Origin of the sequence: Flavobacterium sp. (genome assembly GCF_049318325.1) — a bacterium.
Lineage (GTDB): Bacteria > Bacteroidota > Bacteroidia > Flavobacteriales > Flavobacteriaceae > Flavobacterium.
Map to the genome: position 1 here is coordinate 1 of NZ_JBMOGQ010000002.1, position 53434 is coordinate 53434.

Here is a 53434-nt window from a genome sequence, read left to right on the forward strand (position 1 = left end):
TTTATGATATCGAGCTATGGCTATGAATTCTTTGAAATTTCCTCCCCATTGGTGCCCCAAACTTTGGTTGTTATGACCATAATTGGTAATGGCTTCACTATGCGAGTACACGTATGGTCTAACATGATTGTATTCTAACTGCAACAACAAATTTTTGATGTTAAACGCATTGTAGTATTTGGCTCCGAGTTGGTAACCAAATTTATTTTTCCAGCTTTTATTACCTTCTTTTACTGCATCCAACGAAAATTCATCTAACAAAAACTGTCCGTAAAAATTGATTTGATTGTTCCATTTTACTTTGGTTGTCAAACCCAACAACGCATTCCCGCTTCGTGCAGAAGAAGTAAATTCCACCGTTCGATAGAATATAATTGGATTCACAAAACTCATATCAAAACCACGGTTGTTATTATTTGTCCATATTACCGATTCAAAAAGTCCTATATTCCAACGATTGGTAATATTCAAACTCAAATAATGACTCGCAGCAAATTTAGTTGCGTAAGTTCTGTCTACTGTAGCTTCGGGACGAACATCTTTGAGCCATGTATATATATTGGTGTATTTTATTTTCCAGAAAGTAGTGTTCATTTTAAAATAGGGATAGGGACTCGCTCCATCTCCTAACAATAAAGATCGATAGCCATCGCCGATAAAATTCTTGCCATAACCCAAATTCAGATTAATGAATTTGCTGGGTGTATAGGACAAATTGGCTTCAGCCATAGGAAAATCATAAGCATCCGATTTAAATTCTTTTGCAATTCCAATACCCGGAATAATTGCCGGATTTCCTCCGTCGGGTTTTATAGATTCAGCATAGCTATTGAAATAATCTGCAAATCTTCCTTGGCTTTCGTAAATGGTTGTTGTAAAATTTAATTCTTTTCCCAAACCACCATTAAATTGAATTCCTCTGGTATTTATAAAAGTATAAGAAGAAACGCTTGGGTCGCTTTTACCCATTTGAATATCAAAAATCGGATTAAGGGTAAACCAATAATCCTCCCCTTGAATTTCAACTAAGTTTTCATCCCAAAGTTTTCTGCCAAACCAATCTTTCTTGTTCTTCAACAGCTTTTGATTTTCTTGCTTTAAATTATAATATTTAGAAACATCTGCATAAGAAAAAGGTTTAGAACCTGTATGGTTATTAGCACCAACCTGATTCATCTCATCATCAAACTGCGAATAATAGCTGTGTGAAAACGGGATGTTGATGTGACTTCCAAACTGTGGTTTTTCAAATTTTTTGTATTTGATACTGTCTAATTCGGTAAGTTGTTTGTTATTAGTGTTATAAAAATTTGAGTTTTTTTCGGCTAACGCTTCCGCTTCTTTTTGCGCTTGTAAGTCGGCTGCACTTTGCAAAGGAATTGCAATTTTGATTGTGTATTTGGCATACGTTGGATTTCCGTTATAAGTTGCTGGAGAAATTTTTGGCATTTTTGCAAAAACGCTTTTGCTTTCAGCAACTAATGATTCATCGATAGCATCAACATATATTACTTTGAAATTCCCGTTATCATTTACTTCAAAAATCACTATCACAGTTCCTTTGAAATTATTTTGTTTAAGATTTTCAGGAACTTTAAAATTGGAGTATACAAAATCCTGTACTTGATTATTAAAACAAGTTTCTAAAGCTTGAAACTGTAAATTTTCACATGATGGAAAAACAGGAAATCTTTCGGCCGTTTTTTGAGTAACTTGAGCATTAATTATGTTCGTTAAAAAAAATAGTATTAAAAACGCTAAAATTTTATTACTCACAAGGTTTGATTCTATTTGGTGTTCGTAACCCAAACTACCTTGGCAGTGAACTGATTCAATAATCTTTGATTTCATTTTTTATATATCGAGTTGGATATGTTACTTATTAATGGTAAAAAGTAAAAAAATCCCGCTTCGTAATGATAACGGGTCAGGACAAACTTTATTATCTATTTATTTGCGGTTTATGTCTTTTTATTAAAACGAAAAAAACTAAAGCAGCAATTGCTCCTGTACCATTTGCTAGCACATCAAAAATATCTGCATGTCTTGTCTTTGTTAATGTTTCTTGCAAAATCTCAATCAGTATTCCGTAGCAAAATGATAAAATGACAACGCGGCCAATTTTTGAAATTGTTTTTTCATTTAGCTTTGACCATAAATAAAGTCCCCAAAGCATAGTAAAAACAAAATGAAATGTAAAGTGAACATATTTATCGGCTCCAGAAACCCTATATGAAGGCAAATCGGTAAACTTTACTAAACACAAAACGGCAATTAGAATAGTCCAACTTACAGCTAAACTAAATATTGCATTTTTAAGCACCGATAAGTTGTTTGTAAGCATCACTCGAAAGTAATTCTTCAACTTCCGCAGCGTTTGAAATTTTGACTTTCACCATCCAGCCTTTCCCATAAGGATCTGTATTAACAGCTTCCGGATTTGATTCTAATTCATCATTAAATTCAATAATTTCTCCGGATAACGGCAAGAATAAATCGGATACCGTTTTTACTGCTTCAACAGTTCCAAAAACTTCGTCTTTGTTTAATGTTTGATCCAAAGTTTCTACTTCAACATAAACAATGTCGCCCAATTCTTTTTGTGCAAAATCGGTGATGCCAACTATTGCGATATCGCCATCAATTAAAACCCATTCGTGGTCTTTGGTATACTTTAAATTGCTAGGTATATTCATTTAATATTAAATTTTAGGATGTAAAGATAAGATTTGATATTGTAATTAATTGTTAGTTTCCAAAATTATATCGCATGGTAAAACCAGCTCTTATATTTGTCAATGGAAATGATGTAGAAATCACCGGTTTTGAAAAGGAATGGTCATAGAAGAAGATAGCCGTTAGGTTTTTACTTAACGAATAATCAGCTGTTAATTTTGCTGACCAAATATTTTGTCCGCCACCTAATTGGTTGTTATTATAATCTAAGTAACGCACAATAGTTTTATTATTCCTGTATGAGAAATCTACTTTTAGATTGATGTCGCTTTTAATAATTCCAGTTGGATTATCAGCCAATTTTGATGAGAAAATTACGTCTTTTAAACGATATCCTACACCAACAATATATTCTCTCCCTTGAACTTCTGTCAATAAATTGTTGTCAAAACTCATTGATAAACTTCTGTCTTTTTTAATTTCGGCCAAAATTTTGAAGGCATTTTTCATCTCAAAATCGATACGGATAAGCGGATTAAATTGCTCTACTAAATTAATATTGGCGATAATTGTATTATTTAAGAAATTACCAATACCACTATTATCTTGAATCGCAACATTAGGATTATAATCAAGATTTGAACGGAATGAATTTATGGTATAGGAAGCTCTATAGGCGTGTTGAATAGAGAATCTTTTGAATCTATCTTTAAAGAATTTATAACGCATTAATCCACTGTACTTTATGGTCCAGTTAGGAATAGGAAAGTTTCTAAAAGCATCCAAAGAAACTCCTTTAGCGGCATCGCCTGAGCCAGTTGAGTATAATCCAGTATACGCCGCTAAGAAAGATGGTATTAAAACAGCTTGATTGTTTTTGCCAAAACCAATTGGGTAACCCAAGTTATTGGCATAAAAATTATAGTTTGGATCCGTAGGAATGGGAACAGGGTTTGCTGCATCTCCATATCTTGGGTAATTTGGTCCACCATAATATTGTTGCGCTAATCTATCGGCAATAATAATTCGATTCTCTCTAAAATCCTGAAATGAAGACGAACTGTTTTCGTCACTTGCCTTAAAGGAACTTTTCAGCATTACTGCAGAAATGGAGAAGTTTCCATAACTGTATGGGGATTGCGGTTGGTAATAATTACCATTTGCATCTGGGATATCGGTTACATTGAACTGCTCCGAATAATTATTGGCATAAGTTCTATCGGCGCTTAAATCAATTTTAAAATCTGGGAATAAATCAACATTAGCTGTAAGGTTCAATGTTTTAGTTACCACTTGAGTAAAATTTTGGTTAAACTCCGGATAGGTGGTCAACCAACCTCTTTTAGCAGCTTCATACCGAACATCATCCTGTCCGCCAAAAACGAAACCTAGTGAAGGTTTTGCTGAACCAAAGAAACCTAGTCCTGGTAAAAATCCGGGAAGAACAGTTCCTTCGTTTTGAGTATAGTTAACCTGTATATTTTTAACACTTGTTAGAACCCCTTTCAATCCGTCCAAAAACACATTAGTTGTTTTAGCAGGTTGTGCTTTGACGCCGGTAATCTTTTCACCAGGTTTTGGTAATGCCGCAGGTTTCTGAGCCGGAGTCGCAGGTTTTTTACCTAATCCAATATATTTATAAAAAGTTTCCATACTGAACGACGTGTTCAAACGATGTAAACCTGCATTTTGAATGGTGTTCCCTAAATTAAAGCCATCAACTGAAGACATGGCTAATGACGCTCTCTGCCAGCTATAATCACCCGTATAGGTATATGTTGATTTGATAAATGCCAAGAATGGTATCTTGTTTACAGGCAATTCATAGTTAACAGTAATTTGTTGATTGTGTTGGTTTGGTGTTCCAATATTCCAAAAATCTGTCCAAATCGTATTGCTATTATCCGGCACATTATTTTCATCCATATAGTTGCGGACAATATTTTGGGATGCAGCAGTAAAGTTTATTTTTAATGCTTTTGTGAGGTTATAATTAAATCCATATTGATAATTGAACATATAATTTCTTCTGTATAAGGGATCTAAAGCAATTCCGGCAACATCAACTTGCCTAAACTGTTGTTTGTTATATTGTCTAATAATATTACTGCTAAAAGAAATACTTGCAGGCAGGTAGTTAAAGTTAAAATCACTAAGCATTTTCCAATACGAACTTTTCTTGAAGAATTTGTTTTTCTTAAAAGGTTCTATTGGTTTATTTTTGAAAGCATAGGTGTAATCAACAGTTGTTTTAACTTGTTGATCTATATAATTTTCAATTTCATAATTGTGTTTTTCAACTTGATTATACGAATATGAAAGTGTTAAATTCTCCGGGTCATATATATGTTGCTTTTGCTCAGGTGCTCTATCTTTTTTAACTCCTATAAAGTTGATACTTTTTCTTTTTGTATAATCGATTGCTCTGTTCCTCATGTTTTCTCTTTCAGCTGCATCAATGGTATTGTCAATCAATTGTTGCAAACGAATATCCTGATTGAAAGGATCGTATTCAGGAGTAATTAATTCTTCACCAACAGCGTAATTAAATGGTAAATTAATACCCCATTTTTTTGGCAACAATTTACCCAAACTAAAATTAGTGACAATATTATATTGCTGCATATCTTCTCTACTTCTCTCTTGAGGTGCTTCTTCTAATGCCCCAAAACCGATGGTACTCATTCTACCCGTAGCAGAAATTGTAGCAAAATCGGCCAAGTTTGTGTCTATGTTTAAAACAGCAGCCATTCCTCCTTCGTTATTCATATCGGCAAGACGCAATTCGTTAAACCAAACTTCACCCCGAACAGGATCGGTATGATTATTTTTAATACCAACCATTAACGTTCTTACCAAACCAAAATTTGGAGTTCCTTTAATTCCTAGACGCAAGTTTGGGTCACCGTCACCATCAGGAAGTGTAATGTCATCATCCGGATAATAAACACCATCGGGGAATGTTGTAAAGTCAATGCCTAAAGATTTAACTTTCATTTTGGTTAGCAAAGACAAGTTAAGATTAATTTCATTAACATCGGGCCAAATATCATCTGCAGCTCTAGCTCCTGCCGGAGTTACTTTAAGAGGAATTTCTACTTGATAAAAATTATTGGTAAAGTCATTTCCAAAACGAATAAATGCTTTCATCTGATTATCCAATAACGGTGTTGGGTCAGCTGGTAATGCTTCTGCATGTAAAAACATTTTGAGCTTATTATATTGACGCATATCAACTTCAATGTTTTTAAACACCGCTCTTGAGTCACCAACCTCTAAACCTCCTGTTCCTGAGGGCGTCCCGTTTGCTCTTAAAGAAAGTGATTGCTCATTTTGATTTAAAACCTGTTGCCCATTTTGAAGTTGCTCTCTAACCACTCCAGGTGGCGTTACATAAGGTATTGGAACTCGTTGTGCGTTTTCCTGAATGTTAACTGACAATACATCAAAGTTTGTGTTGTCATCAGTAGGATCTGTATCGGCTATTTGTAATGAATTATCATAACGTCTCCATTCACCACGAACTAAATCTAAAGCCCCAAAACGAAGTGTAATTGGTGTTGAAAATCCAGTCATAAAAATTCTCATAAAACGTATGGAACGAAAATCAGAAATACTACCAACAGTTTTCTTTAATGGGGTAGTAACCGGAATCTTGAATTGATACCATCTTGCTTGTGTTGGAATTCCGTTAGGCGTATCTGTAACAGTAGTAACTACCTTATCTGTAATAAAGTTTTCCCCTACCGGCATTCCAGTTCCATCAATATTACCATAGTTCATATCAATTTTGTACTCATAATAGGCATTAGCAGTATTCATCGTGTTATCACGATTGATATCTTCTACATCCGGAAGTGTTGTTGAACCTCTGTTGTTATCTGAAACGCCAACCGGTGAATTACCTTCAACTCCATTATAATTTTTATAACGGTCAAAAATAGTCGAACCTGGAGCACTTAAAAAATATTGGTAATCATCCCCTGCTGGATCAGCTAAAGCAGCATAACCACCAATTCCGGGAAGGCTTTGTTCAACAGTATTATTGATACCATCAAAACCAACGTCTTGTGCTGCTCTATTGGCTCCATCAACATCAAAAGCATAGATAAGTGACTGCGAAGATGGAACTTTACCCCAAACTGTAGGATTGGTTAACGATTGAGAAGCGCTGTTAGAAGGCAATCCGTTTTCATATTGCTTACGTTCATCTTTTAAAACATCTTCTGATATTTCTCCAAGATTAAAATAGATTTTCCCTGAGTTTGCAGGATTGGCGACAGCTGATGGATTTGCCGGATCAAAATAAGGATCTAAAACCCAAAATTGAATGTATTCTACATTGCTTTGTTCAAAGTTGGTAGAATTTATGGCACGCATAATTCCACCATAATTTTTCTTAGCATCTTCTTGAGTAAATACTGTTGTTAGCGCTAGCGGATTAAAGTTATATGGCCCTCTTTCTTCAGGATAATAAGTTAAATCTAACGTATTAATTACTTGACTTTGTCCAATCTGAATGTCTGTATTAGGAAACAATTCACGGCTAAAGATTCTTCTGGTGCTATTGGCAGAAATTCCGTCCTGACCAATATCTCCCGGTGTTTGTACATAAAGAGTCGGATCAATACTATACCAGTTTAACTTGGCTCTACGGTAACCGTATCCTAGATTTACTGGGTTAAAGGGAGAAGGAGGCGGATCTTGGGGTCTAACGAAATCTTCATAGTCAGCTCCAGCTGTATGTTTTGGGGTAGAAGACAGACTCCATGACAGAGCCGAACGCATATCAATAGTAGTTTGTGAACCTTCAAAATCATCTACATATACAGTTGGCTCTCCTTCAAACTGATCTGCTTTTGAAGCATCCGGTTTTAAGAAAGCCATTTCTCCTCGCAAAGAGAAATTAGAGGGAACATCAGTATCTATATTTGGTAATTTATTAACCATTCGTGTTAAAAAAGGCACTTCAGTAGAGTAGTTTGCATTGAAACCAAAAATAGTGTTGTTAACTGATTCTTGACCATAGTTTGATTTAGTAGTAAGTGGTCTTTCTGTCATTTTAATGTAAGTAGCGCCAACTAATAATTTATCCGAGAATTTATGTTCTACATTTATTCCCATAAATCTTCTGGTTTGTTGTCCAAAATTGGAGTTGTTTTCTACTGAAACCTGAATAGGTGTACTAGATGCTTGTAACGAAGGATCTAGAATTTGTACTCTCCCTGCCTGATAATTTACGCTGTAATCTATTCCTTCTTGCAATACTCTTCCTCCGGCAGTCACTACTACAGATCCTCTTGGAACATTGTAGGCTCCAATCGGAATTCCATCGCCCCCCGAAGATTTAAACCTTCCTTTTAATTGAAATTTATTTTTTTCTGCATCTTGTAAAGCCGAGGCTTGTGTTCCGGTATACATACTTCTAAAAACATATTTTGCCTGATTTCCGTTATAGGTATTCTCATCATAGTAATCTTCTGCTCCTAATTTTAATTTATCAAAAATCAATTTACCAAAAGGCTCTACAGTAGTAAATATGATTCGTCCATTTTGTTGGTCAACAGTTAATCCGGGTAAAAAATCGAAAAAACCATCACCCCCAACTTGTGGGTCATTATTATAATTCAATTTATCAACATTTAAAACTTTTAAAAGAGGTGTTTCTGAAACTTCATTTCCTGGCGGTGTTGTTGGACTGGATGGAAAAGGTGTCCCAGCCACTGGGGTGATATAATTAATGGGCGAAGGATCAGTATATAAGATATTGAATCTAAAATCTTCTTTTTGCAATTGATACGCACCTTGAATTTGATAAATGTTTTTCATCATCAAGTTCCAAATAGGTTTTTGAACATTAGTCAAATTACTCTTTAACATTTTCAGAATCAAACTCTGGGTTGAAACAGATGCATCCGCAGGAGTTGTGCCCGTAAGAACTGTAGAATCAACTCCATCTGTACCAAACTCTCCAACCTGATAAACATCATCACCAATAGTATATTGATAAGCAACAGCTAATACCTCATCATTAGCTAAACGTTGTTGCAATGAAATATAACCCAACTGTGGATTAAGCGTATATTCATTAGGTGCTAACTTTCTGGCGTTTTCTAATTTAGAATAATCAGTTCCTTCATCAACTGGATTTAGGTTATTAAAGCCAGCACTAGAAGTAACAATGTCTCTTATATCTGTATTTAATAATCCGCCCCCTAAAGTTATTAGTGCTGGGTCATACTTGTTATTTCTGTTATCAGAAGGCAAGTCTGTTGCTGTTGGTGATAAGAAAAAGTTATTCGTATTATATTCTACTGGATTTATAGCAACCACTCTGCTATTATCTGTAAAATTAGAGAGTCTTGATTCACCTAAATCCTGAAGGGCTAAAATATTTCTTAGATTGTTACTCGTGGTGCTAACTCGATTTTGTCTGTTGGTTACCCATACTTCAATCCTTGTAATTTGAACTCTACTTCTTATCACCGGATAATCTTTTAAGGCTTCATCGTATTTGTTTCTAAAATACTGGGATAAGAAAAAGTGTCTGTCGGCATCATAATCTAAACCAAATATTTCAAAATCCTGAATGGTTCCACCACCTTGAGCGGTAACTGATCTTGTTTGCGATTTTTGTTCAGAGAAAACACCAGTTATTGAAGTTCTTCCAAATTGTAATTTGGCTTTAACTCCAAATAAACTTTGGGCACCACGAATCAAAGAATTGGAAAGCGGCATACTTATATTTCCGACTTCGATTTTTTGAATGATATCGTCTTCGTCAGGTGTGTACTCTAACTTGATATTATTCTGAAAAGAAAAAGTTGACTCTGTGTCATAATTGGCAGTTACGCTCAATCTAGTTCCTACTTTTCCATTCAAACTCATACTGATTCTTTGGTCAAAATCAAAAGAAGTTTGTGACCTATGTCTAGGTGAAAAAACCGGATTGTCTTGTTTGGTATAACGAACTCCCAAATCCATTTCAACCGTACCAGTTGGTTTAACATCAATAGTATTTGAACCAAAAATAGTTTCAAAAAAACTTGAGTTAACATAATATCGTGGGAGCAAGTCCTTCTTCTTTTGAGCGCTACCATCTTTTTTACCATCAATGGCATCTGATTTTTCTTTGTAATACTGACGCATTGACTCACGAAGCACCAATTCTTCGTATTCTTTTGGTGTTAAAATAATTGGATAATTGATATTAAAACCATCAACTGATTTGGTGTAGATATATCGGTCAGTTGCAACATCATAGGTATACGCATTAACTATACTCCCAGGGTCTTTAATATCTAATTTTCCTGTTGAATAACCTGTTGGTTCAGGCTCGGTTGGTTTTGGCTCAGTTGGAGTTACTTGAGAAAAAACTGAAGAACTCAACAGCAAAACTAATCCTAAGAAAAATTTTTTAAAGTTAAATATTGAATTTGTGAAGTATATTGTTTTCAAGAATTATAAATTTTTTAACGCTTGTTTGATAATTGTTTCAACTCCGGCATCCGAATTTTCTTTTATGATTTTATCCACCACTTTTTCAGCGTTTTTTCTAACGTAACCCAAAACCTCTAGAGCAGATAACGATTCTTCTCGACTAATATTGTGTTGAGAGGAAGAAATTTCGCTTAAATCATAAATCTTTAAGACCTTTTCTTTCAAATCGAGTATTACTCGTTGTGCTGTTTTACTGCCAATTCCCTTTATTGATTGAATCGTAACAACATCTGCGCTAGCAATGGCATGAATTATTTGTTTAGGATCTAATGATGATAACATAGTTCTTGCTATGCTTGCTCCTATTCCGGATACCGATAATAATAATTTAAATAATTCACGCTCTGATTTTTCTGCAAAACCAAACAAAGAATGAGCATCTTCCTTAATTTGAAGAAACGTAAACAATTTAACAAAATCGGTATTGGGAAGTAAAGAAAAAGTATGCAACGAAATATTAATATGATAACCAACACCATTACAGTCAATTACTACTTCGGTTGGCGATTTTTCAATTAACTTTCCTTGAATGTGTGCAATCATTTTATACTAAAATCTAATTTCAAATATAGCAAAATTCTTGAATTGGCAGCATGTATTTGCAATATCTCTACAATAATACAAAAACTATTTAGCAGACATTTTTTTTCTTTTCTCTTTTTCTTGTGCATCAACCACGGCTACCGCAACCATATTAACCATTTCCTCTACACTTGCACCAAGTTGGAAAATATGAACCGCTTTTTCCATTCCTAACATTATTGGCCCAACAGAATCTACTTTATAGAGTTCTTTTAAAAGTTTATAGGTAATATTTGCTGATTCTAAATTTGGGAAAATCAGGGTATTTACTTTTTTTCCTGCCAATTTTGAAAAAGGAAACTTAGCCTTCAACATTTCGGGATTTAAAGCAAAATCAGATTGAATTTCTCCATCGACAATTAAATCCGGATAATAGTTGTGCAAATAGGCTACAGCTTCTCGCACTTTATTGGCACTTTCATTTGATGATGATCCAAAATTTGAGAAAGAAACCATTGCAATTACGGGTTCCATACCAAACATTCGAGTCATTTTTGCTGTCATCAAAGCAATTTTAGCCAATTCATCCGCAGTAGGATTCGGATTAATTGCTGTGTCTGATAAAAACATTGGTCCGCGATTCGTCATCATCATATTGGCAGTAGCAATTAATGTAATCCCCGGAGCTTTGCCAATCAATTGCATTAAAGGTTTTACTGTTGTTGGATAACTTCTGGAATACCCTGAAACCATTGCGTCAGCATCGCCCTCATTTACCATCATTGCAGCAAAATAGTTTCGTTCTCGCATCCATTTTTGAGCATCAAGTAACGAAATACCTCTTCGTTGTCTTGACTTCCAATAATGGTTTGCATAATTCAATCTTCGATTGTCTTCTTCCTTGGTTTTTGGATCAAAAATTGGCACGTCAGCATCAAAACCTATTTCTTCTTTTAGTTCTAAAATCAATTCTTTATTTCCTAAAAGAATAGGGTGAGCAATGCCTTCTTCATAAACAATTTGTGCCGCTTTTAATACATCCAAATGATCAGCTTCAGCAAAAACTACCCGCTTTGGTTCTGTTTTCGCTCTATTGGTAAGGAGTCTAACCATTTTATTATCAGAACCCAAACGCTCTAATAATTCTTCTTCGTATTTGTCCCAATCGGTAATAGGTTGTAATGCCACGCCCGAATTCATAGCTGCTCTTGCGACAGCTGGCGCCACTTGTGTAATCAATCTCGGGTCGAATGGTTTGGGAATGATATACTCTTTCCCAAAGTTCAAACGGGTTTCGCCGTAAGCGATATTTACTTGCTCGGGTACGGGTTCTTTTGCCAATTCGGCCAAAGCATGTACCGCTGCCATTTTCATTTCTTCATTAATTTTAGTAGCGCGAACATCTAAAGCACCGCGAAAAATATAAGGAAACCCTAACACGTTATTAACCTGATTTGGATGGTCTGAACGGCCAGTGGCCATAATAATATCTTTACGAGTTGCCACGGCTAAATCATAATCAATCTCAGGCACCGGATTAGCCATAGCAAACACAATTGGGTTTTTGGCCATGCCTAAAAGCATTTCGGCAGACATGATATTTCCGGCAGATAATCCTAGGAAAACATCGGCGCCTACTAATGCTTGGGCCAAAGTAGTTCCTGATTTACCATGAGCATATCGTTTTTGCAAATCGGACAAATCAGTGCGTTCTGAAGACAGCACACCATCTTTATCGAACATGATTATATTTTCAGGTTTAACACCTAATAAAATATACAAATTCGCACAAGCCAATGCAGCAGAACCAGCGCCGGAAACTACTATCTTTACTTCAGTAGTTTTCTTTTTGGCCAATTCTAAAGCGTTCAACAATGCTGCCGAAGAGATGATAGCTGTTCCGTGTTGGTCATCGTGCATTACCGGAATATTCAATTCTTCTACCAAACGTCTTTCAATTTCAAAAGACTCTGGCGCTTTAATATCTTCAAGATTGATTCCTCCAAAAGTAGGGGCTATATTCTTTACGGTTTCTATAAAAGCATCTACATCTTTGGTTCCGACTTCAATATCAAAAACATCTATTCCGGCAAAAATTTTAAAGAGCAAGGCTTTTCCTTCCATCACTGGTTTAGATGCTTCGGGACCAATGTCTCCCAAGCCTAAAACGGCTGTTCCGTTACTGATGACGGCTACTAAATTTCCTTTAGCTGTATATTTATAAACATTGTTGACATCTTTAGCAATTTCCAAACAAGGTTCTGCTACACCGGGAGAATAAGCCAATGACAAATCTCTTTGGGTCGCGTATTTTTTGGTGGGCACCACTTGAATTTTACCAGGCGTAGGTTTGGCGTGGTATAATAATGCTTCTCTTCGCTTGCTGTATTTGTTCATTTTCTTTATGGTTGAGAATTACAAAGGTAGGATACTCAACTTAAAAAGGAAATTTTTAAGGATTTCTTTTTACACAAACTCATAAACAAAAAAGCCGCAATGTTAAATTACAGCTTTTACTTGATCTAAATAAATTAATTTTTGGTTAGTAGTTATTGTTGAATTAATGCTTTGATGTTAATGCCATCGGGCAATCTGCCTACGTTTTGGAGTTTTATAGCTGCCAATTTCTGGGCCAAAGTAATGGTTGCTTCTAAGTTTTTTTGGTGCAATTGAGCGTATAAAAATCCGGTCCAAAAAGCATCTCCGGCTCCTGTAGTGTCTTTGACCTCTTCAATTGGAATAGCTTTTTGAAAAAACAATCCCTGATGAATATCTGAAACGACCACACCATTTTTTCCTTTGGTTAAGCAAATTGTGGAAGCGCCTAAACCATGGAAATAGTCAAAAATATATTCTTCCGATTTTACGGCTGCGAAAAGTCGGTAACAATCATCTTCACTTAGCTTGACCAATGGATCGTTGACCAAGTATTCATTGAGTACACTTTTGGCTTCTTCTCTATCTGGCCAAATGCGTTCAGAAAAATTGATATCGATGCTGAGTTGCAATCCCAATTCTTTGGCTTTTTGCGCTCGATTTAAAATGGTCTGTCTGGCAGGATTTTTACTTAAAGCAAAACAAGTCGTGTGAAAAATTTTGGCTTCCGCAATCACTTCATCGGGCAATTGGCTTTCAAAAATTTCGCAATCAGCTTGACGATAGGGAATGAAATCGGGGGTTTCTGTGGATTTTGATACAAAAATAACCGACGTTGGCGCGGCTTCCGATTTTCCAACACAAGATATATTGATATGATTGGCTTTTAGTTTACGGATGACATAATCGCCCAAACCATCTTGTCCACAGGAAGCTACTAGCACAGCATTCAATCCCAAACGGGAAGCATTAACTGCTACATTGGTTGGAGAACCACCTAAAAAACGATGATAATCTTTCGTCCTATTGATTGAAGTATTGACTTCATGACCAATAAAATCTATTAGCACTTCGCCTATACATATTATGTCTATTGATTTCAATTAAACTAAAATTTTAAAATTATGATATAATGATTGATGTACTAAAACCGTAGCGGCGGCACTCCAAGCACAGTGTGAAACGCCATTAGTTTCAGTGGTTTGGGTGTTGAAATTTTCATAAAAAGAAAAGTCCTTTTTAGCATTAGCCTCGTTTATTTTTTCTAAAATAGTAGTTGCTTTTCTAATTTCACCCTTAGTAACAAGTGCTACACCGAAAAAGCCATTAACCATTGGCCAACTTCCACCGTTGTGAAACTCATAGGGATAATTTCTGAAATCGTATTTACAATTATTTTTGAGCAGGTTCCAATATTCATCGGTGTCAAAGACGGGCGGCCAAAAAGCCGGCAGTAAACCCAACTTTGTTTCAGAAGCTAAGGCATCCGCATAATTTAAAATAGCATTTTGGAATTCATTTGAACCTACATTTAACAAAAGTGCTAATGAATTGGCAAAAGCATCAAACTGTGTTTTATAGCCAGAGGGAGAGAACGAACAAGGCATGAAATCTTGAAAATTGACTTCGTCATAAGCTCTTTCATGGTATTTCTCCCCTTGACTGTTAGGCATGAAATTAATCTGAATTTGCTCGGTTATTTTTTGAATCTTATCAGTGATGGCTTCACTATTTACAAAAAAATTATAGCTTTTTAAAGCCCAAATGCGCAACAATTGGTCGTATAAAACATAACCATCTGTAATATATTCATCGGCCCAATTACCGGAAAGCGGTACATATAAAAGATGTTTATTATTGAATTCCCAAGCCTCGAGTAAACCAAAACCTTTTTCAATATGGGAATTGTATTCGTAAACAACAGTCGCATCATCTTTATAGTAGGCATATTGGCAAACGCCTATGATAAACCAAGTAACTGCGTCTACTCTTCCGGCCAAGCCACCATAACTCAATTCACAATTCCCTTCAACGAATAAAACATTGGAAGGAATGGTTCCGATAGAATGTTGGTTTTTGGCCAAGGTATCTAATGTGTTTTTAAAAGTTGCAATCAATTGCTCATCGCCTGAAGCTAAAGCTGCCAAACCACAAATCACTCCGTCACGTGCCCAAACTCTTTTATAGTTAGTAGTATTTTCAGCACTAGCTAAAAAACCATTAGGAGAAACCACATCGTGCAACAAATCAATAGCTTTATAGTATCCTATTTTATGCACTTACAACTTGTTTTTTGGTTGAAATAAATAGGGTTAAAACAGCACTGATAAGGAGCAAAACTCCGGCAAAAGTGATGGCTAATCTCGCGTCATTGTGTAAAAAATGCTTCATTATAAATCCAAAAGTTATGGTTTGAATGAACATTGGAATAACAATCATCATATTTATAATTCCCATATAAACGCCATAACGTTCTTTGGGAATATTAGCAACAATCATCAAATAAGGAATACCCATCATGCTAGCCCAACCAATTCCAAATCCTGTAATCGCGGGAAATAACAGGTACTTGTTTTGAATATAGGGAAATACTAAAAAACCGATAGCGGCCATTAGCAAACAGCTAAAATGCACTAATTTTGGCGAATATTTTTTAGCAAAATAAACCAAAGAAAAGGCGCTTAAAAATGTTACTACATTGTACCACCCATTAACTAAACCTGTCCAGCTTACTGCTTCTCCATATAATTTCATGTCTTTTTCGGGCGATGTGTTCCATACTGAAAGCGCTATACTTTTGGACGAATTTTGCCAATAACAAAAAAGTGCATACCATTGGAACAAATAAACTAAAGCTAATTGCCACATTACTTTAGGCATCTCTTTTACGGCTTTTGCTATGTCAATAAAAGGCGTAAAAAGACTGATGCGTTTAGATTGTATTTTTTGCAGTTCTTCTGGTGTTGGAGGGATTTCTTTGGTAGTGTGAGAACTCCACCAAACCGAAACAATTGAGCAAATAGCGCCCAAAAAGAAAGAAGCAAAAACCCAAGTGGGCAATTTACCGGTTGTTCCTATAAAAATTAAAGGGAAAATAAAAAGAGAAACATTGGCTAAGGTTTGTCCAAATCCTGTGAAAAAACTTTGGGCTTGAAATCCCATTGGCTGTTGCGATTCGTCTAATTTATCGGCAATGAAAGCTCGATACGGTTCCATGGAAGTATTATTTCCAGCATCTAAAATCCAAAGTAATCCGGCAGCCATCCATAAAGAACTACTAAATGGGAAAGCAAAAAGTGCTAAACTGCAAATCAAAGCGCCAATTAAGAAAAATGGTTTTCTTCTGCCACCCAATCTTGGTGACCAAGTTTTATCACTTAAAGCGCCAATAATGGGTTGAACTAACAAACCCGTTAAAGGTCCGGCTAAATTGAGTAAAGGAATTTGATCCGGATGGGCGCCTAAAAAATCATAAATGGGATTAACAGCACTTTGTTGCAACCCAAAACTATATTGAATGCCAAAAAAACCAACATTCATATTTATGATTTGCCAAAAACTCAGGTTTATTTTTTTACTCATTGTTTAATTCAATTTCTGGAGGAATTCTTCAAAAGGAATGTTGTTGGTAAAAATCACACCTTGTTTATCAATTACCGGAATCGACAAATTATTGGCACTGATGTTAGCGTTTTTGAGTTTGAATAGCATTTCTTTCAACGCTTCCTGATTTTTATCAATATCATAAAATACGAATTCGATATTATTTTCTTTTAGGTATTTTTTGGTATCAGTACAATGATGGCATTCGTCACTTCCATAAACAATCGTTAACGCTTTTAGAGGTTTTGTTGTGGTCTTGGTCTGATCTTGTGACCATAAATCATTACTAACAAAAAGCATTAAAAAGAGTAATAGCGTGACAGATTTTTTCATAAGTACTATTTTAGAAGTATTTAAAGATATAAAATATTTAGTAAAAATAATTCCCATACCATAAAAACTATGGTATAGGAATTACTCATATTAAACATGAAATAGGTTGCTTAGAACTTGTAAGACAATGCCATAGAAAGTGATCTTCCTGGTAAAGGTCTTGCTCTAACAATATTAGTGGTATTGGCTGTGATACTTCCTTCTTCAGCTTCAGTGATGGCCAAAGTATTCAGTAAGTTATTTCCAGCTATGTTTAAAGATAATCCTTTAGTGATGCCCACTTCTACGAAACCGTTTACGATTACAAATCCATTCATCACCAATTCGTTGTTATCTTGTGCATAGGCTTTGGTTTGACCAATGAAGCTTAATCCAAGTGTATTATTGGCTTTTCCGAATTTGTAAGTTGGGATAAAGTTGTACATCATTTTTGGTTGTCTTCTTGGCTCGTTACCATCATTAGCACCCGAAGTAACTTCGGCTTTAGTATAGGTAAATCCACCGCGTAAGTTCAAATGATTGTTTACATTATAAGATGACTCTAATTCAAGACCCATTGAACGGTAATCGTTTTCGATAATACTATTAGAAGTGGCTTCAAATCCGCCTTCTTCAGTTGTTGTTGACGTAAAGAAAGTAGCGTAAACATATCCTTTGTCGAATTTTCTTTTGTATCCTAATTCCGCTTGCGCTAAATAATCTAAAGAGTTGATTTTATCTCCGTCAAGGTAATCTAACCCTGAGAATAAAATTCTATCTGCTTTGGCTGAAGCACCTTTGCTGTAACGTGCGAATACTGATTGTCGTTCGTCTAACAAATAGTTAGCCCCTATTGAATAAGACACATAATCGTAATCATAATCAACCGCTGTAGTATTAGCAGTATTGATAGCAGACACGCTGGTTTCAGGTGCTGAAATTATGTTATCATTATTGATGTCATAAGTTGTTTGAGACGAACCTGCAAAAGAACCATTCACTTGTCCCATATCAAAACGGATTCCTCCTTCTAAAGACAATTTATCTGTAGCATCAAAAGACACGTTAGCATATGGTGCTGAAACATTGTATTGTGTGTCATAGTTTCTAGTACAACAGTTACCCCAATACGGAACACCGTAAGCGTATAATCCATTAGTAGAAAGTAAATTTCCACCAGCGTCAGTTACATTGATTAATCTTGGATTGTTATCCGATACTTCTTGTAAATACGAATTCCATAACCATGACATTGAGATATTTTGAATCGATTTGAAATAACCTGCAGTTACACCAACTTTATCAAATTTCTTAGTAATTCTTAAATCGTTCATGAAGTTGTTGAAGTTATTCAATTCAACATCAAACATATGAATTCTTGAAACTAAACCGTTCGGGGTGTTAAAAGCAGTTCCATCATTGGCATAAGTCAATGTAGAACCTGTTCCAAATGAATTAGCAATTGTAGCAGCAGAAGCAACTTCGGCAGGGAATGGTGTGATAAATTGTCCGCTGTTAGAAGAGAAACGACCATTATTGGTTACTTTCCAACCTTCTGCTAATTCGAAGTTAACTGAAGCTCCAATGGTTTTAGAAACCGGGTGCATACCATCGGCCACATTCCCTCTTCTTACGTTTCCGTTACCGTCTAAACCTACATTGTGCATTAGATATGGGGATTGTTGCGTGCCTGAAGTAGCATCATAACCGCTGATACTTTCCCAAGTTGGGTTAGAATTACTTCCGGTGACTTTGATAGGCATTGGCATATAAGCCGCAGCTCTGTCGTTTAAGAATTTAGCATAAACTGTTACTGAACCCTTTTCGAATTCTTTGGTAAGGTTCATTTTGAATTGTCCACCATTATTGGCTGTAAAACCTGGGCTTCTAACTCCTTCACCAGTTCTGTAGAAACCACCGGCGTGGAAATATAAACCGTCTCCAATGCGCGCGCCATATTCTAAATCTGTTCTGAAATCACTATAATCTAAACCAAAACTGGTTACCATACTTCCGCCTTCCGTTTTACCTGTTTTGCTGATAAAGTTGATGATACCTCCTGGTGAATTTGATGACAAGGTAGAAGCAGAACCTCCACGAATGGCTTCAATTTTGGCTATATTTCTATCAAATCTTGTGAAGATATCAGAAGTTGCGAAAGCGATATCACCGAATAACAATACCGGTAAACCATCTTCTTGAATTTGTAAATACTTAGAACCTCCTGAAGAGATTGGCACCCCACGAACAGAGATGTTGGCATTTCCTTCTCCACCTGAAGATTCAGAGCGAATACCTGGAATAGTTCTGAAGATTTCGGCTGTAGATCTTGGTGCCGATTGTTCTACTTGTTTAACATCTAAAGTAGTGATGGAAACGCTTGATTTAATTTTGGCTCTTGGATTAACCACACCAGTTACCACTACTTCTTCTAATACTTTAGAATCATCTTGTAGTTGAAAATCCAAAGTGCTGTTTCCACTTACGTTAGCTGTTTTCTTTTCAGTCGCTAAACCGATATAAGAAACGGTAACGGTAACAGAACCGTCAGCTAATCCTGAGAAGGTATAAACTCCATCAGCATTGGTAGAGGTAGATTTAGAAGTGCCACTCAATACTACGTTGGCGCCTACTACAGCTTCTCCTTTAGTATCGGTAACTTTTCCTGATAAGCTACTGCTTTGTGAAAAAGAGAGATTGCACAGCATTAAAGCTATAAAAAGCAACATCCTTTTCAAAAATAAAGTACTTTTTTTCATCTTTTGTAATTTGTTTGATTAGTAATTATTGTTAGTTTATTTTTCGAAATTATATTTTTAATTCACAAAAAATTAGAAAATCATAATCGAAAACGTTTTCGAAAATATCGAAAACGTTTTCGGTACAAGATTAAATTTTTTTTATGATATTTGTTAAATGAGAGATATTACTTTAAAACAAATCGCTGAAACTCTAGGAATCTCTATCACTACGGTATCTAAAGCATTAAAAAACTATCCTGATGTAAGTCCGAAGACTCGCAAGGCTGTTTTAGAGTTGGCCGAATCATTAAGTTATACCCCAAATAGTTTTGCGGTTAACCTTAGAACCAAAGAATCACGAACTATCGGATTGATTATTCCCGAAGTGGTGCATCATTTTTTCTCTAATGTCATTAACGGTATTATTGATGAGGCGGAGAAAAATGGTTATTTGGTCATTATACTCCAATCCAATGAATCTTTAGAATTGGAAAAAAAGCAAGTCGAACTATTGATGAATAAAAGAGTAGATGGCATTATCATGTCACTGTCTAACGAATCAAATGATGATGAGCATATTAAAGAAATACTACGCAAAGAAGTTCCTTTTGTGATGTTTGACAAAATCTCCAAATTGATTCCGTGTTCGAAAGTTATTATTAACGATCAAAAAGCAGCCTTCAATGCCGTAGAACATTTGATTCAAAAAGGTTGTCGAAAGATTGCACACATTCGCGGACCAGTGAATCCTCAAAATGCAATCGACCGCTTTTTAGGCTATAAAAAGGCTTTGGAAAAAAACAATATTCCCTTCGACACAAAACTGGTTTACACTTGTAAAAATGTAACATTTGAAGAAGGGCTAGAATTTGCCAAACAAATAGCTATAGAACATCCGGATGTTGACGGTATTTTTGTCATCACTGATTTAGTGGCCGTTGGTGTTTTGGCACATTTCAACGAGGTTTGTATCAAAATTCCTAATCAAGTTAAAGTTATCGGTTTTAGTAACTGGTTTATGTCGCAAGTAATTACTCCTAAATTGAGTACTGTGGACCAACCAAGTTTTGAAATGGGCGTTCAATCTTTCAAATTATTATTGGAAGAGATAAATATTAAAAAAGAATTATTGCCTTTTAAACCAAAAACAATTGAGTTAGAGACTGATATTATTGAAAGAGAGTCTACTTTATAAAAGTAATATTTCTTTTCAACCCGTCTAATTTGCTTCGTTTTAATGGCGAGTTAGGAAAAACTTTAGCAAATGTTTCTTCGGTGATTTCTTCCCAATCTTTTTTAGTGTAAGAAAGTAATTCTGGATAAGGCGAAAATAACGGTTCGCTATGCGGTTTTGAAAATTTATTCCACGGACAAACATCTTGGCAAACATCGCAACCAAAAATCCAATCATCCATTTTTCCTTTCATTTCATTGGGAATATTTTCTTTGAGTTCAATGGTGAAATAGGAAATGCATTTGCTGCCATCAACCACATAAGGCGACACAATGGCTTCTGTTGGGCAGGCATCAATACAAGCTGTGCAAGTACCACAATGATCAGTAGTTGCATAATCATATTCTAAATCTAAGTCAACGATTAATTCAGCAATAAAATAAAAAGAACCTACTTGTTGGGTCAATAGATTGCTGTTTTTGCCAATCCATCCCAATCCACTTTTGGCTGCCCACGCTTTATCTAATACCGGTGCCGAATCAACAAAAGCGCGCCCGGAAACCTCTCCAATTTCAGTTTGAATGGTTTGCAATAATTCCTGTAATTTTTCTTTGATAACAAAATGATAATCCTGTCCATAGGCGTATTTTGAAATCTTATAACTATCGGGGTTTTGTATTTCAGATGGATAATAATTCAACAAAAGTGAAATCACGCTTTTGGCATCATCAACCAACAAAGTCGGATTCAAACGTTTATCGAAATGATTTTCCATATATTTCATTTCGCCATGATGGTTTTTGTTTAACCAATTTTCCAATCGCGGTGCTTCCTTTTCCAAAAAACCTGCTTTTGAAATTCCACATGACAAAAAACCGAGGCGTTTTGATTCGGCTTTGATGAGTTGCGAGTATTTTTCTTTGTTATTAAACAATTAATGATTTAAAAAAATTAAACCATTAAGGCATTAAGTTTTATGAAGATAATTCAAACTTAATTTTCTTAATTCACTTAATGGTTGAGAAATTAAAATAATCCTCCCTGAATATTAGTTTTAATTTTTCCTAAGTGTTTGTATGCTTTTTCGGTAACTTCTCTTCCTCTAGGTGTTCTGATTATAAAACCTTCCTGAATTAAAAAAGGTTCGTATACTTCTTCAATGGTTTCGCTACTTTCGGAAACGGCGGTTGCCAAAGTTGACAATCCAACTGGTCCACCTTTGAATTTATCAATAATAGTGATCAAAATTTTATTATCCATTTCATCTAAACCATGAGCATCTACATGCAAAGCCTTAAGAGAAAATCGAGCAATTTCGATATCTATATTTCCATTTCCTTTTATTTGGGCGAAATCGCGAACTCGACGTAACAATGCATTAGCAATACGAGGTGTTCCTCTACTTCTTCCTGCAATTTCTATTGCTGCTTCCATTGTAATTGGCATTTTTAAAATACTTGAACTGCGTTGGACAATGGTGGTTAAAAGTTCGGTATTATAATATTGCAAACGGCTTTGGATTCCGAAACGAGCACGCATTGGTGCTGTTAATAAACCTGAACGCGTTGTTGCCCCTACAAGTGTAAACGGATTTAAATTGATTTGAACAGTTCTGGCATTTGGGCCAGACTCAATCATGATATCAATTTTAAAGTCTTCCATGGCGGAATATAAATACTCTTCCACAACCGGACTTAAACGATGTATTTCATCAATAAACAAAACATCTCTTTCTTCAAGATTGGTAAGTAATCCTGCTAAATCTCCGGGTTTGTCTAAAACAGGTCCGGATGTAATTTTGATTCCAACGCCTAATTCATTAGCTAAAATATTTGCCAATGTCGTTTTCCCTAATCCGGGTGGACCGTGAAACAATGTATGATCGAGTGCTTCACTTCTTTGATTAGCAGCTTCCACAAACACTTTCAGATTATCCAATACTTGTTCCTGTCCAGTAAAATCATCAAAAGATAATGGCCTTAACTTTTTTTCAACGTCAAGTTCTTCGGGATTATAATTGGAGTTGGTTGGGTCAAGATTTTCGTTCATATTACAAATATATAACAAAGTTGTATGCAAATAAAAATGCCTTTCGATAGGAAAGGCATTTTTATATTTTTTGATTGAATTAATGGTGCAGTTGTTCTTCGCCTTCTTTCATAGGCACATTTTGCGGAACAAAATCATCATCATGTCCAGGTTTGCTATAATCATATGGCCATCTGTGTACGTGAGGGATTTCACCTTCCCAGTTTCCGTGTATATGTTTAATAGGCGCTGTCCATTCTAATGTATTCGATTTCCATGGGTTTTGTGTCGTTTTCTTACCGTAGAAAATACTAGTAAAGAAATTCCACAAGAAAACTAATTGGAAAGCTCCACCTACTAATGCAAACATTGTAATAATAACATTCACATTTTGTAAATCGTCGAATAATGGGAAGTTTGTATTAGTATAATATCTTCTAGGTAAACCTGCCATTCCGATAAAGTGCATTGGGAAAAATACACCGTAAGCACAAACCGCTGTTACCCAAAAGTGAATATAGCCTAAATTTTTGTTTAACATTCTACCGAACATTTTTGGAAACCAATGATAGATTCCTGCAAACATCCCGTAAAGCGCAGAGATACCCATTACTAAGTGGAAGTGAGCAACTACGAAATAAGTGTCGTGAACATTAATATCTAATGTACTATCTCCCAAAATGATTCCTGTTAAACCTCCAGTGATAAAAGTAGAAACCAATCCGATAGAGAATAACATCGCAGGATTTAATTGCAAATTACCTTTCCACAATGTAGTAATGTAGTTGAATGCTTTTACGGCTGAAGGAATCGCAATCAATAATGTTGTAAATGTAAACACCGAACCTAAGAAAGGATTCATACCTGATATAAACATGTGGTGACCCCAAACGATAGTTGATAGGAAAGCAATAGCAATAATTGACATAACCATAGCTCTGTAACCAAAGATAGGTTTACGAGAATTTGTAGCAATTACTTCTGATGTAATACCTAGTGCAGGTAGTAATATGATATAAACTTCAGGATGTCCTAAGAACCAGAATAAGTGTTCGAACAATACCGGAGAACCTCCTTGATAATGTAAAACTTCACCAGCTATATAAATGTCAGACAAGAAGAAAGAAGTTCCGAAACTTCTGTCCATAATTAACATTAGGGCTGCAGACAATAATACTGGGAATGAAATTACACCAATAACAGCTGTTATAAAGAAAGCCCAAATTGTTAGAGGTAATCTTGTAAAAGACATCCCTTTTGTTCTCAAGTTGATTACAGTTACAATGTAATTCAAAGAACCTAATAAGGAGGCTGCAATAAATATTGCCATAGAAACTAACCATAAAGTCATTCCGGTTCCCGAACCTGATATTGCTTGCGGTAATGCACTCAATGGTGGATATATTGTCCAACCTGCAGATGCCGGTCCAGATTCAACAAACAAAGAAGAAACCATTACAACACTTGAAAGGAAAAACAACCAATAAGAAATCATATTTAATAACCCAGATGCCATATCCCTAGCTCCAATTTGAAGCGGAATTAAAAGATTACTAAAAGTACCACTCAAAGCAGCTGTTAATACAAAGAAAACCATAATAGTTCCATGTATTGTAATTAACGAAAGATAGGTTTCATTAGACATAACACCACCTGGAGCCATTTTTTCACCTAAGAAAAAACTAAATATTTTGAAAGACTCTTCCGGCCATGCTAATTGCATTCTGAAAAGTATTGACATTCCAACACCAATAACACCCATGATGATACCAGTAATTAAATACTGTTTAGCAATCATTTTGTGGTCAATACTAAATATATATTTAGTAATGAAAGTGTCTTTATGGTGGTGTTCGTGATCGTGACTTTCTTCGTGATTGTGAGCTTCTGCTGACATAATAGGTAAACTTTAAATTTTATAAATTATTTCATTTCTGCTTTAGCAACTACGGTAGTATCATTGCTTGGTGCACTAATTGAATCTTTTGTTTGTTTTGATGCTGCCTCAGAAGCTTTAGCCTCTTCGGCTGCAGTTTTCACAGCCTGAACTATTGTTTTAGGAGCATTTTCTTTTAACCACGCTTTGTATTCTTCAGGTGTATCAACAATAATTTTCATTTGCATATTATAGTGAGAAGCACCACAAATTTTATTACACAACAATAAAAAATCAAAAGTATAAGGATCAAGTGCAGGTTCGCCTTTAGCAACTAAATCTGCGCTTTTCTTTGCTCTGATATTATTGATGTTTGCAACCTTTTCTATCATTGCTGGTTTTTCTCTCATTTCGGCAGTTGTTACTGATGGTATAAATGAAAAACTTGTAACCATACCAGGAACACAATTCATCTGTGCCCTAAAGTGTGGCATGTAAGCAGAGTGTAATACATCTTGTGAACGCATTTTGAAAATAATTCTTGTACCTTTTGGGATATGTAATTCTTTTGATGCAAAATCATCTTGAGAATTCGGGTCCGATAGGTCTATTCCAAGGTTATTTACTCCTTCAATATATCTGACATTTGCTTTACCTAAAACGCCATCCGCACCTGAATATCTTGCTTCCCAGTTAAATTGTTGTGCATAAAGTTCAATAACAATAGCATCTTTCTCATCTTTTTCATCGACAAACATAATATTTGTCCACGCATACAATCCGTAAAGAATTAATACTGCCAATACAATAGCTGGTATAATACTCCAAATAAATTCTAATTTATTACTGTCAGCAAAATAAAGCGCTTTTTGACCTTGTCTTCCTCTGTATTTAAACGCAAAATAATGCAATAAAGCTTGAGTTATAGTTTGCACAAAGAATATAAGAGTCATAGTAATCATCATAAGATTATCTAATTCTGGCCCGTGTTCTGAAGCTGAATCACCAATTAAAGGAAACTTTCCATAATACGCAAGACACCAGATTGTTGTCAGGTAGATGAAAACAAGAAAACCAAACATCAAGTAACCGTTAACTTTATTATCATTATCATTTGCAACTTGAGAATCGTTAACAGTTACACCCACTTGTGTTAAGTCGAATATTTTTGTTAACTGCCACAAGGCAACTGCCAATAAAACTACAACTATAAGTACCAAAAGAGTTGTCATTTGTAATTTACTTTAAATATTAATAATGAAAATGTTTGCTTTCTTCGATGAAAGGATTTCGTTTTGGAACTAACGGTGCTTTTGTTAAAGCGCTGAATACTACAAAAATGAACAATCCAAAGAAAAATAATAGTGATGCTATTTCAGGTATTCCGATAAACCATCGATCACCAACTGTTGCTGGCATAATCATATTGAAGAAATCAATATAATGACCAGCTAGGATAATGATTCCACCCATAACAACTATCCAATAAATACGTTTGAAATCGGAATTTATTAAAAGTAAAATAGGAAAAATAAAATTCATGACGAAAGCCCCAAAGAAAGGTAAGTTATATAATTCAATTCTTGTTTTGAAATATGTTACTTCTTCAGGAATATTAGCGTACCAAATCAACATGAATTGTGAAAACCATAAATAGGTCCAGAAAACGCTGATTCCGAACATAAATTTTGATAAATCATGAATATGGCTAGAATTTACATTCTCTAAATATCCTTTAGATTTTAAATAAATAGTTACCATTTGAATCACAGTGATCCCACTTACAAAGAAGCTGGCAAAAACATACCATCCAAAAAGAGTACTGAACCAGTGTGGGTCTAAAGACATTATCCAATCCCAAGCCATGATAGATTCAGAAACAATGAAGAATACTAAAAATGCAGCTGACATTTTGAAGTTCTTTTTGTAGAAAAGATCATCATTAGATTCGTCTTGAGCCAAACAATTTTTTCTAGATAAATAACGGTAAACATTCCAACCTAATAAGAATATAGCCGCTCTTGAAATCCAAAAAGCAAAATTTAAATAACCAGATTTGCCAGCAATTATTTCATCATAATTTGGACTATTTGGGTCAGTGACACCTTCTTTCATCCATACAAATAGATGGTTAATATGGAACCCTGATAACAATAAAACAACAAAGAAGACAACAGATATTATCGGTAAATAAGCCGTAATTCCCTGCATTACTCTAAATAATACTGGTGACCACCCTGCTTGTGCTACTTGTTGAATAGCATAGAATGCTAAAACACCCATAGTGATCAAAAGGAAAAAGATAGACGCAACATATAATGCTGCCCATGGTTTGTTTTGTAATTGATGAAAAACGTGTTCTGCATGTTCTGCATGCTCATCAGCATGTGCTTCAGCATTATTTTCAACATGTTCTGCATGAGAGAGTTCAGCAACTGTTACAACTGTTACTGTATCTTTAGTAATTGTGTCATGAGCGGTTTCGGCAACAGCTTCTTCGTGAGTAACCGCAGGTGAATGTTCAGTTGATGCTGCTTCATGAGTTGATGCTGCTTCATGTCCGCCTTCATGGTGAGCTTCTTCTTCTTTCAGAATTGTCTCAACATCCTGAATGGTTTTTGGTGCAGTTAAAAAACCATATCCAATACCAAGGATTCCAATAATCATCAGTACAAAAGAAAAGGTTTTTAATTTACTTGAAAAGGTATACATATCTATAACGATCAGTTTGTTTTACAATTATAATTTGCTTTTAAGTTCAAGAACATAAGCAGCAATCATCCAACGTTCTTGTTGACTCAATTGATTCGCATAAGAACCCATTGAATTTAATCCGTACGTTTGAACATGGAAAATACTTCCTATAGTAACCTGTCTGTCTTTATAACTTGGCACACCAAGAAGTTTTTCCTGTTTCACTAATTTACCCATTCCGTTTCCAGTTTCTCCATGACAAATAGCACAATAAATACCAAATAATTCTTCTGCTTTTTTCATATCAACCTCTTTACCGTCAAGCGGGGAAGTTGTAATTGTTTTGGAGAAGTCATACCCCTCTGTTGTATTTGGAATTTCGTATGGTACAAAACCTCTTTTGATTGAACCTTCTGCAGGTAATTGACCTTCTTTACCTTTTAAACCTGTTGGCGAATTGAAAGCATCAGACTCTGAATAGGTTTCATAAGCTACCGATTCGTACATATTGGGCATATATTGGTAGTTTGGTTTCAAATTATCTTTACAAGACGTAAAAGAAACAACGATACCTAATACAAATGCTATTTTAAGTAAACTTTTCATATCTATATTAATGCTTATCATTTTCAACTTCAACTACTTTAACTTCTACTGCACCTGTACTTTTCAGGAACTCTACCAATTCGGCTTCATTATCTTTAACGGAAACCCCCATTAAGAAATGATCGTCTGTTGTTCTAACATCAGGATTTTCAGCTTGTTTGAATGGCCATAATCTGCTTCTCATATAAAAAGTGATTACCATTAAATGCGCTGCAAAGAATACAGTCATCTCGAACATTACAGGAACAAAAGCCGGCATATTTTGATAGAAAGCAAAACTTGGTTTCCCGCCAATATCTTGTGGCCAGTCCTTAATCATGATAAAATTCAACATGGTTACTGCAACGCTTAATCCAATGCAGCCATAAATAAAGGCGCAAATAGCTAATCGTGTTGGTTCAAGTCCCATTGCTTTATCTAAACCGTGAACCGGAAATGGTGTGAAGACTTCTTCAATATGGTGATGTGCTTTTCTGGTTTGCTTTACAGCATCCATTAAGATATCATCATCATTGTATATTGCGTGTATAACTTTATTACTACTCATAGCAATTATTAATGTTTATCTGAATGATTGTGACCTTCTAATTCTCTATGTCTCTTATAATTTTCTCCTGATGATTTCAAGATTGTTTTAACCTCTGCCTGAGCAATCACTGGGAAAGTTCTTGCATATAAAAGGAATAATACAAAGAAAAAACCTATTGTTCCGATGAAAATTCCAATATCAACAAACGTTGGTTGGAACATCGTCCATGAAGATGGAAGATAATCTCTGTGTAATGAAGTAACGATAATTACGAAACGCTCAAACCACATACCGATGTTTACCACAATCGAGATAATGAAAGAGAACATAATACTTGTTCTTAGTTTCTTGAACCACATAAACTGTGGAGAAAAAACATTACATGTCATCATCGACCAGTATGCCCACCAGTAAGGACCGGTAGCTCTGTTCAAGAATGCATATTGTTCAAATTCAACTCCTGAATACCATGCAATAAATAACTCAGTAATATAGGCAACACCTACGATAGAACCTGTAATCATAATTACAATGTTCATTAATTCGATATGTTGAATGGTGATATAATCTTCAAGATTTGATACTTTTCTCATAATGATAAGCAAGGTATTTACCATTGCGAATCCTGAAAATACGGCTCCGGCAACAAAATATGGTGGAAAAATGGTAGTATGCCAACCTGGTACAACAGAAGTTGCAAAGTCCATACTTACAATCGTGTGAACCGAAAGTACAAGCGGTGTTGCTAAACCTGCAAGTACCAAAGACACTTCTTCAAAACGTTGCCAATCTTTTGCTCTTCCACTCCATCCAAAACTTAATATAGAGTAAATTCTTTTACTAAATGGCTTAACTGCTCTATCTCTTAGCATCGCAAAGTCAGGCAGTAATCCTGTCCACCAGAAAACTAATGATACAGAAAGATAGGTTGAAATTGCAAATACATCCCAAAGCAATGGAGAGTTAAAGTTTACCCAAAGAGATCCGAATTGATTTGGAATTGGTAATACCCAATAGGCTAACCATGGACGACCCATGTGAATAACCGGAAATATGGCCGCTTGAATTACAGAAAAGATGGTCATTGCTTCTGCAGATCGGTTAATTGCCATTCTCCATCGTTGACGGAATAATAATAATACGGCAGAGATAAGCGTTCCGGCGTGACCAATACCAACCCACCAAACGAAGTTAGTAATATCCCAAGCCCAACCAACAGTTTTATTTAAACCCCAAGTTCCAATACCTGTTGAAATTGTATAAATAATACAGCCAATTCCCCAAAGGAAAGCTATTAATGCAATACTAAATACAGTCCACCATTGTTTGTTAGCTCTTCCTTCAATTGGAGCAGCTATATCTACAGTTATATCGTGATATGATTTATCACCTATAACTAATGGTTTTCTAATGGGTGCTTCGTAATGAGACGACATAATCCTTTATTTCTTAATTAATATTTTTATACTACGTATTTCTAACTTTAACGTGATAAAACACATTTGGTTTTGTACCAACACTTTCTAATAAATGGTACATTCTTTTATCTTCGGCTAGCTTTGCAACTTGATCTTCTTTATTATTTACATCACCAAATACCATTGCACCTGTTGAACAAGCTGCCGAACAAGCAGTTTGGAATTCATTAACGGCTACTTCTCTTCCTTCGCGTTTTGCTGTTAATATAGTCAACTGTGTTTTTTGAATACACATAGAACATTTTTCCATAACTCCACGAGAACGAACATTTACATCTGGATTAATAACCATACGACCTAAATCATCATTCATATGGAAGTCAAACTCGTCATTACCGTTGTATAAGAACCAGTTAAAACGACGAACTTTGTAAGGACAGTTGTTTGCACAATAACGAGTACCAACACATCTGTTATAAGCCATTTGGTTTTGACCTTGACGACCATGCGAAGTTGCTGCCACAGGACAAACCGTTTCACAAGGAGCGTGATTACAATGTTGACACATTACTGGTTGGAAAGCTACTTGTGGATTATCCGCAGCACTTTCCATTTCACCAAATCCGCCTAATGATCCTTTTTTACCAAATAAACCATCAAAGTTTTCTTTTTTCTCGTTGTCTTCAGTAAATGTTTCTTCAGATGAATAGTATCTGTCAATTCGTAACCAGTGCATATCACGACTTCTTCTGATTTCTGATTTACCAACAACTGGAACATTATTTTCTGCATGACAGGCAATAACACAAGCACCACAACCGGTACAAGCGTTTAAGTCGATTGAAAGGTTAAAATGGTGGCCTACTGAACGATCAAATGAATCCCATAAATCTACTGAAGTCGCTGGGACTTCCTTGTGATCTAAAGAAACCATAGGAACAGTATTCCATTCTTTTGCATCTTGGGTATTAAAAATTTCCAGTGTGGTTTCTTTAATAATATCACCTCTACCCATCAGCGTTTTCTGTGACTGTACACAAGCAAACTCATGTTCTCCACTTGCTGCTACGATAGTAGCTGACTGTAAATTATTGAAGCCGCTGTAGAATGCATAAGCATTAAGACCAACTTGCATTTCTTCTTTCAGTCCAACTTTTTTACCATAGCCTAAAGCCATTCCTAAAGTACCTTTAGCTTGTCCAGGTTGAACTATAACCGGAACATTTTCCAGTTTTATTCCGTTTACTGTAAGTATTGCATAACTTCCGTTAAGACCACCATTAGCAACGATATTATTATCTAATTTTAATGCATCTGCATCCGCTTTTGATACCGTAACATAGTTATCCCAAGCAACTCTTGTTATTGGATCCGGGAACTCTTGTAACCATGGATTGTTAGCTTGTTGACCATCACCTAAACCTGTTTTGGTATACAATACCAATTCAAATCCGTTTGAAGGTTTTGATTGTGCTAATGCATTTGCAGCGCCAGCATAATCAGCTGAACTTGCAGATGCTCCAGCAGAAGTTCCAACAGCAACACCATCGTGAAGGGTTTGGTTCCATGAAGCACCATTTGTATAAGAAGCTGCATTTGCTTTTATGTAATCGTAATAATCTGCACTATTTCCAATCCATGATAATAATCCTTCTTGGAATTGTTTAGAGCTGAATAATGGACGAATTGTTGGTTGCGTTAAAGAATACGTTCCTTTTGTCAACATTAAATCGTTCCATGACTCTAAATAATGAGGCGCAGGAACAGCTATAGTTGTGATTGAAGCTGTTTCATCTTCTCTTAAAGAAAAGGCAGCTGATAATTTTACTTTTTTCAATCCACTAACGAATTTAGCAGAATCCGCTAAAGTATATACTGGATTTACGCCACTCATAATTAAAGTATGAACACTTCCTGCGTTCATATCAGCAACTAGTTGAGCTACTTTTTCGTTAGACCCTTTTCTAATTTGACGTGTTCCGATAGTTGAAAATGCTTCACTAACCAAAGCTTGATTGATAGCTAAAACTAATAATTGTGCATTTTTATCTTGAATACCTGAAACTAAAAGTCCTTTTGATCCAGCAGCTTTTAATTGTTGTGCAGCTCTTATTATTACATCCTCGCCATCTACTTTTCTGGTAGATACCGCCGAACCTGTAATTATATTATATATTTTAACTAAAGCTTGTTTTTGATTAGCAATTGTCATTGGAACACGCTTATCAGCAGCAGCTCCTGACAAAGTCATGTTAGCTTCAAACTGATAGTGTTTTGACATTTTGCCTGCTTGAGGAATTCTACCTTTGGCATATCCTGAACCGAAACTTCCACCTTGCCAATCTCCTAAAAAGTCAGCATCAAGTGAAACTATAGTATTTGCTTTTGAAAAATCATAGTCTACCAGAGCTCTTTCTCCAAAAACTGTTTCGAAAGCATCTAATGCAGCCGATTCAGAAACCGCATCATAAACAACGTGTTTTGCAGTTGGATTTTTAGCAATAAATTCGGCTATTAACTTTTCAGTAGATGGACTAGCTAAGGTATTTGTTAATAGAACAATTTGTCCGCCTTTTGCTTTTGCATCGGCTAAACTTGCTTTTATTTTCAAATCAGCTTCCTGCCAAGTTGCGTCTTTTTGAGCCACTTTCGTTCTCTTCAAACGCATGCTATCATACAATGATAACACAGATGCATGAACTCTTGCATTGGCAGCAAACTTTGCTCCCGCAATAGTATTATTTTCAATTTTGATTGGACGCCCTTCACGAGTTTTTACTAATAAATTAGCAAAATCAAAACCATCAAACATAGAGGTTGCATAATAATCTGCAACTCCTGGAACGATTTGTTCCGGTTGTAAAACGTAAGGAATTGATTTATGCACCGGACCTTCACAAGCTGCTAAAGTTGCAGCAGCAGTTGTAAATCCAACGTATTTCAAGAAATCACGACGAGTAGTTGAAGAAGAAGATAATGCTTCTTTGTCTGATAAAAATTCGTCCGTTGGAATTTCTTCTACAAATTCATTATTTCTAAGCGTCTCAACAATAGAACTATTTTCGTTTAGTTCCTCAACACTTTTCCAGTATTTTTTGTTCGATGACATCGTATATAAATATTAGCTTCTTAAATTATTTTATTAATAGTGGCATTTACCACATTCCGTTCCTCCCATTTGCGCAGCAGTCAATTTGTCTACGCCATATCGTTTAGAAAGTTCTTCGTGAATTTTTGTGTAGTACGCATTTCCTTCCATTTTGACATCGGTCTCTCGGTGACATTTAATACACCAGCCCATAGTTAACGGAGCAAATTGTTTTTGGATTTCATATTCTTGAACAGGTCCGTGACATTTTTGACATTCAATTCCGGCAACAGTTACGTGTTGAGAGTGATTGAAGTAAGCAAAATCAGGTAAGTTATGGATTCTAACCCATTTGACAGGACTGGTTTTTCCGGTATATTTTGACCCGTCCCAACCTACAGCAGCGTATAATTTTTTAATTTCCCCGTCGTAAAATGCTTTTGAATGTTCTGGAGTAGCTGTAGTGTCAGATACTTCAGAAATATTTTTGTGGCAGTTCATACATACATTCAAAGAGGGAATACCAGCATTTTTACTAACACGCGCCGCCGAGTGGCAATATTTACAATCGATACCATTGCTTCCAGCATGAATTCTGTGAGAATAATGAATTGGTTGAATTGGCGCGTAATCTTGATCAACCCCTATTTGCATTAAATAACCATATACAAAATATCCACTGGCTAATAATAAAAATATAGAAGAAACTAAAACCAAAAATTGGTTTTTTGCAAATGCTTTCCAAATAGGCAATCTTACTTCTTTTTCAGCAACTTCGATACCGTTTGCTTTAGCAACCTTAGTTAGTACATTGTTCACAAAGAACAACATGACTACCAACATCAACAACACTAAACATAAAGCGCCAAGAACAACGTTATTTGAAATTCCAGCATTGTTGTCTGCTTTTAATCCACCATCAGCTGTAGGAGTTAATCCTTTTGGCGCTTCAGGTTTTGGTTCATCTGTATACGCTAAAATATTATCTATATCTTGCTTCGACAATTGTGGAAACGCAGTCATTACTGACTTGTTATATTCATTAAATATTTTAACTGCATCCGGATCACCTGACTTTATCATAGCAGAGCTATTGGCAATCCAAGGATAAAACCAATCTCTTGCGTGACGAGCGGTTACACCTCTTAATGCAGGCCCGGTCATTTTCTTGTCTAAAGCGTGACAAGCTGCACAATTAGCGTTAAACAATGCTTTTCCTGCTACTGCATCGCCTCCAGTGGCCGCAGCTGTTGCTGTTGCAGCGGCTGGTGTAGCTGCTGCTGGCTGAGTTGCTTGTGAAAATGAAGTGAAGGATAAAGTTAGCATAAAAGCTAAACAGAAGAGTATTCTCCTTGAAATCGAATTATGGTTACCCACTTTTTTCATATAATAAGTAATTATCGGCTTATGTTGGCTCGGTTTTTTCTGAAATAATTTCAATGAAAAAATCAACGTTTTATTAAAAACTTGCACAAAAATACGACTTATGAACTATTCTCAAAACGTTAAATATAGCTTAAATATCAATTTATATTAATTCTAAATAACGTTTTAGCTGCGGTTTAATTCTATAAGTTTTACATTTGCATAAAAATCAAACAATTATGACCTTTTTAAAAGAAATAAAATTAGTTTTCGCAACACTAACTCTGGTATTTTTGCATCAAAAAAGCTATAGTCAAGAGGCTAAAGTAAGTGTGAGTCAAGATCCAAAGTTTGAGCAACTCTTAAACGAAAAAAGAAAAATTAATAGTTCGATTACCATAAATGATCGTTATAAAATTCAGATTTATAATGGCGACAGCGAAAATTCTAAAAAAACGTTGCTTGATTTTAAAAGAGAAAACAAAAATATTGATGCCACTATCGTTTTCAGTACACCACTTTATAAAGTTTGGGTTGGAAATTTCAAAACCCGAATTGAAGCTGAAAAAAACCTCAACGATTTAAAGAAAAAATATCCAAATGCGTTTTTGATAAAGCCGAATAAATAAAAACCGCAAAAACCATTAAACAAAAAATCCCGATTGCTCGGGATTTTCATTGGTAATTATTTCATCTTTTTCTTCACTTCCACTTCTTGGAAAGCTTCGATGATGTCAAGCTGTTCAATATCGTTGTAATTCTTGATTTGCATACCGCAATCATATCCTTTGGCAACATCTTTTACATCGTCTTTAAAACGTTTCAGCGTGGCTAATTCTCCTGTAAAAACAACAACGCCTTCACGGATAATTCTGATTTTAGAATTTCTGAAGATTTTACCATCGGTAACCATACAACCTGCAATAGTTCCCACTTTGGATACTTTGAAAATTTCTCTGATTTCTGCTGTACCAGTAATTTCTTCTTTCATTTCAGGAGAAAGCATTCCTTCCATTGCATCTTTCAAATCATTGATAGCGTCGTAAATAATAGAATAACTTCTGATATCGATTTCTTCTTTTTGTGCTAACTGACGAGCATTCCCGGCAGGGCGAACATTAAATCCAATGATAATTGCATCAGAAGCTGAAGCCAACATTACATCAGTTTCAGTAATGGCTCCAACACCTTTATGGATAATATTGATTTGTATTTCATCCGTAGACAATTTAGAAAACTCACTCGAAAGTGCTTCTACAGAACCGTCAACGTCTCCTTTAAGGATAATATTTAATTCTTTAAATTGACCTAATGCAATACGACGACCAATTTCCGCCAAAGTAATATGACGCTGTGTTCTAACGGATTGTTCACGCATTAATTGTAAACGTTTAGTCGCAATTTGTTTAGCTTCTCTTTCGTCTTCAAATACGTTAAATTTATCTCCGGCAGTTGATGCGCCATCCAAGCCTAAAATAGATATTGGTGTTGATGGTCCGGCCGAAGTAACATTATGCCCTCTTTCGTCGTGCATGGCTTTTACTTTTCCGTGATTTTTTCCGGCCAATACATAATCGCCCACTTTTAAAGTTCCGGATTGTACCAATATTGTTGATACGTAGCCTCTTCCTTTGTCTAATTGTGCTTCCACAACTGTTCCAACAGCAAGTTTATTTGGGTTTGCTTTTAAGTCTAAAATTTCAGCTTCAAGCAATACTTTCTCTAATAATTCTTTTACTCCTGTTCCTTTTTTAGCAGAGATATCATGCGATTGGTATTTTCCACCCCAATCTTCTACTAATAAATTCATAGCAGCTAATTTCTCCTTAATCTTTTCAGGATTAGCGCCTTGTTTATCAATTTTATTAATCGCAAATATCATAGGAACATTAGCGGCTTGGGCGTGGCTGATAGCTTCTTTAGTTTGTGGCATTATGTCATCATCCGCAGCAACCACAATTATAGCGATGTCGGTAACCTGAGCTCCACGAGCACGCATAGCGGTAAATGCTTCGTGACCTGGTGTATCAAGGAAGGTGATTTTTTGACCGCCTTCAAGTGTAACGGCATATGCACCGATATGTTGTGTTATACCTCCAGATTCCCCAGCTATTACATTTTCTTTACGGATATAATCCAATAATGACGTTTTACCGTGATCCACGTGACCCATTACGGTTACAATTGGCGCACGCGTAACTAAATCTTCAGGTCTGTCTTCAACTACTTCTAAGGCTTCTTCTATGTCAGTAGTAATAAATTCAACTTCATAGCCAAACTCATCTGCAACAATTGATAGTGTTTCCGCATCCAATCTTTGATTCATGGTAACCATGATTCCAAGTGACATACAAGTTCCGATTACTTTTGTAATTGGCACATCCATCATGGTGGCAATTTCACCAACCGTAACGAATTCTGTTACCTTGATAGTTTTGCTTCCTTCTTCAAGAGCCTGCATTTCATCTTCACTTCTTTGTCGATGAGAATCACGCTTATCCCTTCTGTATTTTGCCGCTTTAGATTTGTTTCCTTTTCCTTGAAGACGCTCTAAAGTTTCTTTAATTTGATTCTTAACTTCTTCTTCAGTTGGTTCCACTTTTTGAACTATAGCAGGACGATTCCCTTTTTGGAATCCACCTCCACCTGGTTTAGCTCCACCTGGCTTGTTAGGTCCAAAAGCGTTTCCTCCTCCTCCGCCACCAATAACGAGCTTACCTGTTTCACCTGGTTTGCCGGGAATTCTTTTTCTTTTATTCTTGTTGGCGTTATTATTATTTGCTGCTGCATTTGCTCCAGTTTCTGATGTCGCAGATTTACCAGCTTCTTTTTTAAACTCTTCTTTTTTCTTTTTTGGTTTATTAAATTGGGCTAAATCTATTTTTTGTCCGGTTAATATTGGCCCAGAAAGATTTTGATATTGCGTTGTATAAGTTTCATCGATTGAAGGTTGTTCAACAACCGGAGCTTCAATTTTTTCTTCTTTTGAGGCGACTTTTGGCGTTACATCTTCTTTCTTTTGTTTCGACTGTTCGCTTACGCTAGAGTCTGAAGCTGTTTTAGACTTTTGATCTGATTTTGCTATTTGTGCGGCTGTTGCTTTTGGCTCTAAATCAATTTTTCCAACTTGTTTTGGAGCAATTACCGTTGCCTTCGCTTTAATCAATTCAAGTTGTTTTTGACGATCTTCTTCTAACTTGCGTTTGTCCTCGATTTCTTTTTCTCTTTCAATACGAAGTGCTTCTTTTTCTTTTCGTATTTCTTCACTTACACCTTTTGAAGCTTCTTTGTTTCCTTTGTCACCGGCAAACTGTCCACAAAGAATAGAATAGACATCATCGGAAACTTTTGTGTTTGGACTAGCTTCAATGACAATTCCCTTATCCTTCAGATAATCCACAGCTCTTTCCAAAGAAATATTCAATTCCCTTAAAACTTTATTAATTCTAATATTTCCTTCAGACATAAAATCTTATTATTGTTAGCTAATTTTGCGTTAAAAGATTAGTCTTGAAACTCTTCTTTCAATATTCTTATCACTTCTAAAATTGTTTCTTCTTCTAAATCAGTTCTTCTCACCAAATCAGCAACATCTTGATTCAAAATACTTCTTGCTGTATCTAATCCGATTTTTGCAAATTCGTCAATTACCCATCCATCTATTTCGTCTGAGAACTCTGTTAATTCAACATCATCTTCTTCAATGGCAGCACCTTCTCTAATTACGTCTAATTCGTAACCTGTTAAAAGTCCGGCCAATTTAATGTTGTGTCCTCCTCGACCAATAGCTTTTGAAACTTCTTCCAATTTCAAGAAAACTTCGGCTCTTTTTTTCTCTTCGTCAATCTTAAGCGAGGATACTTTTGCAGGGCTTAATGCTCTTGTGATATAAAGTTGCAAATTGGTAGTATAGTTGATTACGTCAATATTTTCGTTACCTAATTCGCGAACTATTCCGTGAATTCTGGAACCTTTCATACCAACGCATGCTCCAACTGGGTCAATTCTATCGTCATAAGAATCAACGGCTACTTTTGCTTTTTCACCTGGAATTCTAACTACTTTTTTAATCATAATTAAACCATCAAAAACTTCCGGAATTTCTTGCTCAAATAATTTTTCCAAGAATTTATCCGCCGTTCTCGACATAATTATTTGAGGTTTATTTCCTTTCAATTCAACGCTTTCAATTATTCCACGAACATTGTCTCCTTTACGGAAAAAGTCAGATGGAATTTGTTTTTCTTTTGGCAACACAATTTCATTTCCTTCATCATCAATCAAAATTACAACTCTTGGACGAACGTGATGTACTTCCGCGGTATAAATTTCGCCAATTAAATCTTTAAATTGTTTGTAAAGATTATTATTATCATGTTCGTGAATTTTAGAAATCAAGTTTTGACGCAAAGCCAAAATGGCTCTTCTTCCTAAATCTATTAATTTTACTTCTTCTGAAACATCTTCACCAACTTCAAAATCAGGTTCGATTTTTTGAGCTTCAGACAATTCAATTTCTTGATTTTCATCTTCAACTTCACCATCGGCAACAACTACTCGATTTCTCCAAATCTCCATATCACCTTTGTCAGGATTGATAATGATATCAAAGTTATCATCAGAACCGTATTTCTTTTTCAATGCGTTTCTAAATACATCTTCCAAAATCGCCATAAGCGTTACTCGATCAATGAGTTTGTCATCTTTAAACTCTGAAAATGATTCGATTAATGCAATATTTTCCATGCCTAATTTAATTAAATATTATTGTAACAATTGCTTCTTTTATATTTGAATAAGGAATTTCGCGTTTATGTTCTACTGTTTCTTTCCCTTTTCCTATTTTTTTTGGTTCTCTTGCTGTCCAAGAAAGCACAATACTTTCATCTGAAACCTGATCTAATAGTGCTTCTATTGTTTCTGTAGCTGTTTTAACTTTTAATGTTCTTCCAATATTTTTTCTATATTGTCTCACCATTTTTAATGGTGTAGAAACTCCAGCCGAAGCTACTTCCAAAGCATAATCTTGCTCTTCTCGGTCTAAATTATTATCAATTGAACGACTTATATCGATACAATCCTGCAAATTTACACCATTATCGCCATCTAAAGTTACGATTACTTTGAATGTTTCTGTAACGGTTAAATCTACAAGAAACAAAGAAGGTTTCTCCTTTAATCCTTCTTCTAATAATTCCAAAATTTTATCTCTAAATGCCATAGTTTTATAAAAAGAGGGAAGCAATGCTTCCCTCATTATTTAATTTTTAATGGTAAATAACGGCGCAAATATAGGTTTTTTTTTGTAAATCAAAAAATCTTGTTGTATCAAAAAAAATATTATCTTTAATGTAATAAATTTACTATACAAAATTAAAATTTTTATGTTATGAAAAAAATCTTAGTTCCTACAGACTTTTCAGAGTATGCCTATTATGCATTAAAAGTTGCAGCTCAAATTGCTAAAAAAAATGACGGGGAAATTATTCTTCTTCATATGCTAGAATTACCTCATCAAGCCGGAGACGCCATAGGAATTGGCCACGACATTCCCGAAATTATGCTTTTCAAAAATGCGGCTATTAATAGATTGGAAGATTTGATGAATGATGAGTGTCTTGATGGTTTAAAAGTATCTCAAGTAATTCAATTTGAATTAGCGTTTAATGGCATTATGGACATCAGTAAAAAAAATGATGTTGATTTAATTGTAATGGGTTCTCATGGCGCGAGTGGATTTAAAGAAATGTTCATTGGTTCCAATGCAGAAAAAGTGGTTCGCTTTTCAGATATTCCAGTGCTTGTTTTGAAAAGAGATGAGGGAATTTTTAATGTTGACCATTTTGTGTTTGCTTCTGATTTTTCAGAAGAAGTTAGAAAACCATTTCAAAAAGTAGTTGAATTTGCAAATAAATTTAATGCTGAACTTCATTTGGTTATGATAAATACTCCTAGCAGTTTTAAACCAACCCATATTGCCAATGAGATTATGTCTAATTTTGTTTCAAATTATTCTATAAACAAATTTTCTACACATATCTATAATGATACCAATGTAGAAAATGGGATATTAAATTTTGCAAACCATGTAGATGCCGATTTAATTGGAATGAGCACCCATGGCAGAAGGGGGCTTTCACACTTTTTTAATGGAAGTATCAGCGAAGATTTAGTAAATCATGCCTTGCGACCTGTGATTACTTTTAAAATATAGATTTTAATCATATAACTACAAAACAAAAATTCCTCTCAATTGAGAGGAATTTTGTTGTTGGTCTACTAGGACTCGAACCTAGAAAGACGGCACCAAAAACCGTAGTGTTACCATTACACCATAGACCAATAAGTGCTAATGCGGGTGCAAATTTAGTACAAATTTTATTTTACACAAACAATTACCCCAAAAAAATAAAACTTCCTTTTAAATCAATTGCGTTTCGACAGATAATAAACTTGTATTTAATTCGTTATCTATTGTAGAAAAATTTGTTCGTGCCCGTTTAATTGCGTTAAAAAAAATAGTTTCTTTGTACCATTAAAATAAAACCCTTTCATTTCATAGTATATGATGAATTTCAACTTCAATAAATGGAATACCATTTTAGGATGGACAACATTTACAATAGCTTTAATTACATTCTCGTTAACCGTTGAACCTACTATGAGCTTTTGGGATTGTGGTGAATATATTTCAACCGCTGCAAAACTCGAAGTTGGTCATCCGCCTGGAGCACCATTGTTCCAAATTTTAGGAGCTTTCTTTGCCATGTTTGCTACTAGTAAAGAAACAGTAGCCTTAATGGTGAATATGTTGTCTGTGTTTTCAAGTGCCTTTACTATTTTATTTATGTTTTGGTCATCAACCCTATTACTAAAAAAAATAGTTTCACAATACACCGAAATGGATAAAAGCAAAGCAATCGTTATTCTAGGAAGTTCTTTGGTGGGTTCGTTAGCCTTTACTTTTTCGGATAGTTTTTGGTCAAGTGCGGTTGAAGCTGAAGTATATGCAATGGCGTCATTATTTATTGCCTTATTATTTTGGCTAGGCTTACGCTGGGAACAAGATATGCATACCCCAAGAGGAAATCGTTGGTTGCTTTTAATTTCATTACTAATCGGGCTTTCGTTTGGTGTCCACTTTATGGCATTGCTGACCATTCCTGCTATTGGCTTTTTATATTATTTTAAAAACTGGAAAACAATCACAATACAGAATTTCATCGTTGCCAACATTATTATTGTTGCCATTTTATTATTCATTTTCAAATTATTGTTGCCTTATACTTTGGCTTTCTTTGGAAAAATGGAAATCTTTATGGTGAATGATATTGGTCTGCCGTTCAACTCAGGAACCATAATTGCCCTTTTATTAATTATTGCTTTTTTCTATTTTGGTTTGCGATATACACGTCAAAAAGTATATCCTTTTTTAAACACTGCCTTATTGTGTGTACTTTTTGTGCTAATCGGTTTTTCTATTTGGATGATGTTACCAATTCGTGCCAATGCTAATGTGGTAATCAACGAAAATAAACCTTCTGATGCTGCCGAAGTTTTGGCCTATTATAACCGTGAACAATATGGAGTAAATCCACTATTTTATGGCCCTCAATACACCGATACTTTTGCCGGATTAGATAAAGATGAACCTTATTTAGATAAAGCACCCAACTATGAGAGAGATTATAAAACCGGAAAGTATGTTATTGTAAACAATTACAAAAATGCCGAACAAAATAGTGATAATGCTCAAAAGGCATTTCTTCCGCGGCTTTGGAGTACCGACCATGTAGATAATTATATCCAATTTACCGGTGTGCCAAAAGTTAAACTTAATGAAGACTATCCTTATGAAGAAGACTTGGCACAATATGGTGTTGACATTGACAGTTTAAGCGAAGAACAAGTTGCCATGGCAGTTGGACAGTTAAAAGACGAAATGAGCAAAACAATTTCGGAATTTAAAACTGCTTATACCCAGAAAAAAATTGACAATGAGGATTATATTTCTTTCCTGAAAAAATATGGTGATTACATAACCGTAGAAAAACCATCAACCTGGGATAACTTTAGCTTCATGATTGAATACCAATTTGGCTATATGTATGGTAGGTATTTGTTATGGAATTTTGTTGGAAAACAAAACGACATTCAAGGAAAATACGACAATCTTGACGGCAATTGGTTAAGCGGAATTAAGTTTATAGACGAAGTCCATCTGGGGAAAGGAACACAGGAAAATCTCCCAGATGATGTTAAAAACAACAAAGGCAGAAACCTATATTATTTCTTACCTTTTTTTATTGGATTAATTGGATTAATGTATCATGCACAAAAAGATTTGAAAAGCTTTTATGTACTATTAGCCTTGTTTTTATTTACCAGCATAGCTTTAAAAATATTCTTAAACGAAAGACCTTTTGAACCTCGTGAACGCGATTATGCCTTAGTGGGTTCATTTTATGTATTTGCCATTTGGATTGGATTTGGTGTTTATGCCATTTATGAAATCATGGCTGAAAAAGTAAAATCGAAATTAGTTGGACCTATTGTTGTTGGAGCCTGTCTTTTGGCTGCCCCAATTCTTATGGCTTCTCAAAACTGGGATGATCATAGTCGGGCTAATAAATACACGGCTATTGCCATGGCAAAGAATTACCTTGAATCGTGCGATAAAAATGCAATTCTTTATACTATTGGAGACAATGATACTTTCCCGCTATGGTATGCACAGGAAATTGAAGGAGTAAGAACTGATATTAAAATTGTGAATACACAATTATTTATGACCGATTGGTATATTGACCAAATGAAATTCAAAACGTATAAATCAGACGGTTTACCAATTTCATTTAAACATAGTGAATATGTTGGGGATAAATTAGATTATGTGGCTCATATTCCTAAAACGGAAGCTAGATGGGATATAAATGCCTGGATAGATTTTATCAAAAATCCAAAATCAACTGTTGAAATGTCAAACGGACAAACCATCCATTTTTATCCGACCAACAAAATCAGAATTCCTGTTAACAAAAACAACATCATCAAGAACAAGGTTGTTAATCCAAAATATTATGATTCTATAGTTCCTTTCATAGACTTAGATATTAAAGGAAGTGCAATGTATAAAAACCGTTTGATGATGTTGGATATATTGGCCAATAACGATTGGAAACGCCCAATATATTTCACAGGCGGAAGCTTTGGTGATGACGATTATCTTTGGATGAAAGATTATCTTCAACTAGATGGTTTAGTCTATAAACTTGTACCTATAAAAACGCGTATAGATAAAGAAAATCCTTATGATATGGGCCAAATTGACAGTGAAAAAATGTATGATTTGGTAATGAACTGGAAATGGGGCAATGGTGATTTAACAACCATCTATCACGATCCAGAAACTCGTAAAAACAGTATTTCATACCGAACCAACATGGCAAGATTAATGGAACAATTAATCAACGAAGGTAAAACCGGTAAAGCTAAAAAGATTATCGATTTAGCATTAACCAAAATGCCAATGGACTATTATGGCTATTACACTATGGTAGAACCATTTGCTAGTGGCTACTACAAACTTGGTGAAAAAGCAAAAGCCAGAGAATTATTAGAACGATTAATGACTAAATACAAACAAAGTTTAACCTATTATTCTAATATTGAGCCATCAATTCAAAACGGAATTGCCTCTGATATTATTACCGATATTGAACGTTACAGAAGTTTGTTAGTGGTGATGAAAGACCGAGGTGATATGGTTTTTTACAACAAAAACAAACCGGTCTTTAATTCTTTCGTTCAACGATTTACCCGTTTCGGAAGAGATTTGGAATAGTTTACTTTAAAAATTTAAAATGTGCCAATTTCTTCGCCAGTTAGCTTAGCTCGGGTGAAAAATCAATTGGCACATTTTTTTTATATTTAGCGTATGAGTTTCTGGGTAAAAACAAATTATTTCATTAAAAAGATATTTCCAAATTATGTTTGGGATATTCCTAATAATGAAAACAAAGTATTCCTAACTTTTGATGATGGTCCGATACCCAAAATCACGGAATGGACATTGGAACAGCTAAAAAAATATGATGCCAAAGCCACTTTCTTCTGCATTGGCAACAATATTGAAAAACATCCAGAGATTTTCAAAAACATAATTACCCAAGGTCATGCTATAGGCAATCACACTTTTAATCATTTGAATGGCTGGAAAAATTCAACAGAAGATTACATAAAAAATGTAAAACTTTGTCAATCTCAAATCCCAAATCCTAAATTCCACACGATCGATAGCGAACCGGCGCAGCAAACCCTAAATTTATTTCGTCCTCCATACGGAAAAATAAAAGCTTCGCAATCCAAAATCTTACGAAAACTTGGCTATAAAATAATAATGTGGGATATTTTGAGTTACGATTTTGATCAAACTATTTCTCCGGAAAAATGTTTGGATAATGTCTTAAAGAATGTGGTTAACGGAAGCATTATCATTTTTCACGACAATATAAAAGCAGAACAAAACCTAAAATATGCTTTGCCTAAGACATTAGCTTTTCTAAAAGAAAAAGGATTTGTTTGTGCAAAAATTGATTAAAGCTGTTCTTGAACTAAACCTATAATGGTATTAGCATCCAACTCGCCCGATTGCCTCCAAACCATTTGACCTTCTTTGTAAATCATCAAGGTTGGCAATCCTTTAATGCGCAATGCATCTGCCAATTCCTGATTTTTATCTACATCAATTTTTATGACTTTTGCTTTATCACCAAGTGCAGCGGCAACATCTCTGATAACAGGATGCATAGAAACTGAAGATTCGTTCCACTCCGTATAAAAGTCAATTAAAACGGGAACTTGTGCGTTTATTAATTCTCCAAATTTTGACATAAAACCAAAATATTTTTAGTTCTTTTTTAGTTTAAAAGAAATAGTAAAGCACAAATGTAGCATTTTTAACTAATTATGCTACAATATTGCCTTTTTTTAGTTCAAAAACCGTTATTTCAGGCATAATACCAACCCGACCGGGATAAGCATGAAACCCAAAACCGCGATTTACATAGACATATCTTCCAAATTCTTCATACAATCCTGCCCATTGTTTGTAGATGTATTTAGCCAAACTCCATTTGAAATAACCCGGAATTTCTATGCCAAACTGCATACCATGTGTATGCCCTGAAAGTGTTAATTGTATGTTTTTCGGATGTCGCTTTACAATATATTCCCAATGACTTGGATCGTGACTCATCAGAATTTTAAAATCCTTCGCTGTTACGTTTTCAGTAGCTTTATCAATATCACCAAATTCGCCAAAATGTTTCCCCCAGTTTTCTACACCGATTAGGGCAATTTCATCTTTTCCTTTTTTGATTTTTACGTTTTCATTCAACATCAATTTGAAATCAATTTGACGGTGTAAATCTTTGATTGCTTCAAAATTGTCAGCTTTGGATTTTTCTGATTTCCAATCTAAATAAGACCCATAATCATGGTTTCCCAAAATAGAATATTTTCCGTATTCGTGTTTTTTTATGCCTTTAAAAATGTCAATCCATGGATGCATTTCATCCGCTTTTGCATTTACAATATCTCCGGTAAACAATAACAAATCAGCTTCTTGCTCATTAATTAAATCTATGGCATATCTAATTTTATTTTCATCATCAAAACTACCGCTATGAACATCGGAAATTTGAGTGATTTTAAAATCCTCAAAAGCATCTGGCAAATCAGGAAAAAATAAAGTTTGACGAATTACTTTGTAATTGTACTTGCCTATTGTCATTCCGTAAATCAAAGATAAAAACGGAACTGCTGCCAATCCAATAGCAACCTGACTAACAAACTTTCTTCTTTCGGGTAAAAAACTATCGGAATTATGTCCCATAAAATGAGTAACTGTCCCAATTAAAATTCTCGTAACATCCTCTAAAAGCAATACAAAAGTTAAAACAAGTTTCGGAAGCAATACTAAAAGTAACAATCCTAAAGTAATCAAAGTTGCTTTGGTTTGTCCCACGCTTCGATCAAACTTCATAAGTTCATAAGTAATAAATACAATTGCCGCAACAGAAAATACAGCATAAACAATCAATATCCATTTTGATTTTGTAACAGTCTTTATTACTTGAAAAGCGTAAAGCTCGACTATGGCAATAATTACGAAAAGAATTATTAAGCGAAAAGCCATTTTAATTTTTTGACAAATTAACGAAGAAAGTTAAAGCTATTTAAGTTATTAAATTTATTTTAACATTGATTTAATTTCTATGTAAAAAACAAACGTTCCTTTTTGAAACTTTAGTTATTTTTACAATTCATAAAATAGTAAATAATGTCTACTCAAAAACGCCTTTTCCTTCTTGATGCTTACGCCTTAATTTTTCGCGGCTATTATGCTTTTATTAAAAATCCTCGTATCAATTCTAAAGGAATGGACACCTCTGCCATTATGGGATTTATGAATGCTTTAATGGATGTTATCAAGCGTGAAAAACCGGATCATTTAGCGGTTGCCTTTGACAAAGGTGGGAGCGATTATCGTAATGAAATGTATAAGGAATACAAAGCACATCGCGATGAAACACCCGAAGCTATCAAAATTGCGGTCCCATATATTCAGGAATTATTGAAAGCGATGCATATTCCGATTATCGAAAAAGCGGGTTTTGAAGCCGATGATTTGATTGGAACGTTAGCCAAACAAGCCGAAAAAGAAAATTATCAGGTTTTTATGGTCACGCCTGATAAGGATTTTGCACAATTGGTTTCTGAGAATATTTTTATGTACAAACCTGCTCGTATGGGCAACGACATAGAAATATGGGGAATTCCGGAAGTATTGGCAAAATTCGAAATTGAACATCCGGAACAAGTAATTGACTACCTCGGAATGATGGGTGATTCTGCCGATAATATTCCTGGTTTTCCTGGAGTTGGTGAAGTTACAGCCAAAAAATTATTAAAAGAATTCGGTTCTATGGAAAATCTTTTGGCCAATACAGATAAACTGAAAGGTGCGCTGAAAGCCAAAATTGAAACCAATGCCGAACTTGGAATTTTATCTAAAAAGTTAGCCCGGATTATGCTGGATTGTCCCGTAACTTTTGACGCTACTGATTATGAATTGTCAAAACCCGATGTAGAGAAAACGGATGCATTGTTCATGGAATTGGAATTCCGTCAAATGAAAGCGCAATTTGATAAATGGTTTGGAACCGGAAAAGAATTTGATGAAATTGTAACCAATGGAAGTCTCACCCCAAACCACTCCGAAGAAGAGGGAGAAAATTCGTTGAAAAAAACTCTAGCTAAAAAAACAAACGAAAGTCAGTTTGACTTATTTGGTTTTTCAGATGATGAAAGTGATGAACCAAAACTGCATTCCTATTACGCGACGCTCGAAACTACAGCGCATTTATATCAAGTGGTTCAAGGTGAATTAGGCACAAACTTATTTTTGCAAAACCTGATGAATCAAACTTCGGTATGTTTTGACACCGAAACTACAGGAATTGATGCTTTAAATGCTGAATTGGTTGGAATGTCATTCGCCTGGGTAAAAGGAGAAGCATTTTACATTCCGTTTCCCGAAAATCAAGAAGAAGCACAAACTTTGGCGGAAAAATTTAAACCTTTTTTTGAAAGTGAATCCATTGAAAAAATCGGACAAAACGTCAAATACGATTTGAAAGTTTTGTCGAAATACGGAATTCAGATCAAAGGAAAATTATTCGATACAATGATTGCACATTACCTGATTAATCCGGACATGAGGCATAATATGGATGTTTTAAGCGAAACTTATTTGAAATATTCGCCAAAATCTATTGAAACTTTAATTGGTAAAAAAGGGAAAGGTCAATTGTCAATGCGCGATGTCTCCATGGAAGAAATTAAAGAATATGCTGCCGAAGATGCTGATATTACATTAAAATTAAAGGAAGTTTTTAGTCCGATTTTGGACAAAGCCGAAACCAAAAAGCTATTTGAAGAAATTGAGATTCCGTTGATTCCTGTTTTAGCTTCTATGGAAATGGAAGGCATCAATCTTGACATCGACTATTTAAAATCGATGTCGATTGATATGCAAAAAGAAATCAACGAATTTGAGCAAAAAATTTACGAAGCTGCGGGAGAAAAATTCAATTTGGCTTCGCCAAAACAACTCGGAGATATATTATTTGAAAAACTAAAAATTGGTGGCGCCAAACAAAAGAAAACCAAAACAGGTCAATATGCAACCGGCGAAGAAGTATTGTCTTATTTGGCTAATGACAATCCAATCGTAGCAGCCATTTTGGAATGGCGTCAAATGGTAAAATTACAAAGCACTTATATTGATGCTTTACCTAACCAAGTAGATGCCAAAACCAAACGCGTTCATACCGACTATATGCAAACGGTTGCTGCAACTGGGAGATTGAGCTCAAATAATCCAAATCTTCAGAACATTCCAATCCGAACAGAACGTGGAAGATTAATTAGAAAGGCTTTTATTGCCCGAGATGAAAATTACACTTTGCTTTCTGCCGATTATTCGCAGATAGAACTTCGAATTATTGCTGCATTATCGGGAGAAGAAAACATGATTAAAGCCTTCCAAAATAATGAAGATATTCATAGAAGTACGGCCGCAAAAGTATTCAACGTTCCGCTAGATGAAGTAACCAAAGAGCAACGAAGCAATGCTAAAACAGTAAACTTCGGGATTATTTATGGTGTTTCAGCTTTTGGTTTGAGTAATCAAACTTCGTTATCGCGTTCTGAAAGTGCCGCTTTGATTGATGCGTATTACAAAACGTATCCAAAACTAAAATCTTATATGACAGAGCAGGTTGACTTTGCTCGTAATCATAGCTATGTGCAAACGGTTTTAGGAAGACGTCGCTATTTAAAAGATATCAATTCCGCTAATGCTATTGTTCGTGGTGGTGCCGAACGAAACGCTGTCAATGCACCAATTCAAGGAAGTGCAGCTGATATTATCAAAATTGCGATGATTAACATTTATAAAAAGCTGTCTTCAGAAAACTGGAAATCGAAAATGTTGTTGCAGGTTCATGACGAATTGGTTTTTGATGTGCATAATTCAGAATTGGAAAAAATCCAACCTTTGATTAAACACGAAATGGAAAATGCATTTAAACTCGATGTACCGTTGGAAGTTGAAATTGGTGTTGGAAAAAATTGGTTGGAGGCGCATTAATTATGAATTGTTAACTCATAAAAAAAACTGCAGTTTTGAAAACTACAGCTTTTTTGAATTAAATAAAAACAACTACTACTCTATAAGTAATGTTTTTGTAGCATTTCCATAATCTGTTCTCACTACAACTAAATAACTTCCTGTAGTTAAATCTGAGGTAGAAACTAAGCTATCTAAATTAGTAATTGATTGGTTTTTCACCACTCTACCCAAATTATCATATATTTTAACTAAAGCTTTATCAATATTTGAAGGTAATTCAATAGTGGTTGACGCTTTTGCAGGATTTGGAAACATTTTAAAATCATCTAAAACAAATTCAGTATTTGCCAGTGTTACTGCATAACTAGCTGTAGTCACAGCATTAGCTGATCCGCCATGTGGTGCTAATGAGAAACTTGCGGAAGATGCTCTGGAACATGCTAAGTTTATAGAACCCGCTGATGCTGAAAACACATAATCATCAGGTTCTCCGGTGTTAAGAGCTCTTGTAGAAACTACAGTTCTTGTACTTCCAACTACCGTATTTGAAGTAGTTGTCCAACTTTGTACTGCATCTGCTGGAGGAACTTGTAATCCAGCTAATGTTCGGTCTGAAATATTTGCCGAGTTAATAAATGCAATGACATCTCCAGAATCCATTGAGCCACCATTATTAAATGCCAGCGAATACCATTTGTTGCTGGGCATAATTTGTGTTAATGTCACTAAAGTTGGAGTTACATCAATTTTTACAGAATACTCACTTAATGGTGAAGGAAAAGTAATTGTTCCTGTAGAAAAAGTTTGTCCTGTAATCGATGAGAAGATAAATAAGGCCAATAAGGTTAAAGTAAAGTTTTTCATAGTTTTTTGTTTTTATTTTTTAGCAATTCTATTAATAAATCATCATTCATAATTATAGCATAGTCTAGAGCAGATTTGTTTTTGTAGTCTTTAACATTAATATCGACTCCTGCTTTTACTAATGTAGAAACCATTTCGTAATTTTTAAAATTGACTGCATATAGTAAAGCATTCATACCACTCATATCTGAAAAATTCAAGTCCGCTTTTTTTTCAATTAATAAGTTGGCTATTTCATTATTTCCTTTTACAATACAGGCCATTAATGGTGTTCCAAATTTGCTTTTCCCATTTATGTCACTTCCGATATTTATTAAATATTTAGCCACCTCATTGTTGGAACGATAACATGCTAATAATAAAGGTGAATATCCTTCATCATTGACAACATTAAAACTATTTGGATTATCCTTGAATTTTTCTTTTGCCTGTTCAATTGTCCCTTTTCTGGCAATATCGAAAACATTTAAAGTTTCTTGAGAGAAAATTAAATTTGAGATTAACGCAACAATTACTATTAACAGTGACTTTTTCATAATTTTAAAACAACAAATTTATATTTTAATCTAGATAAAACATAATAATTATAGACAAAAAAAATTGGTAATAATTAGAATACATCTGCTCTAATCATTTATAACTTTCTAGTCGAATCTCTTTGTCTTAACTCTGTTTTAATTGTAGTAGTTGAGAATGTGAATGTTTCTTCACTGCTTTCTAGTTTATCGATTAACATCTGCGCAGCCACTTCGCCAATTTCTGGCCCATGTTGGCTAACTGTAGACAAACTTGGAGTCATTCTGCGTGACCAAACTCCGTCAGCAAAACCAATAATAGAAAGTTCTTGAGGAATTTTATAACCGTTTTGAATTCCAAGTTTCATAGCCGTTACCGATGCATGCTCATCAAGAGCAAAAACACCATCGGGTTTGTTTTTTATGAAAAAATCGCCGATTTTAGAATTGAATTCATCATTGTTATTAGTCAAAATAACCAAATTTTCATCTACTTTTAATCCATTGTCTACCATAGATTTATAAAATCCTTGAGCTCTGAGTTTTCCAACACTCAAATTATCAATTGCCGAAAGCAGTGCTATTTTTATACATCCAGTTTTAATCAAATGTTCGGTAGCATTGACTGCCGATTCGAAATCGTCTACAATAACTTTATCACAATTAACCTCATCGGCTATACGGTCAAACATTACTATTGGAGTTCCTTCATTAATGATAGTAGTAAAATGATCAAATTTTTGAAGTTTCTGAGATTCTTCGGCAATTGATAAAATAAATCCGTCTATAGTACCATTGCTCAACATTTCGAGAGCATTAATTTCTTTTTCGGAAGACTCATTGGAAATGCACGTAATAACTTTGTACCCTTTCTCATCGGCTACTTTTTCGATACCGCTAAAAACTTTGGCAAAGAAAGAATTCAATATATTAGGAATAATGACACCTATAGTTTTTGTTTTTCGGTTTTTCAAATTTAGTCCGATAACATTAGGTTTGTAATTTTTCAGCTTGGCATATTCTTGAACACGTTGCTTTGTTGGCTCACTTATTTCTGGGCTTCCATTCAATGCTTTAGAAACTGTAGAAACAGATACTCCTAACTCTTTTGCAATTTGTTTTAATGTGGCTTTCGATCTCATTTTTATTGTCTTAAAATGTAAAAATAGTCAAATTTATTCTGCAATATAATATGCAAGTGATAAAGTTGACGACAAAATTTATGAAATACTTTGTTTTTTTATTATTTAACAAGGTTGCTTACTGGTTGCTAAGCCTATTAATTAATAGGATTTTAACGAAAATTACAATCACTTTAAAAATATTTAAAAAATGCTATTTGCTTTATTAATAAATAATTGTACTTTTGCACTCCCTTTATTGGGAATGGAATGTTTAATTTAAATAATATTATGGACGCATTAAGCTACAAGACACAATCTGCAACCAAGGCCACTGTTACAAAAGAGTGGATCATTGTAGATGCTGATGGTCATAACTTAGGTCGTTTTGCTTCAAAAGTTGCAATGCTTTTAAGAGGTAAATACAAACCAAGTTATACACCTCACGTCGACTGTGGAGATAACGTAATTGTTATCAACGCAGAGAAAATCAACCTTACAGGTAACAAGTTGGATGACAAAACGTACATCCGTCACACAGGTTATCCGGGAGGACAAAGAAGTTTGACTGCAAAGGTTTTGCAATCAAAAAACCCTGCTTTGCTAATTGAAAAAGCAGTGAAAGGTATGTTGCCTAAAAATAAATTAGGTGCAGAGCTTTTCAGAAATTTAAATGTTGTTGTAGGTTCTGAGCACAAACAAGGTGCGCAAAAACCTAAAACAGTTAACCTAAACGATCTTAAGTAATGGGAGTTATTCACAAAATCGGGAGAAGAAAATGTGCAGTGGCACGTGTTTATGTTTCAGAAGGAACTGGAAAAATTACCGTAAACAAAAGAGAATTTAATAACTACTTCCCAACAGCTACTTTACAATACAAAGTATTGCAACCTATGTCTATGACAGAAAACGCAACTAACTTTGATGTAAATGTAAATGTATATGGTGGTGGTTCAACAGGGCAAGCAGAAGCTGTGAGAATGGCAATTGCAAGAGCAATGTGTGAAGTGGAAGCTGAAAATAGAGCTATCCTAAAACCAGAAGGATTACTAACAAGAGATCCAAGAATGGTAGAACGTAAAAAATTCGGTCAGAAAAAAGCGCGTAAGAGATTCCAATTCTCGAAACGTTAATATTTTCAGATTATTTTTTACAATTAAATTAGAATTAAAAACAAAGTTGTCGATATTCCTTGTAAAAAGGGAATTAGTTTAGCATCGAAATGCA

The 53434-nt window shown here is 35.0% G+C and carries 37 protein-coding genes and 1 tRNA gene; 8 read left to right on the forward strand and 30 right to left on the reverse strand.

The window, feature by feature from the left end; translation table 11 throughout:
• The 11 genes from ACOYLP_RS00655 to ACOYLP_RS00705 all read right to left on the reverse strand — a co-directional run.
• Nucleotides 1–1851: energy transducer TonB (locus tag ACOYLP_RS00655; protein ID WP_422854239.1), on the reverse strand; the 1851-nt coding region annotated here is incomplete at its 3' end.
• A gap of 91 nt (nt 1852–1942) precedes the next feature.
• Complete coding sequence (locus ACOYLP_RS00660) at nt 1943–2344, reverse strand: VanZ family protein (RefSeq protein WP_422854240.1); 402 nt, start codon at nt 2342–2344, stop codon at nt 1943–1945.
• On the reverse strand, nt 2316–2696 hold the full coding sequence (gcvH, locus tag ACOYLP_RS00665) for a glycine cleavage system protein GcvH (protein ID WP_422854241.1): 381 nt from the start codon (nt 2694–2696) through the stop codon (nt 2316–2318). Before gcvH ends, ACOYLP_RS00660 begins: the two co-directional genes overlap by 29 nt.
• A 52-nt stretch (nt 2697–2748) precedes the next feature.
• On the reverse strand, nt 2749–10134 hold the full coding sequence (gene sprA / locus ACOYLP_RS00670) for a cell surface protein SprA (RefSeq protein ID WP_422854242.1): 7386 nt from the start codon (nt 10132–10134) through the stop codon (nt 2749–2751).
• Between the two features lie 3 nt (nt 10135–10137).
• Nucleotides 10138–10719 (reverse strand): Holliday junction branch migration protein RuvA, encoded by a 582-nt coding sequence (gene ruvA / locus ACOYLP_RS00675; RefSeq protein WP_422854243.1) that lies wholly within the window; start codon nt 10717–10719, stop codon nt 10138–10140.
• Nucleotides 10720–10803: 84 nt separating this feature from the next.
• Nucleotides 10804–13095 (reverse strand): NADP-dependent malic enzyme, encoded by a 2292-nt coding sequence (locus ACOYLP_RS00680; RefSeq protein WP_422854244.1) that lies wholly within the window; start codon nt 13093–13095, stop codon nt 10804–10806.
• 152 nt (nt 13096–13247) lie between these two features.
• Nucleotides 13248–14177, reverse strand: coding sequence for a carbohydrate kinase family protein (locus ACOYLP_RS00685; protein ID WP_422854245.1), 930 nt, complete (start codon nt 14175–14177; stop codon nt 13248–13250).
• Nucleotides 14178–15353, reverse strand: coding sequence for a glycoside hydrolase 100 family protein (locus ACOYLP_RS00690; RefSeq protein ID WP_422854246.1), 1176 nt, complete (start codon nt 15351–15353; stop codon nt 14178–14180).
• Nucleotides 15346–16656, reverse strand: a complete 1311-nt coding sequence (locus tag ACOYLP_RS00695) for an MFS transporter (RefSeq protein ID WP_422854247.1) — start codon at nt 16654–16656, stop codon at nt 15346–15348. Before ACOYLP_RS00695 ends, ACOYLP_RS00690 begins: the two co-directional genes overlap by 8 nt.
• Before the next feature lie 3 nt (nt 16657–16659).
• On the reverse strand, nt 16660–17010 hold the full coding sequence (locus ACOYLP_RS00700; RefSeq protein ID WP_422854248.1) for a glutaredoxin family protein: 351 nt from the start codon (nt 17008–17010) through the stop codon (nt 16660–16662).
• Nucleotides 17011–17120: 110 nt separating this feature from the next.
• Nucleotides 17121–19748, reverse strand: coding sequence for a TonB-dependent receptor domain-containing protein (locus ACOYLP_RS00705; RefSeq protein WP_422854249.1), 2628 nt, complete (start codon nt 19746–19748; stop codon nt 17121–17123).
• A gap of 157 nt (nt 19749–19905) precedes the next feature.
• Here ACOYLP_RS00705 and ACOYLP_RS00710 point away from each other — a divergent pair, with 157 nt between their 5' ends.
• Nucleotides 19906–20925 carry a LacI family DNA-binding transcriptional regulator gene (locus tag ACOYLP_RS00710; RefSeq protein WP_422854250.1) on the forward strand — a complete coding sequence of 340 codons (1020 nt, stop codon included), beginning with the start codon at nt 19906–19908 and terminating at the stop codon, nt 20923–20925.
• Here ACOYLP_RS00710 and queG read toward each other — a convergent pair.
• The 10 genes from queG to ACOYLP_RS00760 all read right to left on the reverse strand — a co-directional run bounded on the left by queG (nt 20915) and on the right by ACOYLP_RS00760 (nt 34529).
• Nucleotides 20915–21838, reverse strand: coding sequence for a tRNA epoxyqueuosine(34) reductase QueG (queG, locus tag ACOYLP_RS00715; RefSeq protein ID WP_422854251.1), 924 nt, complete (start codon nt 21836–21838; stop codon nt 20915–20917). The genes ACOYLP_RS00710 and queG overlap by 11 nt on opposite strands.
• A 92-nt stretch (nt 21839–21930) precedes the next feature.
• Complete coding sequence (gene ruvB / locus ACOYLP_RS00720; protein WP_422854252.1) at nt 21931–22953, reverse strand: Holliday junction branch migration DNA helicase RuvB; 1023 nt, start codon at nt 22951–22953, stop codon at nt 21931–21933.
• Between the two features lie 79 nt (nt 22954–23032).
• Nucleotides 23033–24829: a cytochrome c oxidase subunit I gene (locus tag ACOYLP_RS00725; RefSeq protein ID WP_422854253.1), complete on the reverse strand. Its 1797-nt coding sequence runs from the start codon at nt 24827–24829 to the stop codon at nt 23033–23035.
• 26 nt (nt 24830–24855) lie between these two features.
• Nucleotides 24856–26040, reverse strand: coding sequence for a cytochrome c oxidase subunit II (locus ACOYLP_RS00730; RefSeq protein ID WP_422854254.1), 1185 nt, complete (start codon nt 26038–26040; stop codon nt 24856–24858).
• Nucleotides 26041–26059: 19 nt separating this feature from the next.
• Entirely contained in the window at nt 26060–27520 is a 1461-nt protein-coding gene (locus ACOYLP_RS00735; RefSeq protein ID WP_422854255.1) for a quinol:cytochrome C oxidoreductase, read from the reverse strand.
• A 27-nt stretch (nt 27521–27547) separates the two neighbouring features.
• Nucleotides 27548–28108, reverse strand: a complete 561-nt coding sequence (locus ACOYLP_RS00740) for a c-type cytochrome (RefSeq protein WP_422854256.1) — start codon at nt 28106–28108, stop codon at nt 27548–27550.
• Nucleotides 28109–28115: 7 nt separating this feature from the next.
• Nucleotides 28116–28655 carry a DUF3341 domain-containing protein gene (locus ACOYLP_RS00745; RefSeq protein ID WP_422854257.1) on the reverse strand — a complete coding sequence of 180 codons (540 nt, stop codon included), beginning with the start codon at nt 28653–28655 and terminating at the stop codon, nt 28116–28118.
• Nucleotides 28656–28663: 8 nt separating this feature from the next.
• Entirely contained in the window at nt 28664–30073 is a 1410-nt protein-coding gene (gene nrfD / locus ACOYLP_RS00750; RefSeq protein ID WP_422854258.1) for an NrfD/PsrC family molybdoenzyme membrane anchor subunit, read from the reverse strand.
• A 31-nt stretch (nt 30074–30104) separates the two neighbouring features.
• Nucleotides 30105–33164, reverse strand: coding sequence for a TAT-variant-translocated molybdopterin oxidoreductase (locus tag ACOYLP_RS00755; RefSeq protein ID WP_422854259.1), 3060 nt, complete (start codon nt 33162–33164; stop codon nt 30105–30107).
• Between the two features lie 33 nt (nt 33165–33197).
• Entirely contained in the window at nt 33198–34529 is a 1332-nt protein-coding gene (locus ACOYLP_RS00760; RefSeq protein ID WP_422854260.1) for a c-type cytochrome, read from the reverse strand.
• 218 nt (nt 34530–34747) lie between these two features.
• On the opposite strand from ACOYLP_RS00760, the gene ACOYLP_RS00765 reads away from it, so the two are divergent.
• A complete protein-coding gene (locus ACOYLP_RS00765; protein ID WP_422854261.1) occupies nt 34748–35137 on the forward strand; it encodes an SPOR domain-containing protein in 390 nt (129 codons plus the stop codon).
• A 56-nt stretch (nt 35138–35193) separates the two neighbouring features.
• Here the strand turns inward: ACOYLP_RS00765 and infB are convergent, their stop codons facing one another.
• The 3 genes from infB to rimP are packed head-to-tail and all read right to left on the reverse strand — an operon-like array spanning nt 35194 to nt 39729.
• On the reverse strand, nt 35194–37974 hold the full coding sequence (gene infB / locus ACOYLP_RS00770; protein WP_422854262.1) for a translation initiation factor IF-2: 2781 nt from the start codon (nt 37972–37974) through the stop codon (nt 35194–35196).
• A 38-nt stretch (nt 37975–38012) separates the two neighbouring features.
• Nucleotides 38013–39254, reverse strand: coding sequence for a transcription termination factor NusA (gene nusA / locus ACOYLP_RS00775; RefSeq protein ID WP_422854263.1), 1242 nt, complete (start codon nt 39252–39254; stop codon nt 38013–38015).
• 7 nt (nt 39255–39261) lie between these two features.
• Nucleotides 39262–39729 (reverse strand): ribosome assembly cofactor RimP, encoded by a 468-nt coding sequence (gene rimP, locus ACOYLP_RS00780; protein ID WP_422854273.1) that lies wholly within the window; start codon nt 39727–39729, stop codon nt 39262–39264.
• A 168-nt stretch (nt 39730–39897) separates the two neighbouring features.
• Between rimP and ACOYLP_RS00785 the strand changes: the two genes are divergently transcribed.
• Nucleotides 39898–40722 (forward strand): universal stress protein, encoded by an 825-nt coding sequence (locus tag ACOYLP_RS00785; protein WP_422854264.1) that lies wholly within the window; start codon nt 39898–39900, stop codon nt 40720–40722.
• A 57-nt stretch (nt 40723–40779) separates the two neighbouring features.
• On the opposite strand, the gene ACOYLP_RS00790 is transcribed toward ACOYLP_RS00785, so the two are convergent.
• Nucleotides 40780–40850 (reverse strand) — tRNA-Gln (locus ACOYLP_RS00790).
• A 223-nt stretch (nt 40851–41073) separates the two neighbouring features.
• On the opposite strand from ACOYLP_RS00790, the gene ACOYLP_RS00795 reads away from it, so the two are divergent.
• Together ACOYLP_RS00795 and ACOYLP_RS00800 are read left to right on the forward strand one after the other, a co-directional pair.
• Nucleotides 41074–44352 carry a DUF2723 domain-containing protein gene (locus tag ACOYLP_RS00795; protein WP_422854265.1) on the forward strand — a complete coding sequence of 1093 codons (3279 nt, stop codon included), beginning with the start codon at nt 41074–41076 and terminating at the stop codon, nt 44350–44352.
• A 93-nt stretch (nt 44353–44445) separates the two neighbouring features.
• The gene (locus tag ACOYLP_RS00800; RefSeq protein WP_422854266.1) at nt 44446–45108 is read left to right on the forward strand and encodes a polysaccharide deacetylase family protein; all 663 of its coding nucleotides are present in this window, start codon (nt 44446–44448) and stop codon (nt 45106–45108) included.
• On the opposite strand, the gene ACOYLP_RS00805 is transcribed toward ACOYLP_RS00800, so the two are convergent.
• Both ACOYLP_RS00805 and ACOYLP_RS00810 read right to left on the reverse strand, forming a co-directional pair.
• A complete protein-coding gene (locus ACOYLP_RS00805; RefSeq protein WP_396140789.1) occupies nt 45105–45401 on the reverse strand; it encodes a thioredoxin family protein in 297 nt (98 codons plus the stop codon). The two genes, ACOYLP_RS00800 and ACOYLP_RS00805, sit on opposite strands and share 4 nt — an antisense overlap.
• Before the next feature lie 73 nt (nt 45402–45474).
• On the reverse strand, nt 45475–46707 hold the full coding sequence (locus tag ACOYLP_RS00810) for a metallophosphoesterase (protein ID WP_422854267.1): 1233 nt from the start codon (nt 46705–46707) through the stop codon (nt 45475–45477).
• Between the two features lie 144 nt (nt 46708–46851).
• Here ACOYLP_RS00810 and polA point away from each other — a divergent pair, with 144 nt between their 5' ends.
• Nucleotides 46852–49725, forward strand: coding sequence for a DNA polymerase I (gene polA, locus ACOYLP_RS00815; RefSeq protein WP_422854268.1), 2874 nt, complete (start codon nt 46852–46854; stop codon nt 49723–49725).
• 75 nt (nt 49726–49800) lie between these two features.
• Here the strand turns inward: polA and ACOYLP_RS00820 are convergent, their stop codons facing one another.
• The 3 genes from ACOYLP_RS00820 to ACOYLP_RS00830 all read right to left on the reverse strand — a co-directional run bounded on the left by ACOYLP_RS00820 (nt 49801) and on the right by ACOYLP_RS00830 (nt 52228).
• Nucleotides 49801–50571: a T9SS type A sorting domain-containing protein gene (locus ACOYLP_RS00820; RefSeq protein ID WP_422854269.1), complete on the reverse strand. Its 771-nt coding sequence runs from the start codon at nt 50569–50571 to the stop codon at nt 49801–49803.
• On the reverse strand, nt 50568–51107 hold the full coding sequence (locus ACOYLP_RS00825; protein WP_422854270.1) for an ankyrin repeat domain-containing protein: 540 nt from the start codon (nt 51105–51107) through the stop codon (nt 50568–50570). Before ACOYLP_RS00825 ends, ACOYLP_RS00820 begins: the two co-directional genes overlap by 4 nt.
• Nucleotides 51108–51205: 98 nt before the next feature.
• The gene (locus ACOYLP_RS00830; RefSeq protein ID WP_422854271.1) at nt 51206–52228 is read right to left on the reverse strand and encodes a LacI family DNA-binding transcriptional regulator; all 1023 of its coding nucleotides are present in this window, start codon (nt 52226–52228) and stop codon (nt 51206–51208) included.
• A gap of 270 nt (nt 52229–52498) precedes the next feature.
• Here ACOYLP_RS00830 and rplM point away from each other — a divergent pair, with 270 nt between their 5' ends.
• A complete protein-coding gene (rplM, locus tag ACOYLP_RS00835) occupies nt 52499–52954 on the forward strand; it encodes a 50S ribosomal protein L13 (protein ID WP_422854272.1) in 456 nt (151 codons plus the stop codon).
• Nucleotides 52954–53340, forward strand: a complete 387-nt coding sequence (gene rpsI / locus ACOYLP_RS00840) for a 30S ribosomal protein S9 (protein WP_396140514.1) — start codon at nt 52954–52956, stop codon at nt 53338–53340. Before rplM ends, rpsI begins: the two co-directional genes overlap by 1 nt.
• Nucleotides 53341–53434 lie beyond the last annotated feature (94 nt).

What these genes read in the sequence shown, in the direction of transcription:
- ACOYLP_RS00660 (WP_422854240.1), bottom strand. Translation starts at nt 2,344, where the DNA reads ATGCTTACAAACAACTTATCGGTGCTTAAAAATGCAATATTTAGTTTA.
- gcvH (WP_422854241.1), bottom strand. Translation starts at nt 2,696, where the DNA reads ATGAATATACCTAGCAATTTAAAGTATACCAAAGACCACGAATGGGTT.
- ruvA (WP_422854243.1), bottom strand. Translation starts at nt 10,719, where the DNA reads ATGATTGCACACATTCAAGGAAAGTTAATTGAAAAATCGCCAACCGAA.
- ACOYLP_RS00680 (WP_422854244.1), bottom strand. Translation starts at nt 13,095, where the DNA reads ATGAACAAATACAGCAAGCGAAGAGAAGCATTATTATACCACGCCAAA.
- ACOYLP_RS00695 (WP_422854247.1), bottom strand. Translation starts at nt 16,656, where the DNA reads ATGAGTAAAAAAATAAACCTGAGTTTTTGGCAAATCATAAATATGAAT.
- ACOYLP_RS00700 (WP_422854248.1), bottom strand. Translation starts at nt 17,010, where the DNA reads ATGAAAAAATCTGTCACGCTATTACTCTTTTTAATGCTTTTTGTTAGT.
- ACOYLP_RS00705 (WP_422854249.1), bottom strand. Translation starts at nt 19,748, where the DNA reads ATGAAAAAAAGTACTTTATTTTTGAAAAGGATGTTGCTTTTTATAGCT.
- ACOYLP_RS00710 (WP_422854250.1), top strand. Translation starts at nt 19,906, where the DNA reads ATGAGAGATATTACTTTAAAACAAATCGCTGAAACTCTAGGAATCTCT.
- ruvB (WP_422854252.1), bottom strand. Translation starts at nt 22,953, where the DNA reads ATGAACGAAAATCTTGACCCAACCAACTCCAATTATAATCCCGAAGAA.
- ACOYLP_RS00725 (WP_422854253.1), bottom strand. Translation starts at nt 24,829, where the DNA reads ATGTCAGCAGAAGCTCACAATCACGAAGAAAGTCACGATCACGAACAC.
- ACOYLP_RS00730 (WP_422854254.1), bottom strand. Translation starts at nt 26,040, where the DNA reads ATGACAACTCTTTTGGTACTTATAGTTGTAGTTTTATTGGCAGTTGCC.
- ACOYLP_RS00735 (WP_422854255.1), bottom strand. Translation starts at nt 27,520, where the DNA reads ATGTATACCTTTTCAAGTAAATTAAAAACCTTTTCTTTTGTACTGATG.
- ACOYLP_RS00740 (WP_422854256.1), bottom strand. Translation starts at nt 28,108, where the DNA reads ATGAAAAGTTTACTTAAAATAGCATTTGTATTAGGTATCGTTGTTTCT.
- ACOYLP_RS00745 (WP_422854257.1), bottom strand. Translation starts at nt 28,655, where the DNA reads ATGAGTAGTAATAAAGTTATACACGCAATATACAATGATGATGATATC.
- nrfD (WP_422854258.1), bottom strand. Translation starts at nt 30,073, where the DNA reads ATGTCGTCTCATTACGAAGCACCCATTAGAAAACCATTAGTTATAGGT.
- ACOYLP_RS00755 (WP_422854259.1), bottom strand. Translation starts at nt 33,164, where the DNA reads ATGTCATCGAACAAAAAATACTGGAAAAGTGTTGAGGAACTAAACGAA.
- ACOYLP_RS00760 (WP_422854260.1), bottom strand. Translation starts at nt 34,529, where the DNA reads ATGAAAAAAGTGGGTAACCATAATTCGATTTCAAGGAGAATACTCTTC.
- ACOYLP_RS00765 (WP_422854261.1), top strand. Translation starts at nt 34,748, where the DNA reads ATGACCTTTTTAAAAGAAATAAAATTAGTTTTCGCAACACTAACTCTG.
- infB (WP_422854262.1), bottom strand. Translation starts at nt 37,974, where the DNA reads ATGTCTGAAGGAAATATTAGAATTAATAAAGTTTTAAGGGAATTGAAT.
- nusA (WP_422854263.1), bottom strand. Translation starts at nt 39,254, where the DNA reads ATGGAAAATATTGCATTAATCGAATCATTTTCAGAGTTTAAAGATGAC.
- rimP (WP_422854273.1), bottom strand. Translation starts at nt 39,729, where the DNA reads ATGGCATTTAGAGATAAAATTTTGGAATTATTAGAAGAAGGATTAAAG.
- ACOYLP_RS00785 (WP_422854264.1), top strand. Translation starts at nt 39,898, where the DNA reads ATGAAAAAAATCTTAGTTCCTACAGACTTTTCAGAGTATGCCTATTAT.
- ACOYLP_RS00795 (WP_422854265.1), top strand. Translation starts at nt 41,074, where the DNA reads ATGATGAATTTCAACTTCAATAAATGGAATACCATTTTAGGATGGACA.
- ACOYLP_RS00800 (WP_422854266.1), top strand. Translation starts at nt 44,446, where the DNA reads ATGAGTTTCTGGGTAAAAACAAATTATTTCATTAAAAAGATATTTCCA.
- ACOYLP_RS00805 (WP_396140789.1), bottom strand. Translation starts at nt 45,401, where the DNA reads ATGTCAAAATTTGGAGAATTAATAAACGCACAAGTTCCCGTTTTAATT.
- ACOYLP_RS00810 (WP_422854267.1), bottom strand. Translation starts at nt 46,707, where the DNA reads ATGGCTTTTCGCTTAATAATTCTTTTCGTAATTATTGCCATAGTCGAG.
- polA (WP_422854268.1), top strand. Translation starts at nt 46,852, where the DNA reads ATGTCTACTCAAAAACGCCTTTTCCTTCTTGATGCTTACGCCTTAATT.
- ACOYLP_RS00820 (WP_422854269.1), bottom strand. Translation starts at nt 50,571, where the DNA reads ATGAAAAACTTTACTTTAACCTTATTGGCCTTATTTATCTTCTCATCG.
- ACOYLP_RS00825 (WP_422854270.1), bottom strand. Translation starts at nt 51,107, where the DNA reads ATGAAAAAGTCACTGTTAATAGTAATTGTTGCGTTAATCTCAAATTTA.
- ACOYLP_RS00830 (WP_422854271.1), bottom strand. Translation starts at nt 52,228, where the DNA reads ATGAGATCGAAAGCCACATTAAAACAAATTGCAAAAGAGTTAGGAGTA.
- rplM (WP_422854272.1), top strand. Translation starts at nt 52,499, where the DNA reads ATGGACGCATTAAGCTACAAGACACAATCTGCAACCAAGGCCACTGTT.
- rpsI (WP_396140514.1), top strand. Translation starts at nt 52,954, where the DNA reads ATGGGAGTTATTCACAAAATCGGGAGAAGAAAATGTGCAGTGGCACGT.